40 protein-coding genes, 1 tRNA gene and 2 pseudogenes are annotated in these 41,680 nt (G+C 64.2%); 21 read left to right on the plus strand and 22 right to left on the minus strand.

The window, feature by feature from the left end; genetic code table 11:
• Positions 1-18 precede the first annotated feature (18 nt).
• On the minus strand, positions 19-975 hold the full coding sequence (locus PARACOCCUSGL_RS0115410) for an L-threonylcarbamoyladenylate synthase (protein ID WP_010398429.1): 957 nt from the start codon (positions 973-975) through the stop codon (positions 19-21).
• A gap of 114 nt (positions 976-1,089) precedes the next feature.
• Between PARACOCCUSGL_RS0115410 and PARACOCCUSGL_RS0115415 the strand changes: the two genes are divergently transcribed.
• The 4 genes from PARACOCCUSGL_RS0115415 (at position 1,090) to PARACOCCUSGL_RS0115430 (ending at position 4,684) form a co-directional block, all read left to right on the plus strand.
• Positions 1,090-2,781 (plus strand): acyl-CoA dehydrogenase, encoded by a 1,692-nt coding sequence (locus PARACOCCUSGL_RS0115415; protein ID WP_010398430.1) that lies wholly within the window; start codon positions 1,090-1,092, stop codon positions 2,779-2,781.
• Entirely contained in the window at positions 2,778-3,800 is a 1,023-nt protein-coding gene (locus PARACOCCUSGL_RS0115420) for an MBL fold metallo-hydrolase (protein ID WP_010398432.1), read from the plus strand. Before PARACOCCUSGL_RS0115415 ends, PARACOCCUSGL_RS0115420 begins: the two co-directional genes overlap by 4 nt.
• Before the next feature lie 61 nt (positions 3,801-3,861).
• Positions 3,862-4,014, plus strand: coding sequence for an aa3-type cytochrome c oxidase subunit IV (locus PARACOCCUSGL_RS0115425; protein ID WP_010398435.1), 153 nt, complete (start codon positions 3,862-3,864; stop codon positions 4,012-4,014).
• A gap of 22 nt (positions 4,015-4,036) precedes the next feature.
• Positions 4,037-4,684 (plus strand): hypothetical protein, encoded by a 648-nt coding sequence (locus tag PARACOCCUSGL_RS0115430; protein ID WP_010398437.1) that lies wholly within the window; start codon positions 4,037-4,039, stop codon positions 4,682-4,684.
• On the opposite strand, the gene PARACOCCUSGL_RS0115435 is transcribed toward PARACOCCUSGL_RS0115430, so the two are convergent.
• On the minus strand, positions 4,669-5,001 hold the full coding sequence (locus PARACOCCUSGL_RS0115435; protein WP_010398440.1) for an AzlD domain-containing protein: 333 nt from the start codon (positions 4,999-5,001) through the stop codon (positions 4,669-4,671). The two genes, PARACOCCUSGL_RS0115430 and PARACOCCUSGL_RS0115435, sit on opposite strands and share 16 nt — an antisense overlap.
• Entirely contained in the window at positions 4,998-5,774 is a 777-nt protein-coding gene (locus PARACOCCUSGL_RS0115440; RefSeq protein ID WP_010398443.1) for an AzlC family ABC transporter permease, read from the minus strand. The genes PARACOCCUSGL_RS0115435 and PARACOCCUSGL_RS0115440 overlap by 4 nt, the downstream gene beginning before the upstream one ends.
• Before the next feature lie 87 nt (positions 5,775-5,861).
• Between PARACOCCUSGL_RS0115440 and PARACOCCUSGL_RS0115445 the strand changes: the two genes are divergently transcribed.
• Positions 5,862-6,449 (plus strand): N-acetyltransferase, encoded by a 588-nt coding sequence (locus PARACOCCUSGL_RS0115445; protein WP_010398445.1) that lies wholly within the window; start codon positions 5,862-5,864, stop codon positions 6,447-6,449.
• Here the strand turns inward: PARACOCCUSGL_RS0115445 and PARACOCCUSGL_RS0115450 are convergent.
• Together PARACOCCUSGL_RS0115450 and greA are read right to left on the minus strand one after the other, a co-directional pair.
• Positions 6,446-7,384, minus strand: coding sequence for a hypothetical protein (locus PARACOCCUSGL_RS0115450; protein ID WP_010398447.1), 939 nt, complete (start codon positions 7,382-7,384; stop codon positions 6,446-6,448). The two genes, PARACOCCUSGL_RS0115445 and PARACOCCUSGL_RS0115450, sit on opposite strands and share 4 nt — an antisense overlap.
• A gap of 17 nt (positions 7,385-7,401) precedes the next feature.
• Entirely contained in the window at positions 7,402-7,872 is a 471-nt protein-coding gene (gene greA, locus PARACOCCUSGL_RS0115455) for a transcription elongation factor GreA (RefSeq protein ID WP_010398449.1), read from the minus strand.
• Between the two features lie 280 nt (positions 7,873-8,152).
• On the opposite strand from greA, the gene PARACOCCUSGL_RS0115460 reads away from it, so the two are divergent.
• The 11 genes and pseudogenes from PARACOCCUSGL_RS0115460 (at position 8,153) to PARACOCCUSGL_RS0115510 (ending at position 20,127) form a co-directional block, all read left to right on the plus strand.
• Entirely contained in the window at positions 8,153-9,799 is a 1,647-nt protein-coding gene (locus PARACOCCUSGL_RS0115460) for an electron transfer flavoprotein-ubiquinone oxidoreductase (RefSeq protein ID WP_010398451.1), read from the plus strand.
• A gap of 94 nt (positions 9,800-9,893) precedes the next feature.
• Entirely contained in the window at positions 9,894-11,732 is a 1,839-nt protein-coding gene (locus PARACOCCUSGL_RS0115465; RefSeq protein WP_010398452.1) for a tetratricopeptide repeat protein, read from the plus strand.
• A 2-nt stretch (positions 11,733-11,734) separates the two neighbouring features.
• Positions 11,735-12,526: pseudogene (locus PARACOCCUSGL_RS20715) on the plus strand (4-(cytidine 5'-diphospho)-2-C-methyl-D-erythritol kinase); the annotation flags it as partial.
• Positions 12,527-12,585: 59 nt separating this feature from the next.
• The gene (locus PARACOCCUSGL_RS20720; protein WP_040602219.1) at positions 12,586-13,320 is read left to right on the plus strand and encodes a pyridoxine 5'-phosphate synthase; all 735 of its coding nucleotides are present in this window, start codon (positions 12,586-12,588) and stop codon (positions 13,318-13,320) included.
• A 27-nt stretch (positions 13,321-13,347) separates the two neighbouring features.
• Complete coding sequence (gene acpS / locus PARACOCCUSGL_RS0115480; protein ID WP_010398461.1) at positions 13,348-13,767, plus strand: holo-ACP synthase; 420 nt, start codon at positions 13,348-13,350, stop codon at positions 13,765-13,767.
• 58 nt (positions 13,768-13,825) lie between these two features.
• Positions 13,826-14,617 carry a signal peptidase I gene (gene lepB / locus PARACOCCUSGL_RS0115485; protein ID WP_369750423.1) on the plus strand — a complete coding sequence of 264 codons (792 nt, stop codon included), beginning with the start codon at positions 13,826-13,828 and terminating at the stop codon, positions 14,615-14,617.
• Positions 14,618-14,660: 43 nt separating this feature from the next.
• The gene (gene rnc / locus PARACOCCUSGL_RS0115490; RefSeq protein WP_010398466.1) at positions 14,661-15,350 is read left to right on the plus strand and encodes a ribonuclease III; all 690 of its coding nucleotides are present in this window, start codon (positions 14,661-14,663) and stop codon (positions 15,348-15,350) included.
• Entirely contained in the window at positions 15,347-16,258 is a 912-nt protein-coding gene (gene era / locus PARACOCCUSGL_RS0115495; protein ID WP_010398468.1) for a GTPase Era, read from the plus strand. The genes rnc and era overlap by 4 nt, the downstream gene beginning before the upstream one ends.
• Positions 16,251-16,586: a DUF1491 family protein gene (locus PARACOCCUSGL_RS0115500; protein WP_010398470.1), complete on the plus strand. Its 336-nt coding sequence runs from the start codon at positions 16,251-16,253 to the stop codon at positions 16,584-16,586. The genes era and PARACOCCUSGL_RS0115500 overlap by 8 nt, the downstream gene beginning before the upstream one ends.
• 186 nt (positions 16,587-16,772) lie before the next feature.
• Positions 16,773-19,211 carry a DNA topoisomerase (ATP-hydrolyzing) subunit B gene (gene gyrB / locus PARACOCCUSGL_RS0115505; RefSeq protein WP_010398473.1) on the plus strand — a complete coding sequence of 813 codons (2,439 nt, stop codon included), beginning with the start codon at positions 16,773-16,775 and terminating at the stop codon, positions 19,209-19,211.
• Positions 19,212-19,422: 211 nt separating this feature from the next.
• Positions 19,423-20,127 (plus strand): outer membrane protein, encoded by a 705-nt coding sequence (locus PARACOCCUSGL_RS0115510; protein ID WP_010398476.1) that lies wholly within the window; start codon positions 19,423-19,425, stop codon positions 20,125-20,127.
• A gap of 65 nt (positions 20,128-20,192) precedes the next feature.
• On the opposite strand, the gene pdeM is transcribed toward PARACOCCUSGL_RS0115510, so the two are convergent.
• The 5 genes from pdeM to PARACOCCUSGL_RS0115535 are packed head-to-tail and all read right to left on the minus strand — an operon-like array spanning position 20,193 to position 26,279.
• Positions 20,193-20,849, minus strand: coding sequence for a ligase-associated DNA damage response endonuclease PdeM (pdeM, locus tag PARACOCCUSGL_RS0115515; RefSeq protein ID WP_010398478.1), 657 nt, complete (start codon positions 20,847-20,849; stop codon positions 20,193-20,195).
• Entirely contained in the window at positions 20,846-23,248 is a 2,403-nt protein-coding gene (locus PARACOCCUSGL_RS0115520) for a ligase-associated DNA damage response DEXH box helicase (protein WP_010398480.1), read from the minus strand. Before PARACOCCUSGL_RS0115520 ends, pdeM begins: the two co-directional genes overlap by 4 nt.
• Positions 23,245-24,789 carry a cisplatin damage response ATP-dependent DNA ligase gene (locus PARACOCCUSGL_RS0115525; protein ID WP_010398483.1) on the minus strand — a complete coding sequence of 515 codons (1,545 nt, stop codon included), beginning with the start codon at positions 24,787-24,789 and terminating at the stop codon, positions 23,245-23,247. Before PARACOCCUSGL_RS0115525 ends, PARACOCCUSGL_RS0115520 begins: the two co-directional genes overlap by 4 nt.
• A complete protein-coding gene (locus PARACOCCUSGL_RS0115530; RefSeq protein ID WP_010398486.1) occupies positions 24,786-25,775 on the minus strand; it encodes a ligase-associated DNA damage response exonuclease in 990 nt (329 codons plus the stop codon). The genes PARACOCCUSGL_RS0115525 and PARACOCCUSGL_RS0115530 overlap by 4 nt, the downstream gene beginning before the upstream one ends.
• A gap of 30 nt (positions 25,776-25,805) precedes the next feature.
• Positions 25,806-26,279, minus strand: a complete 474-nt coding sequence (locus PARACOCCUSGL_RS0115535; RefSeq protein WP_010398488.1) for an Lrp/AsnC family transcriptional regulator — start codon at positions 26,277-26,279, stop codon at positions 25,806-25,808.
• Between the two features lie 73 nt (positions 26,280-26,352).
• Here PARACOCCUSGL_RS0115535 and PARACOCCUSGL_RS0115540 point away from each other — a divergent pair, with 73 nt between their 5' ends.
• Positions 26,353-27,774, plus strand: coding sequence for an aminotransferase class V-fold PLP-dependent enzyme (locus PARACOCCUSGL_RS0115540; RefSeq protein WP_010398491.1), 1,422 nt, complete (start codon positions 26,353-26,355; stop codon positions 27,772-27,774).
• Here the strand turns inward: PARACOCCUSGL_RS0115540 and PARACOCCUSGL_RS0115545 are convergent.
• Positions 27,752-28,456: a YafY family protein gene (locus PARACOCCUSGL_RS0115545; RefSeq protein WP_010398493.1), complete on the minus strand. Its 705-nt coding sequence runs from the start codon at positions 28,454-28,456 to the stop codon at positions 27,752-27,754. The two genes, PARACOCCUSGL_RS0115540 and PARACOCCUSGL_RS0115545, sit on opposite strands and share 23 nt — an antisense overlap.
• 60 nt (positions 28,457-28,516) lie before the next feature.
• Here PARACOCCUSGL_RS0115545 and PARACOCCUSGL_RS0115550 point away from each other — a divergent pair, with 60 nt between their 5' ends.
• Positions 28,517-29,113: a glutathione S-transferase family protein gene (locus PARACOCCUSGL_RS0115550; protein ID WP_010398494.1), complete on the plus strand. Its 597-nt coding sequence runs from the start codon at positions 28,517-28,519 to the stop codon at positions 29,111-29,113.
• Here PARACOCCUSGL_RS0115550 and PARACOCCUSGL_RS0115555 read toward each other — a convergent pair.
• From PARACOCCUSGL_RS0115555 to PARACOCCUSGL_RS0115565, 3 genes are all read right to left on the minus strand, one after another.
• Positions 29,068-29,994, minus strand: coding sequence for a DMT family transporter (locus PARACOCCUSGL_RS0115555; protein WP_029372414.1), 927 nt, complete (start codon positions 29,992-29,994; stop codon positions 29,068-29,070). The two genes, PARACOCCUSGL_RS0115550 and PARACOCCUSGL_RS0115555, sit on opposite strands and share 46 nt — an antisense overlap.
• A 189-nt stretch (positions 29,995-30,183) precedes the next feature.
• On the minus strand, positions 30,184-30,483 hold the full coding sequence (locus tag PARACOCCUSGL_RS0115560; protein WP_010398498.1) for an HU family DNA-binding protein: 300 nt from the start codon (positions 30,481-30,483) through the stop codon (positions 30,184-30,186).
• 149 nt (positions 30,484-30,632) lie between these two features.
• Positions 30,633-32,120 (minus strand): AMP nucleosidase, encoded by a 1,488-nt coding sequence (locus PARACOCCUSGL_RS0115565; RefSeq protein ID WP_010398500.1) that lies wholly within the window; start codon positions 32,118-32,120, stop codon positions 30,633-30,635.
• 96 nt (positions 32,121-32,216) lie between these two features.
• Between PARACOCCUSGL_RS0115565 and PARACOCCUSGL_RS0115570 the strand changes: the two genes are divergently transcribed.
• Both PARACOCCUSGL_RS0115570 and PARACOCCUSGL_RS0115575 read left to right on the plus strand, forming a co-directional pair.
• Complete coding sequence (locus PARACOCCUSGL_RS0115570; RefSeq protein ID WP_010398503.1) at positions 32,217-33,203, plus strand: LLM class flavin-dependent oxidoreductase; 987 nt, start codon at positions 32,217-32,219, stop codon at positions 33,201-33,203.
• Positions 33,200-34,075, plus strand: coding sequence for an SDR family oxidoreductase (locus PARACOCCUSGL_RS0115575; RefSeq protein ID WP_010398505.1), 876 nt, complete (start codon positions 33,200-33,202; stop codon positions 34,073-34,075). Before PARACOCCUSGL_RS0115570 ends, PARACOCCUSGL_RS0115575 begins: the two co-directional genes overlap by 4 nt.
• Here the strand turns inward: PARACOCCUSGL_RS0115575 and PARACOCCUSGL_RS0115580 are convergent.
• From PARACOCCUSGL_RS0115580 to dapF, 7 genes are all read right to left on the minus strand, one after another.
• Positions 34,072-34,695, minus strand: coding sequence for a COG3650 family protein (locus PARACOCCUSGL_RS0115580; protein WP_010398508.1), 624 nt, complete (start codon positions 34,693-34,695; stop codon positions 34,072-34,074). The two genes, PARACOCCUSGL_RS0115575 and PARACOCCUSGL_RS0115580, sit on opposite strands and share 4 nt — an antisense overlap.
• A 9-nt stretch (positions 34,696-34,704) precedes the next feature.
• Positions 34,705-36,630: a 1-deoxy-D-xylulose-5-phosphate synthase gene (gene dxs, locus PARACOCCUSGL_RS0115585; protein ID WP_010398511.1), complete on the minus strand. Its 1,926-nt coding sequence runs from the start codon at positions 36,628-36,630 to the stop codon at positions 34,705-34,707.
• Positions 36,631-36,656: 26 nt separating this feature from the next.
• Positions 36,657-37,520, minus strand: a complete 864-nt coding sequence (locus PARACOCCUSGL_RS0115590) for a polyprenyl synthetase family protein (protein ID WP_010398513.1) — start codon at positions 37,518-37,520, stop codon at positions 36,657-36,659.
• Positions 37,520-37,756, minus strand: a complete 237-nt coding sequence (locus tag PARACOCCUSGL_RS0115595) for an exodeoxyribonuclease VII small subunit (RefSeq protein WP_010398515.1) — start codon at positions 37,754-37,756, stop codon at positions 37,520-37,522. Before PARACOCCUSGL_RS0115595 ends, PARACOCCUSGL_RS0115590 begins: the two co-directional genes overlap by 1 nt.
• Positions 37,753-38,670, minus strand: a complete 918-nt coding sequence (locus tag PARACOCCUSGL_RS0115600) for a histone deacetylase family protein (RefSeq protein ID WP_029372416.1) — start codon at positions 38,668-38,670, stop codon at positions 37,753-37,755. The genes PARACOCCUSGL_RS0115595 and PARACOCCUSGL_RS0115600 overlap by 4 nt, the downstream gene beginning before the upstream one ends.
• A gap of 82 nt (positions 38,671-38,752) precedes the next feature.
• A complete protein-coding gene (mtaB, locus tag PARACOCCUSGL_RS0115605; protein ID WP_010398519.1) occupies positions 38,753-40,024 on the minus strand; it encodes a tRNA (N(6)-L-threonylcarbamoyladenosine(37)-C(2))-methylthiotransferase MtaB in 1,272 nt (423 codons plus the stop codon).
• Positions 40,021-40,848, minus strand: coding sequence for a diaminopimelate epimerase (gene dapF / locus PARACOCCUSGL_RS0115610; RefSeq protein ID WP_010398521.1), 828 nt, complete (start codon positions 40,846-40,848; stop codon positions 40,021-40,023). The genes mtaB and dapF overlap by 4 nt, the downstream gene beginning before the upstream one ends.
• Before the next feature lie 96 nt (positions 40,849-40,944).
• Between dapF and PARACOCCUSGL_RS0115615 the strand changes: the two genes are divergently transcribed.
• Positions 40,945-41,020, plus strand: a tRNA-Lys gene (locus PARACOCCUSGL_RS0115615).
• A gap of 283 nt (positions 41,021-41,303) precedes the next feature.
• On the opposite strand, the pseudogene PARACOCCUSGL_RS20725 reads toward PARACOCCUSGL_RS0115615, so the two are convergent.
• Positions 41,304-41,680: pseudogene (locus PARACOCCUSGL_RS20725) on the minus strand (ATP-binding protein); the annotation flags it as partial.

The raw sequence follows: 41,680 nt of genomic DNA on the forward strand, positions 1-41,680 counted from the left end.
GGGAACCTTGAATGACGATCAGGTCTGGCGCGGTGCCGCGGCGCGGCGCAGGCGATCATTGATCGCCGCGCCCAACCCATGCTCGGGCACCGGCGCGACGGCAAGGGGGCGGCCTGCCTCATCCGCGCGGCGCAAAAGATCGAAAAGCCGTGCGGCCGCCTCGGTCAGATCACCGCTTTCGCTTAGCGTCATCTCGCCCGTTACTGACCCGAAGCCGATCAAAAGCTCACCCGGCAAGGCCTTGTCGGCGTTCAGCCGCAGGCTGGCGCGCGGGGCATAATGGCTGGTCAGTTGCCCCGGCGCATTCGGCGCATCGGGATTGGCGACGGGGTGCAACAGGGGCTGACCCAGCACGGCCTCGATCTCTTCGGCGGCGACGCCTCCGGGGCGCAGCAGGGCCGCGCGGCCTTCGGTCCAGCCAACGATGGTCGATTCGACTCCCACCGGGCAGGCCCCGGCATCCAGCACCGCCGCGATACGCCCGCCAAGCCCGGTGTCAGGATCAGCGACATGTGCCGCCGTGGTCGGGCTGACCCGGCCCGAGGGATTGGCAGAGGGCGCGGCCAAGGGTCCGTCAAACGTACGCAACAGCTCTTGCGCCGCTGGATGGGCGGGCACGCGAATCGCCACGGTGCTGAGCCCTGCCGTGACAAGCGAGGCGATGCCCGAATCTTCGCGCAGCGGCAGCACCAGCGTCAGCGCGCCCGGCCAGAACCTGTGCGCCAACGCCAGTGCCTCGGGTCCAAGGACCGCGATACGTCCGGCCGCAGCAATATCCGGCAGATGGACGATCAGCGGATTAAAGGACGGACGGCCCTTGGCCTCATAAATACGCGCAACGGCAAGGGGGTTGCGCGCATCGCCGGCAAGGCCATAGACCGTCTCGGTCGGGATGGCGACCAGTTCGCCCCGCGCCAGCAGTTCGGCCGCGGCGCGCAGCCCCCGAAGGTCATGACCTAGTATCTCGGTATGCATTCGTTACGTCGGGTTGTGGTTGATGGGCGTGGGCCCACAAATATGATCGAGACCCAAAGGATCAGTTACGCGCCGCAACAGGGTTTGCCAAGGCGCCAGAGGGAGACAGCGCGGATGGCCTATCAAGCCCCGGTCGAACAGATCGAGTTCATCCTGAACAGGATCGTGTCCTTTCCGGACCTGTCCGCCACCACACGCTTTGCCGAAGCAACAGCCGAGACCGCGACCGCGATCCTGACCGAGGCGGGCAAGCTTGCGACCGAGGTAATCGCACCGGTGAACCGCGCGGGCGACCTGACCCCTGCCCGGCTTGAAAACGGCAAGCTGCGCTCTTCGCCCGGCTATGCCGAGGCATTTCGCGCGCTGGCCGAGGGCGGCTGGATCGGCCTTGCCGCCAACCCCGAATATGGCGGCATGGGCCTGCCGCAATCGCTGAACATGGCGGTAAACGAGATGGTCGCTTCGGGCTGTCTTGCGCTGCAACTGAACCCGCTGCTGACGCAGGGCCAGATCGAGGCGCTGGAACATCACGGCAGTGATGAGCTTAAGGCGCTTTACCTGCCGCGGCTGATCTCGGGCGAATGGTCGGGAACGATGAACCTGACCGAGCCTCAGGCCGGTTCGGATGTTGGCGCCCTGACCACCCGCGCCGAACGCGCCGGGGACGGCACCTATCGTATCACCGGGCAAAAAATCTTTATCACCTGGGGCGACAGCGATGTGACCGAGAATGTCTGCCACCTGGTCCTTGCCCGACTGCCCGACGGCGGGCCGGGTACACGCGGCATCAGCCTGTTCATGGTACCGAAACTCATCCCCGACGAAAACGGCAATCCGGGCGTTGCAAACGATCTGCGCACCGTCAGCCTTGAACACAAGCTGGGCATCCACGGCAGCCCGACCTGCGTGATGAGCTTTGAGGGCGCGAAAGGCTGGCTCGTGGGCGAAGAACACAAGGGCATGGCCGCCATGTTCACGATGATGAACGCCGCCCGGCTGGGCGTCGGCGTGCAGGGCGTCGCACAGGCCGAGGCCGCCTTGCAGCAGGCCACAGCCTATGCCGCCGAGCGGGTGCAGATGGGTCCGATCATCCGCCATCCCGATGTGCGCCGGATGCTTGCCACCTCGCGCGCCGAGGTCTTTGCCGCCCGCGCGATCTGTCTTGGCTGCGCGGTGGCGCTGGATATGGCGCGCGCCACTGGGCAAGAGGAATGGGCCGCGCGCGCGGCCTTTCTGACCCCGATCGCCAAAGCCCATGGCACCGATGTCGGCATTCGCATTGCCGATACCGCGGTACAGGTTCATGGCGGCATGGGCTTTATCGAGGAAACCGGCGCGGCCCAATATCTGCGCGACGTCCGCATCACCGCGATCTACGAAGGCACGAACGGCATTCAGGCCATGGATCTGGTCGGCCGCAAACTGTCGGACGGCGGAGCGGCGGCAATGGCGCTGCTGGACGAGATCCTTGATGGGGCAAAGGCCGCGCAGCCAGCCGAACCGGATCTTGCCAATCAGGTCTGGCAGGCCGCCGAAACCCTGCGCGAAGCGACGCAAGAGCTGCTGGGTCTCGATATGGCCGACCGTTTCGCCGGCGCGGTGCCTTATCTTTCGGCCTTTGCCAGGGTGCTTGGCGCGCATTACCACCTGCGCGCGGCAACCCAGGGCGGCAACAAGCCTCTGGCCCGCATCTATATCACCCGCATCCTGCCGCAGTTTTCTGCCGATCTGGCCGCCGCCCGCGCCGGTGTCTCGGACCTTGAGGCGCTTGACGACGCAGCCCTGTCAGGCCAGATGGCCGGGTGATACGCAGCGAGACACATAATCCCCCACCCGAGGGCGAGGCGCATGAAATCGCCCCGGGTGCGTTCTGGTTACAGCTGCCCCTGCCATTCAAGCCCGATACAGTGAATGTCTATGCCTTTCACGATGCGGATGGCTGGACGGTGGTGGATACGGGTCTGGATACCCGGCGGACGCGCGCAATCTGGCAAGGCATCCTGCAAGGGCCGCTTGCCGGGGCACCGGTGCGCCGGCTGATTGCTACCCATCACCACATCGACCATATCGGCCTTGCCGGGTGGTTTCTTTCACAGGGGGCCGAGCTGTGGACCTCGCGCACGGCATGGCTGACCGCGCGCATGGGCATTCTTGACGTGCAAGAGCGCCCGACCCCGCAGGCCATCGCCTTTTGGCGCCGCGCAGGTATGCCACCCGAACTGATCGAGGAACGCAGCCACGAACGTCCCTTTAACAGCGCCGATGTCTGCGCGCCCCTGCCCCCCGGCTATCGCCGCCTGCACGAGGGACAGGAGATCGCCTTTGGCGGGCGGCGCTGGGTGGTACGCATGGGGCACGGCCACGCGCCCGAACATGTCACGCTATGGTCGCTCAACGACGATCTGGTGATCGGCGGAGATCAGATGCTGGCGACCATCTCGCCCAATCTCGGCGTCTATCCGACCGAGCCCGAGGCCGATACCGTCGGCGACTGGCTGGAAAGCTGCGACCGGCTGGCGCAGTTCGCCCGGCCTGACCAGCTGATTCTGCCCGGCCACAAGTTGCCTTATCGCGGGCTGCCGACCCGGCTGCGCCAGCTGGCCGAGAATCAGCGCGCCGCGCTTGACCGTCTGGTCGAGGGACTGCAGCACGAGCCGCTGACCGTGGTGGGGTGCTTTCCCCTGCTCTATCGCCGCCCGATCGCCAAGCCCGAATTCGGCCTGGCACTGGCCGAGGCAGTCGGACACATCAACCACCTGCATGCCACAGGCCGGGTGTGGCCGGTGGGCAAGACTGAGGGCGGAGCGGTGCTCTGGGGGGCGTGACACGGCCTCGACCTTGCGCTATCCCTGCGCCAGACGCATCGTATCGTTCACGGACAGGATCATGGCCTCGCATCACGAAATCACCGATCACAAACACGGCGAAATGGACATCCGTCATCAGCAGGCGACCTTTGCCGGCTTCATCAAGGCTTCGACCTGGGTTGGTGCCCTGGCCATTGTCGTGCTGGTGTTCCTGGCGCTGACCAACGCTTGAACCTGACCGGGGAAAATCGAACATGCAAAGGCGTGCCTTCCTTGCGCTGGGGCTGCCAGCCGTGCTTGCGGCCTGCGGAGCCGACAACAAATGGGCCAGCGACGAAGCCGTCCGGCGCGCCCGCTATGTCTCGAATGAGCCTCCTTCGATCACGCTGTTCAGCGTCATCGGCATCCCGCGTGGCGAGGGCGGGCATTCCGCGCTGATGATCAACGGCAGCCAGCGGGTGATCTATGACCCCGCCGGCAGCTGGGAACACCCCGCGATCCCCGAACGCCATGACGTGCTGTACGGGATCACCCCGAACTTCAAGAATTTCTACATCGATTACCACGCCCGCTCGACCTATTGGGTGGCCGAGGACACGGTGCAGGTGCCGCTGGCCATCGCCGATGCCGCGATCCGCTCGGTCGAGCAGCAGGGTGCCGCGAACAAAAGCTTCTGCGCCGTCAACACCGGTCAGGCATTGCGCCGCGTTCCGGGCTTTGAGGGTGCACCGACCGGCTTTTCGGTGACCAAGCTGCGCAACTGGTTCCTGACCCTGCCCGGCGTCACCTCAAAACGCCATATGGACGGCGATCCGGCCAATAACCATGACGTGCTTTTGCGCCAGAAAAGCGGCGTAATCGCCGGTTATGGCAAGGACGGCCAGCTTCACGCCATGAAATAAAGCGCGGTGTAAAGGACGGTCATCCCGGCAAGGATGGCCGCCAGCACGTTGCGCGTCAGCACCCCTACCGCCACGGCTGCAACCGCCGCAATCATCCGCGCGGGGTCGGGTTCGCCATGCGTCGCCGCAGGCCAGACGACCAGTGGCGCGACAATAGCCGGCAGCACGCCCACCGCCGTATAACGCAGCATCCGCTGGGCCCAGATCGGCATCGGCCGGCTGCCAAAGATACCCAGAAAGGACCAGCGCAGCCCATAGGTCCCCAGCCCCACCGCCACAATGATCAGCCAGATCGTCGAGTCACTGTAGCCGGTCACAGGCGCGCTCCGTTTCTGCGCTCCATAAGCGCCTCGACCACGGCGCCGGTGATCATGGCAAGCGGTGCCGCAACGAACAGCCCCAGCCCTGAGGGCAGGAAGGCAAAGATCAGCGAACCCACAACGGCAACCAGCGCCGCCGCGACATGGGCGGGGGTGCGCAGCATGGGCGAGATCAGCGCCAGAAAGGTGATCGGCATGGCGAAATCCAGCGCCCAGTCCTCGGGGATGGATTTGCCCAGCCAAAAGCCCAGCAGCATCGCCACCACCCATACCGGGCAGGTTGCCAGCACCGAGCCAAGGAAATAGCCGACACGCTGATCAATGCTCAGCCGCGGGTGCTTTTCGTAATGCTGGATCGACAGCGCATAGCTTTGGTCGATCAGCGCATAGGCGATCCACGCCCGGTCACGCGGCCGCGCCGCGCCCAGCCATGGCACAAGCGAAGCCGAATACATCGCCATGCGCAGATTGACCGCGATGGCCGACACGATGATGACCAGCACCGGCGCATGATCGGTCAGCAACTGGACGGCAGTGAACTGCGAGGCCCCGGCCAGTACCAGCACCGTAAAGCCGACGGTCTGTGCCAGATCCAGCCCCGCCTCAGATGCGACGACGCCGAAAAGCATGCCAAAAGGCATAAGCACAAGGATAAAGGGCAGCGCCTGCAAAAACCCGTGGCGCACGCATTGTGCGGGGCTGCGCTGCAGGGCGCGGCTCTGTTCGGGGGACAGATGGGGACTGGCCGCAAGTTCGGCTTGCGCGGACATGATGAAACTGGCTCGAGATAACGTTATGGCTGGCCGCACCTTCGCCAAAACCGCGAGCCGATACAAGGACCGAAAATCAGGACCCGAATGCCCGGACCACTGACCCCACCCCGTATCTTGCGCGGCATCCCCGATGAATTGCAGGGCGCTGTGGCGGCGCTCTACTGGCGTCATTTCGGTGCGCAGATCTCGCCCCTGCCTGCCCGGGCGCGACAGGGCGTTGCGCTGATCCGTACCGCCATGCGGCCCGGACAGGCGCTTGTCGCCCTGTCCCCGGCAGGCCGCCTTGTCGGGGTCGCGGGACTGCGCGATGCGAATGGCGGCTTCCTCAGCCCGGACGCCGGGGGCTTTGTTGCCGCATGGGGTCCGTTTGGCGGACGACTGCGGCATCTGACGACAGCACTGTATCTTGGCGGGGGTGAGACGACGGATCTGGTACTGGACGGGGTCGCGGTGCGGCCAGAGTGGCGGCGGCGCGGCATCGCCCGCGCTTTGGTCAAAGCCGCTGCCGCCCATGCTCGCGAATTTGGGTATCCTGCCCTGAGGGCCGAGGTTCATGCCCGGAACCACGCCGCACTGGCTGCATGGCAGGCGATCGGGTTTCGGCACCTCGGGCGGGAAAGACTGGGCTGGCCATGGTCGGCCCCTGCCCATGTTCTACGGATGGCCGTCTAGGCGTCGCCTTCGGCCTGTGCCTCTTCCGCACTCTCGTCCCGGCCCAGCATACCGGTTACTTGCGCAAGCAGCGTAAAGGCCCGGCCCGAGCGGCTTTCAGCCAGCGCCGCCAACAGCTGCGGATCGCTGTCCTGAACCTTACGGCTTAACAGGCGGTCGAAATGGCGCAGAAAGTGATGGGCCACATCGCGAAAGACTTCGTCGCTGCGCAGCATGGTACCGGCGGTGGCAAGCGCGGTCTCATCACGGATCGTAGCCAGCTCAGCCACCGCCTCTCCGCGTGCGCCCTCGGCAAAACGGCGCCACAGGGCGGGGTCGGCCTCGGCCAGTTCAAGCTCATCCATATAAACGCCCTGACCGGCCAGCAGCGTGACGACATCCTGTGCGGCGCGGATCAGCCGGGCCATCCCGGGATCAGCAAGCGCCAGGCGCAGGCTGCGAATCGCCTCGCGGTCCTCGGGGCCGTCAGGAAAATTCAGGGCGTAGAAAAGTTCGGTCGCGGTCAATTCGGTCGCGGGGGGCGAATCAAGCTCCAGCGAGGCCTGGCGCGCATCCGCTGCCGGGCGCGGCGCGGGTGGGACGGCGCTGCGGCGTGGGGTCCGGCGCGGCTCGGCATCATGGCGATCGGCGGGGATGCCGAGGTCTGACGGGTCCTGACCCTGCATGCGGGCCAGGATGGTGCGCAGCTCTTCGGCCTCGTGGCGCAGCGCCAGAAGGCTGCGTGCCGACCAGACCGCCAGCCAGATCAACGCCAGCGGCAAAAGCAGACCGACCAGCCAGACCGGCCAGCCCGCGCCGCCTTCAGAATCGGAGCCGATCAGCGCGAAAAGCCCAGCCAAGGCCAGCCATGCAACACTTGCCGCCGCACCGGCGATCAGCAAGCGGTTGCGGGCCTGTTCGACCGCGACCCGGCGCAGAGCGTCAAGCGAATCCATGCGCCCCGCCCCACCGGTCAGACATAACGGACCGAAATGATCTCATAGGATTTCTCACCGCCAGGGGTCACCACCTCGACGCTGTCGCCCTCTTCCTTGCCGATCAGGGCACGGGCCAAGGGCGAGCGGATGTTCAAAAGGCCGCGCTCCAGATCCGCCTCGGCCTCGCCGACGACCTGATAGGTGCGCTCTTCTTCGGTGTCCTCGTCAAGCAGCGTGACGGTCGCACCGAACTTGATGCTGCCGCTCAGCTTTGAGGGGTCGATGACCTCGGCCCGCGACAGGATCACCTCAAGCTCTTTGATACGGCCTTCGACAAAGCTCTGCTTTTCGCGCGCTGCATGGTATTCGGCGTTTTCCGACAGATCGCCATGCTCCCGGGCCTCGGCGATGGCGCGGATCACCGCAGGACGCTGAACCGAGCGCAATTCGCGCAGTTCCTCATCCAGCTGGTCATAGCCCGCGCGGGTCATCGGTATCTTTTCCATTCCAGTCCTTCCGGTCGCAGCCAGGCGACCCCAGTCAACGCGAAACAAGGTGTTGGAACGCCCCCGGCCTTTGGCCGAGGGCGCCCGCTGAAAAATCCGCCGGCATCGTGTATCGTTCCGATCTTTCTTGCAAGCCCCGCCGCCAGTACTCTGCAAGAGGCCGCCTAAGAAGAGGTCGCAGTTTGATTATGCTGCGTCGCGTTACGATTGCCCGCAAGATTATTACGCGCTAGGTGTGCAACGCAGATTCACGAGCCAGGGATAACTGAGGGGCCGAGCCATGTCTGAAATCGTCCGCGAGTCGATGGAATATGATGTCGTTATCGTTGGCGGTGGGCCTGCCGGCCTTTCTGCTGCGATCCGGCTGAAGCAGATCAACCCCGAACTGTCGGTGGTGCTGCTTGAGAAGGGGTCCGAGATCGGGGCACATATTCTGTCGGGTGCGGTGCTGGACCCCTCGGGGCTGGACCGGCTGATCCCCGACTGGCGCGAAAAAGGTGCTCCGATCTCGACCGAGGTCATCGAGGATAACTTCTATATCCTTGGCGAACAGGGCCAGGTGCGGGTTCCGAACTGGCCGATGCCGCCCCTGATGAACAACCACGGCAAATATATCGTTTCGATGGGCAATGTCTGCCGCTGGCTTGCCGAACAGGCCGAAGCGCTGGAGGTCGAGATCTTCCCCGGCATGGCCTGTTCGCAACTGGTCTATGAGGGCGACCGCGTCGTCGGCGTCGTTGCGGGTGAAATGGGGCTTGAGGCCGACGGCACCCCCGGCCCGTCCTATGAGCCCGGCATGGAACTGCGCGGCAAATATGTGCTGATCGCCGAGGGCGTGCGCGGCAGTCTCGCCAAGGAGCTGATCAATAAATACAGCCTCTCTGCCGGGCATGAACCGCAGAAATTCGGCATCGGCATGAAAGAGATCTGGGAGATCGAGCCCTCCAAGGCCAGGCCGGGCAAGGTCACCCACACGATGGGCTGGCCGCTGGGCAAAAACGCAGGCGGCGGCAGCTTCATCTATCACCTTGAGGGTAATCAGGTGCTTGTCGGCTTTGTCGTCCACCTGAACTACGCCAACCCGCACCTTTATCCTTATATGGAGTTCCAGCGGTTCAAGCATCATCCGCTGGTCGCTGACCTGCTCGAAGGCGGCAAGCGCGTCGCCTATGGTGCCCGCGCGATTTCCGAGGGCGGCTGGCAGTCGATCCCGAAACTGACTGTCCCGGGGGCGGCTCTGCTTGGCTGTTCGGCCGGTCTGGTGAACGTGCCGCGCATCAAGGGCAACCACAACGCCATGCTGTCGGGCATCGCCGCAGCCGAGGCCGCAGCCGCCGCCATCGCCGCGGGCCGCGCGGGCGACGAGCTTGCCGAATATGAGGCCGACGTCCGTTCGGGTCCCATCGCCCGCGATCTCAAGCCGGTGCGCAACGTCAAGCCGATCTGGTCGAAACTGGGCCTTTGGGCCAGCCTTGCGCTTGGCGGCTTTGACATGTGGGTGGCAAACCTGACCGGCTGGAACCCCCTTGGCACCTGGAAACACGGCAAGACGGATGCCGAGGCAACCGGCAAGGCGGCCGATTTCCAGCCCATCGAATATCCCAGGCCTGACGGGAAGCTGTCCTTTGACCGGCTGACCAACGTGGCGTTTTCCTTTACCAACCACGAGGAAAGCCAGCCCTGTCACCTGAAGCTCAAGGACCCCTCGGTACCGATTGCGGTGAACCTGCCGCTTTATGCCGAGCCGGCGCAACGCTATTGCCCGGCCGGGGTCTATGAGATGCTTGATGGGCCAGAAGGGCCGCGCTTCCAGATCAACTTCCAGAACTGCGTCCACTGCAAGACCTGCGACATCAAGGATCCCAGCCAGAACATCAACTGGACAACACCACAAGGCGGCGACGGACCAAACTACCCGAATATGTGATCGCACATAGGTGCGACATGCCTGCCGCAGCGTTGCCCATCGACGCTGCGGCGGCTAGGGTTCAGCGCAAACTGCCTAGACATGGGCCCAAGCCGTGACCACAAGACTGATCCCGCTGGCGCTGATCGCGCTGACCGCCGCGCCGCTGCCTCAGGGCGCCGCCATGGCTGCCCCCCTGCTTGCTCAGGCCGAAGCCCCCGCCGCGCCGGACAGTGAGCGGCCGGCCCACCGCCCCGAGCCCCCCGCGCCTGAAATTCGCGGGCTGGCCGGTCCCTATCTGGCGGCGCGCATGGCCGCGATCCAGAACGACTTTTCCACCGCCGCCGACTATTACCTGCAGGCACTGGCCCATGCAGACAGCGACCCCTATCTGCAGGACAGCGCCCTAGTCGCGCTGATCTCGACCGGCGAGATGGAGCGGGCCACTGCGCTTGCCGTCACCATGTCCGATCAGGGCCGCGCCACCGATCTGGCCAAGCTGGTCCAGCGCACCGAAATGGCGCGCACCGGGCGCTGGGACGCACTTGTCTCGGCCATCGGGGATGTGCCCGCGTCCCGTGGAGGCGATACGTCCGACGGCACCGTGCTCGTCGATGGGCTGATGCACGCCTGGGCGCAGCTTGGTTCCGGCCGCGCCGGCGAATCGCTAACCGAGTTCAAGCAGCTGACCAAGCTGCGCGGCGCAGCTTCGATGGTGAACTACCATCTGGCGTTGGCCAAGGCGCAGGTCGGCGACTTTGAAGGGGCCGAGCTGCTGCTGGCTGATCCCGCGACCGGCGCCCATATTCTGGGCATCATCGCGCATGCGCAGGTGCTGTCGCAGCTGGAACGCAACCGCGACGCCATCGCCATGCTTGAGGAAACCCCCGGCTTTGCCGAAGAGCCCTATCTCGTGGCGCTGCGCGACCGGTTGGCCAAGGGCGAGACGCTGCCCTTTGAATCAGTGCGCACCCCGGCTGACGGGATCGCGCAGGTCTTTCTGACCTTCGGCTCGGTTCTGGCCAGCAGCGATGAGCCTGACCCGCTGGCGCTGATCCATGCCCGGCTGGCCGAATATCTTGCCCCCGATCTGGGCGAGGCACGGTTGCTTGCCGCCCAGCTTTTGCAAGGATTCGGCCAGTTTGACCTTGCCGAACGCGAATTCGAAGAGCTGCGCGAACAGGGCGAAATGCGCCCAATCGCCGAACTGTCGCGCATCGACGCGCTGGCCCGCGCCGACCGGCTGGCCGATGCTGAAAAAGCAACTCTGGCGCTGACCGCCACCCATCCCGAGCTGGCTCAGGGCTGGATCGCGCTTGGTGACATCCTGCGCCAGCAGGACAAGTTCAGTCAGGCCATCCCGGCCTATGACAAGGCGCTCAGCCTTCTGGGCGAGGACAACCCCGAGGCACGCTGGTTCCCGCTTTATGCGCGTGGCATCGCGCTGGAACGCTCGGGCCAGTTCACCAAAGCCGAGGCCGATTTCCGCGCCGCACTGAAAATTCGTCCTGATTCGGCGCAGGTGCTGAACTATCTGGGCTACAGCCTCGTCGATCGTAACGAAAAACTGGAAGAGGCGCTCAAGCTGATCCAGCGCGCGGTCGATCTGCGGCCTACTGACGGCTATATCCTTGATTCGCTGGCCTGGGCCTATTTCCGCCTTGGCCGCTATCAAGAGGCCGTCGCACCGATGGAGCGGGCGGTTGCGGCCATGGCCAGCGATGCGCTGGTCAACGACCATATGGGCGACATTTACTGGATGGCCGGCCGTCACCGCGAGGCCGAGATCCAGTGGCGCCGCGCCCTGTCGCTGAAGCCCGAGACCGAGGACGAGGCCCGCCGCATCCGCGCCAAGCTGGAACGCGGCCTTGACGCCGTGCTCGAAGAGGAAAAGGCCAACGGCGGCAAGCTGCCCGAAGTTCATGCCCCGCCGGAACCGACCCGGGCCGAGTGACCATGCCCCTGACCCGGCGCGAGGCGGCCCCCGCCAAGCTGAACCTGACCCTGCATGTCACCGGACGCCGCCCGGACGGTTATCACCTGCTTGATTCGCTGGTGGTGTTTCTTGAGTTGGGCGATGTGGTCACGGTCGCTCCGGGTCCGCTGTCGCTCAGTCTGACCGGCCCCTTTGCCCAGGGTCTTGCGGCCGAACCGGACAACCTTTGCCTGCGCGCCGCGCGACTGGCTGGACGCGAGGCGCGGATCACGCTGGAAAAGAACCTGCCCGTCGCCTCGGGCATCGGCGGCGGCTCGGCTGATGCGGCGGCCGTGCTGCGCGCGCTCGATGCCCGGCCCGAGCGGCTGGAGATGCTGGGTGCCGACGTTCCCGCCTGTCTTGCCAGCCGTCCGGTGCGGATGCAGGGCCTTGGCGAGATCCTGACACCGCTGCCTGCCTTGCCCCCCCTGCATGTGGTGCTGGTCAATCCCGGCGCGGCCATGTCCACCCCCGCCGTATTCAAGGCGCTTGGGCAACGGGACAACCCACCCATGCCCAAGCATCTGCCCGATTTCACCAATGCTGAGGCGCTTGTCGATTTTCTGCGCGACTGCCGCAATGATCTGGAAGCTCCGGCCATCGCGCTTATGCCCAGGATTGCGAATTGTCTGGCCGCGATCCGGGACACCGACGCACTGCTTGCCCGCATGTCGGGATCGGGCGCGACCTGCTTTGGCCTGTTCGCCAGCGCCGCCGATGCAAAGGCTGCCCGCGACCGCATCTTGGGGACGAATCCTGACTGGTGGGTGGCCGCGTCTGGACTTGCGCCGGCAAAGTTCTACCCTGCCGTAAAATCCACAAGGGGAACATCATGCTGCGCCTTGGCGTCAACATCGACCACGTCGCCACCATCCGCAACGCCCGCGGCACGCCCTGGCCCGATCCGGTCCGGGCCGCGAGGCTGGCCGAGAAGGCCGGCGCCGACGGTATCACCGCCCATCTGCGCGAGGACCGGCGTCATATCTCGGACACAGATATCGACCGGCTGATGGAAACGCTGAGCCTGCCGCTGAACCTTGAGATGGCGGCTACTGCGGAAATGCAGGCCATCGCGCTGCGCCACCGTCCCCATGCCGTCTGCATCGTCCCCGAAAAACGCGAAGAGCGTACTACCGAGGGCGGGCTCGATGTGGCCGGAAACGAGGCCTGCCTTGCCGATTTCATCGCCCCCTTGCGCGATGCCGGCTGCCGCGTTTCGCTGTTCATCGGGCATGAGCCCGCGCAGATCGAGGCCGCCGCCCGCATCGGCGCAGCAGTCGTGGAGCTGCACACGGGTGCCTATTGCGACTATGATACCGAAGGCCGGCTGAGCGAGCGCGATCAAGAGCTTGAGGCTCTGCGTAAGGCGGCGGTGCAAGCCCACGGGCTGGGGCTTGAGGTTCATGCCGGCCACGGCCTGACCTTTGACACTGTCGGCCCGATCGCCGCGATCCCCGAACTGCGCGAACTGAACATCGGCCATTTCCTGATCGCCGAATCGGTCTTTCTGGGTCTTGGTCAGGCGATCCGTGAAATGCGCGAGCGCATGGACGCTGCGCGCGGCTGACACGCCCATGAAGGAGCTATCAGGCGCATGATTCTTGGCATAGGCTCGGATCTTTGCAACATCGACCGCATCGCCGGGGTGCTTGAGCGCCACGGCGACCGCTTTCGCCGCCGCGTGTTTACCGACAGGGAACTGGCGCTTGCCAGCCGCCGCCGACATGAGGCAGCGACGCTTGCAAAACGCTGGGCCGCCAAGGAAGCCTGCTCAAAGGCGCTGGGAACCGGGCTCGCCATGGGGATTTCCTGGCGGGACATGGCGGTCAGAAACCTGCGGACCGGCCAGCCGACGATGGAGCTGACCGGCTGGGCGGCCGAGCGGCTGGCCGCGATGACCCCGCCCGGCCATCACGCACATGTGCATGTGACGCTGACCGATGACCACCCCTGGGCGCAGGCTTTCGTGGTGATCGAGGCGCTTCCCGACAGCGTGAAGCCTGCCACGGGTTGACTTTGCAGCCGCCTGCACCCCATGAACGCGCGACTTGCCGATGAAGGGAATGGCAGACATGGCCAAGAGCGAAGCCCGCAAGGATGGGGGCATCTGGGAAACCATCAAGACCATCTTCTGGGCGCTGGTGATTGCGGGGGTGTTCCGCACCCTGTTCTTCCAGCCCTTCTGGATTCCCTCGGGCAGCATGAAAGACACGCTGCTGATCGGTGATTTCCTCTTTGTGAACAAGATGGCCTATGGCTATTCGCGGGTGTCCTGCCCGTTTTCGATGTGCCCGATCTCGGGGCGTATCCTCGGTTCAGAGCCCGAGCGCGGCGATGTGGTGGTCTTTCGCCATCCGACGCGCGGCGACGACTTTATCAAGCGGGTGATCGGCCTGCCCGGCGACCGCATCCAGATCAGGAACGGCGTTCTGTGGATCAACGGCCAAGAGGTGCCCCAGCAGCCCGCCGGCACTTTTACCGAACCCTATGAGCCTCAGGGCCCGCAGCAGACCCTGCCCAAGTGCCGCAACGAGCCGGTGCCCGAAGGCGGCGCCTGCGAAAAGGACCGCTATACCGAGACGTTGCCAAACGGCGTCGCCCATGACGTGCTGAACATCTTTGATAACGGCCCGGGCGATAATACGGCCGAATTCACCGTGCCCGAGGGCAACTACTTCTTCCTTGGCGATAACCGCGACAACTCGGGCGACTCGCGCTGGCCGGCAGCTGTGGGCGGCGTCGGCATGGTGCCTGCGGAATATCTGATCGGGCGGGCCGACCGGATCGTATTCTCGTCGGCGGGCAAATCGCTGTTGTATTTCTGGACCTGGCGTGCCGACCGTTTCTTCAAGGCGGTGGACTAGGGAAAGATTGCTGCGGCGCCCCACGCCGTGGCAAGATCGGAGCATGAAGATATCGGCAGACCTGCGCGCATTCTCGGAACGGCTGGGGCATGAATTTTCGCGCCCCGATCTTTTGCGGCACGCGCTGACCCACGGCTCGATCGCCAGCGCCGCGCGGCCCGACAACCAGCGGCTGGAGTTTCTGGGCGACCGCGTTCTGGGCCTGACCATCGCCGAGGCACTGTTTGATGCCGACCGCGGCGCGACCGAGGGTCAGCTTGCGCCGCGCTACAACGCGCTCGTCAAAGGTGAGACCTGCGCCGCCGTCGCCCGCCAGATCGGGCTGGGTGAGGTGCTGAAACTCGGCCGGTCCGAAATGATGTCGGGCGGCCGCCGCAAAGAGGCGCTGCTGGCCGATGCGATGGAGGCGGTGATCGCCGCCGTCTATCTGGACGCGGGCTTTGAGGCAGCACGCAACGTGGTCCTGCGGCTTTGGGCCAACCGCCTTGCCAATGTCGAGACGGATGCCCGCGACGCCAAGACCGCACTGCAGGAATGGGCGCAGGCCCATGGGATGAGCCCGCCGCGCTATATCCAGACATCGCGCAGCGGCCCCGACCATGCGCCAGAGTTTGAAATCACTGTCCGGCTGGACGATGGCCGCGAGGCGGCGGCCCGTGGCAAGGGCACCAAACGCAGCATCGAACAGGCAGCCGCCGGTGCGATGCTGGAACAGATTGAAAGAACGACATGAGCGAAACGCGCGCGGGCTTCGTCGCCCTGATCGGCGAACCGAATGCCGGCAAATCAACTTTGCTGAACCAGATGGTCGGGGCCAAGGTCTCGATCGTTACCCACAAGGTCCAGACCACCCGCGCCCGCATTCGCGGGATCGCCATGCGCGGCGACAGCCAGATCGTCTTTGTCGATACGCCCGGCATCTTTCGTCCGCGGCGGCGGCTTGACCGCTCGATGGTTGCGGCCGCCTGGGGCGGCGCGGCCGATGCCGATGTGGTCTTGCTGCTTATCGAGGCGCATCGCGGCCTGACCCCCGGCGTTGAGGCGATCATTGAGCAGCTGCGCGAACACGCGGGCAAGACCCCGGTCGCACTGGTCATCAACAAGATTGACCGGGTAAAGGCCGAGGCCCTGCTGGCTTTGGCGCAAGAGGTGAACGGCGCTTTCGACTTTGTCAGCACCTTCATGATCTCGGCGGAAAAGGGTCATGGCTGCGACGATCTGCTGGACTGGCTGGCGGGCGAGGTACCGCAGGGCCCGTGGCTTTACCCCGAGGATCAGGTAGCCGACCTGCCCATGCGCATGATCGCGGCCGAGATTACCCGGGAAAAGCTGACCCTGCGCCTGCATGAGGAAATTCCCTATCAACTGACCGTCGAAACCGAGCGTTGGGAAGAGAAAAAGGACGGCTCGGCGCGGGTCGATCAGGTGATCTATGTCGCCCGTCCCGGCCACAAGGGCATCGTTCTGGGCAAGGGCGGCGAAACGATCAAGGCCATCGGCCAATCGGCACGGGCCGAGCTTGCCGAATTCATGGGCCGCACGGTCCATCTGTTCCTGCAGGTCAAAGTTCGTGAGAACTGGCTGGACGAGGCAGAGCGTTATAACGAAATGGGCCTGGATTTCCGGGACGGCGATGCCTGAGGCCCGGCTGGCCACCGGGATCTGGGTGGCAGCCTATCTGCGTCGGCTGGAACTGGCGACCATCCCCGCCTATATCACCCGACGTGGCGACGACACCGCCGGCGCGGTGATGGTGAAATGCGCCACTCTGGACGGGCGCGCCAGCCTATGGACCCGCGAATGGAACTATGAGACGGACGAGCGGCTGTGGACGCAGCTGAACGAGGCCACCGAGCCTGAAATCGATGCCGAAATCTCCCGCAACGCCGCCCGCGACCCCGACCTGTGGGTGATCGAGATCGAAAGCCGCGATGGCCACACCTTGCTGGATGAAACCGGGCTGACATGACCCCCGCCCCGGGCGGTATCACGGCCCTGAAAAGCCCCGCTTTTACCCCTTACGGCCCCGAAACAGCGGCAGCGCAGGCCAAGAGGGCGCGAAAGACGCGGAAAATCCCCAAATCTTGTGGCATTGCCGTGACAATCCGCGCGGCGCATACTATAAGATGTGGGTCCAAGGCAGGATAAGAAGACAATGACCGAACCCGCCCCCCAGACATCCGATTACGGCGCAGATTCCATCAAGGTTCTCAAGGGCCTGGAGGCGGTGCGCAAGCGCCCCGGCATGTATATCGGTGACACCGACGACGGCTCTGGCCTGCATCACATGGTCTATGAGGTCGTCGATAACGGCATTGACGAGGCATTGGCCGGTCATGCCGACTTTGTGCGGGTGAAAATTCACGCCGACGGCAGCATCTCGGTGCGGGACAATGGCCGCGGCATCCCGGTCGATATGCACCCGACCGAAGGCGTCTCGGCAGCCGAGGTCATCATGACCCAACTGCATGCCGGCGGGAAATTCGACCAGAACAGCTATAAGGTCTCGGGCGGTCTGCATGGGGTCGGCGTCTCGGTCGTCAACGCACTGTCGGACTGGCTTGAGCTGCGCATCTGGCGCAACGGCAAGGAACATTTCGCCCGGTTCGAAAACGGCGATACCGTCGAGCATCTGCGCGTCGTGGGCGACGCCGCCGAAGGCGAAAAGGGGACCGAGGTCCGCTTTCTGGCCTCATCGAAAGAGGACCGGCCGGACGGGACTTTCTCGAACCGCGATTACAGCTTCAAGGTGCTTGAGAACCGGCTGCGCGAGCTTGCTTTCCTGAACTCAGGCGTGCGCATCATCATCGAGGATGACCGCCCCGCCGAACCCCTGCGGACCGAGCTGTTCTACGAAGGCGGCGTGCGCGAATTCGTCAAGTTCATCGACCGCTCGAAAACGCCGATCATGCCCGAGCCGATCTTTATTCAGGGTGAGCGCGCTGGCATCGGCATCGAAGTGGCGATGTGGTGGAACGACAGCTACCACGAAACGGTGCTGCCTTTTACCAACAACATCCCGCAGCGGGATGGCGGCACCCACCTGGCAGGTTTTCGCGGTGCGCTGACCCGGGTGATCAACAATTATGCCCAGTCGAACGCCATGGTCCGCAAGGAAAAGGTCGACTTCACCGGTGACGACGCCCGCGAAGGGCTGACCTGCGTACTGTCAGTCAAGGTGCCGGACCCGAAATTCTCCAGCCAGACCAAGGATAAGCTGGTCTCGTCCGAGGTGCGCCCCGCCGTTGAGGGACTGCTCGGCGAGAAACTGGCCGAGTGGTTTGAGGAAAATCCCGCCGAAGCCAAACAGATCCTCGGCAAGATCGTCGAGGCGGCGCTTGCGCGCGAGGCAGCACGCCGTGCCCGTGAACTGACCCGGCGCAAAACCGCGATGGACGTCGCCAGCCTGCCCGGCAAGCTGGCCGACTGTCAGGAAAAGGACCCGGCGCTGTCCGAACTGTTCATCGTCGAGGGTGACTCGGCCGGTGGCTCGGCCAAGCAGGGCCGCTCACGCCAGAACCAGGCGGTGCTGCCCCTGCGCGGGAAAATCCTTAACGTCGAGCGGGCGCGTTTCGACCGCATGCTGTCCAGCGACCAGATCGGCACGCTGATCACCGCGCTTGGCACCGGCATCGGACGCGACGAATTCAACCTTGAAAAGCTGCGTTACCACAAGATCGTCATCATGACCGATGCCGACGTCGACGGCGCACATATCCGCACGCTGTTGCTGACCTTCTTTTTCCGGCAGATGCCCGAACTGATCGAGGCGGGGCATCTCTATATCGCGCAGCCGCCGCTTTACAAGGTCAGCCGCGGCCGCTCTGAGGTCTATCTCAAGGACGAGGCCGCGCTTGAGGATTACCTGATCGAGCAGGGGATCGAGGGCGCAAGCCTGCGGCTTGGCAATGGCGAACAGATCACCGGGGCCGACCTGGCCCGCATAGTCGAAGAGGCGCGCACCGCCCGTCGCATCCTGCGCGCCTATCCGACGCATTACCCCGCGCATATCATCGAGCAGGCCGCGATTGCTGGTGCCCTGGTACAGGGCCGGGTCGATGCGGATGCACAGGGCGTCGCCACCGCGGTGGCCGCACGTCTTGATATGATCGCCGAGGAATATGAACGTGGCTGGTCGGGCCGCCCGACTCAGGACGCTGGTATCCGCCTGACCCGCCTGTTGCGCGGGGTCGAGGAAAGCCGGACCCTTGATGGCCCGATGCTGCGCAGCGCCGAAAGCAGGCGTCTGGCCACGATGACCGACACGCTGCACGAGATCTATGGCACGACAGCGCATCTGATCCGCAAGGACCGGGATATTCCCATCCATGGCCCGCTGAGCCTGTTGCAGGCGGTCTTCCTTGAAGGGGAAAAAGGCCTGTCGCTGCAGCGCTACAAGGGTCTGGGCGAAATGAACCCCGAACAGCTGTGGGAAACCACATTGGACCCGGCAGCGCGGACCATGTTGCAGGTGCGAATCGAGGATCTGGGCGAGGCCGACGATATCTTCACCAAACTCATGGGTGATATGGTCGAGCCGCGGCGTGATTTCATCCAGCAAAATGCCCTGAGCGTGGAAAATCTGGATATATGATCCGCGTCATCGTCTTGCCCTGTCAGGCGAATCGCTGTTTTTTTACTCAATCTCCGGTTAAGTGTTGCTATCATGCCGCGCATTGGCTGGTATAGGATCGTCGTAACAACCAGCCGCTTGCGGCCATCCGGCTGGAGGCGTAGCTAAAACTCAATTCAGGATGTTTAGGGCGCGATACTCCCTGGCATCGTTTTGCATAGGAGATGTGGACATGTGCGCTGTTCGTATGAACGCCCCGCTCGCCGCCTCGCTCGCGGCCCTGCTGTCCCTCGGCACGACCCTGACCGCGACGGCAGGCGGCTTTATTGCCCCGGTGGTGGAACCCGTGGTCGCCCCGGTGGTCGAGGCTCAGCCGGTTGGTGACTGGGCTGGCGCTTACGCCGGTCTGACGCTGGGTTATGCCTTCAGCGGCGATGATGAGGTTGGTGTCAACGGCGTCAGCCCCAATACGCTGGAACTGAGCGGCGCGAATGCCGGCATCCGGCTGGGCTATCGCTGGCAGCGTGACCGCTGGGTCATCGGCCCGGAACTGGGCTTTGAGGGCGGCAACATCTCGGACGACTTCCTGACCGACGGCTATGACGCCGAATCGAAAATCAAGAACGTCCTCGCCCTGCGCCTGAAAACCGGCTATGTCCTCGACAACGACATTCTGGTCTACGGGATCGCCGGCGTGGCTCGCGCCAAGGTCGATTATTCGGTAACCGGCAACGGCGCGGATATCCGCGACGAATATACCAAGACTGGCTACATCGTCGGCCTGGGCGCCGAGAAAAAGATCAACGAACGTATGTCGGTGACCGGCGAATACGAATATGCCAACTTCGGCAAGGAAACCCTGTCGGACGGTGTTTATGAAACCCGGGCGACCCCTGATTATCACAACATCAAACTGGGTCTGAACTTCCGGTTCTGATCCGGGGCAAGTTGGTCCGGCTCCACGGACAAAAAGGGTCGCCTCTGGCGGCCCTTTTTTGTTGCCTAGCCCATTCGGCGAGGTGCCAGCGGCAGGATGATCGGGCTGGTACCGCAAGCAACGGCGATGCCCTGCGGTACCAGTGCCGTCAGCGTCGCATCATCATGCAAAAGCCCGCCTGTATAGGCGCCAAAGGCTGGTAGCAGCAGATGATCGCGGCCCAGCAGAAAGGCGCGGCGCCGCTCCCCCGCCAGCCGCACGACCGGGTGAAAATGTCCTGAAATATCAGGCCCCTGCCCCGCCTCATGCCGCAGGGTCACCGGACCCAGCATCATGCTGGCAACCGCCTGCCCCGGCAGGCCAGCAGGGGCGCCGGGATCATGATTGCCGCCGATCCACAGCCAGTCCCGACCCCGTGCCTGTCGCTGCAGGATATCGGCGACCTGCGGGTCAAGCGCCTCGGCCGCCGCAAGATCGTCGAAACCATCCCCCAGACTGACAACGACGCGGGGGTTAAGGGCCGCAATCTCGGCCCCCAGCCGTTCAAGCGTCGCCAACCCCTCATAAGGTGGCAGCAGGGGACCACCGCGCCGGGCCATCCGCTCGGATTTGCCCAGATGCAGATCCGCGACAATCAGCCATCCGCCTCCGGGCCACCACAGCGCGCCCGAGGCCCGCGCCTCAAGCCGCAATCCGTGAAACTGAAACCCGTGGCCGGTCATGCGATCTCCTCCAGTCCGGCGTCGCGCATCAGCGCCCCGGCCTCGATCCGGGCAAGCCGTTCGCGCCCTTCCCCCCGAATCGGGACGCGCCCAACCTCCAGCAGCAGGGGCGCGGCCAAAGGCGAGACCCGTTCCAGCATCCGATGTTCCCGCCGGGGCGAGCGGCTGAGCATTTCCTCAATACGCCCGAAATCGACCAGCCCGCGTCCGACCTCATCGCCAGTGATCCGCAGCATCAGATGGCCGGGATCATATTTTCGCAAAGTGTCATAGAGAATATCGCTGGAAAACATCGCCTGCCGCCCCGTCTTGCGCCGACCAGGCAAGTTACGCTGGATCAGCCCGGCGACCGTTGCGACATTGCGGAATGTACGCTTCATGACCGCATTCTCGCCCAGCCAGTCGTCAAGTCCTGCCCGCAGCCGCGCACCGTCAAGCAGCGGCACCGGATCCCATACAGGGTCAAGCGACCAGACCAGCAGGGCGTAGTCGGTTGAAAGAAACCCCAACGGCCCGACGCCCTGCTCTTCCATCTCGCGCGTCAGCAGCAGGCCAAGCGTCTGCAACGCATTGCGCCCGGCAAAACCGTAAAGCGCGAAATGCCACAGTCCGGCATGAGGAAAGCTTTCTGAAAGCAGCAGCCCCGGCCGGGGCAGGATCGAGACCTGCGCCTGCAGGGCCAGCCATTCACGCGTCTGAACGGGCAGCACCCCGTGCCGGGCGGGATCGCCGATCAGTGCCAGCACGCGATGGGAAAGCTGGGTCGAGGTCGCAAGCTTGACCCCGGAATAGACCGCGATTTTCGGCTGCCGGGTCGGATCTGGCGTGACCTCTACCACCATCTCGCGCATCGCATCCATGCGCACCACACGGCCGCCGATCAGGAAACTGTCGCCGGGGGAAAGGCTTGCGGCAAAGGCCTCTTCGACCTCGCCCAACGGTGCGCCACCACGACCACGCAGGCGGACCCTGACCATCTCGGCCTCGACAATAGTGCCGACATTCATGCGCAACAGCCTGGCCGCGCGGGGATCGCGCAACTGCCATAGGCCGTTTCGCAGGACCAGCCGCTGCCAGCGGTCATAGGCACGCAGCGCGTATCCGCCGGTCGCGGCGAAATCCAGGCAGGCATCGAAGTCGGCACGCGAAAGGTGGCGATAGGGACCAGCAGTCCTGACCTCGGCATATAGCGCATCGGGATCAAAGGGCGCGGCGCAGGCGGTCAGCAGAATATGCTGACACAATACGTCCAGCGGTCCGGGACCGCGCGGATCTCCGTCCAGATCACGTTCGCGCACTGCCTCCAGCGCTGCTACGCATTCGATCTGTTCGAACCGATTGGCTGGCACGATCCGCGCCCGTGATGGCGCATTATAACGGTGATTGGCCCGACCGATGCGCTGGACCAGCCGCTTGACATTCTTGGGCGCCCCGATCTGGATCACCAGATCGACTGCCCCCCAGTCGATGCCCAGATCAAGACTGCCGGTCGCCACCACAGCACGCAATTCACCCGCCGCCATCGCTGCCTCGACGCGCGCCCGCTGTTCGCGCGCAAGGCTGCCGTGGTGCAGGCCGATAGGCAGGTTTTCCTCATTCGCGGCCCACAGCGCCTGAAAGAACAGCTCGGCCTGTGCACGGGTGTTGATAAAGATGATGGTGGTGCGCGCCTCCCGGATCGCGGCCAGAACCTCGGGGATGGCGTAATGACCACCACCACCCGCCCATGGCGCAGGCCGGGCCGTAGGCAACATGGCAATGTCGGGATCGGGACCGGGATCAGCCTCGACCACCATCACCGGGTCAGCGCCTGCCATGAAACCCGCCAGCGCCTGCGGGTCCTCGACCGTCGCGGAAAGCCCGGTGACCCGCAGTTCCGGCGCCAGCGCGCGCAGCCGGGCAAGGCAGAGCATCAACTGATCGCCGCGCTTGCTTTCCGCCAGCGCGTGCAGTTCATCAAGCACCACCCGGCGCAGCCCGCCAAAAATCGCCGGCGCCTCGGGATAGCTCAGCATCAGTGCAAGGCTTTCTGGTGTAGTCAGCAGCACCTCGGGCGGATCGACGCGCTGGCGGCGCCGCTGAGTTTGCCCGGTGTCCCCTGTGCGGTCCTCGACCCGGATCGACAGCCCCAGATCCGCGACAGGGCGGGCAAGGTTGCGCGCAATATCCGCCGTCAGCGCCTTCAGCGGCGAAACGTATAGCGTATGCACCCCTTTCGTGGCCGCCCTGTCCCCGGCAAGCTCGACGAGCGAGGGCAGGAACCCCGCCAGCGTCTTGCCCCCTCCGGTCGGTGCGATCAGCAGGCTGTCGCCCCTGGTCGCAAAAAGCGCAAGCTGATGGGGATGGGGCTGCCAGCCTTGCCGGGCAAACCAGTCCTGAAAAAGGGCAGGCAGGATCACAGCATCGCCTCAAGTGCTGACAGATGGTCGGCCTCGGCAGCGGGCTTGTCCCAGCGGATTCGGCTGATACGGGGAAAGCGCATGGCCACGCCCGATCGGTGCCGGGTCGAGCGGTTGAGCCCCTCAAATGCGACCTCGACCACCAGTTTCGCAGCCAGTGCCCGCACCGGGCCATAACGCTCGACCGTGTTCTGGCGGACAAAGCGGTCCAGCTCGCGCAGTTCGGCATCGGTAAAGCCGAAATAAGCCTTGCCGACCGGGACCAGATCATCGCCGTCCCACAGGCCAAAGGTGAAATCGGAATAAAACCCCGACCGTTTGCCATGCCCGCGCTGCGCATAAAGCAGCACCGCATCGACAACCATGGGATCACGCTTCCACTTGAACCATGGGCCACGCGGACGACCCGAGACATAGGCACTGTCGCGACGCTTGATCATTACCCCTTCGATGACCGCAACAGGAGGGTTGGCACGCAAAGCGGCCAGACTCTCCCACCCGGCGAAATCAAGCAGCGGAGAAAGGTCGATCCCCTCGCCAAACTGTGCCGCCTCAAGCACCGCGCGGCGTTGCGTCAAAGGCTCGGCCCGCAGGTCGCAGCCCTGCCACAGCAACAGATCGTAAAGCCGCAGCCCGGCAGGGTGGCTTGCCAGCAGTGCCTTGCTGACCATCCTGCGGTTCAGCCGCCTTTGCAATTCGCCAAAGGGTGCCACCTCATCCCCGCGCCGCACAATCAGCTCACCATCGACTGTACCGTCGAAATCCATTGCCGCGATTACATCCGGAAAGGCGTGCGAGATGTCCTCTCCGCTGCGCGAGTAAAGGCGGCGCACACCACCCTCGCTGACCGCCTGCACACGGATGCCGTCCCATTTCCACTCGGCAACGAATTCGGTGGGGTCTAGCCCCTGCAATCCCTCCAGGTCGATGGGCGTTGCCAGCATCACCGGGCGAAAGGGGGCGAGTGCTGCACGCTCAGGCCGCGCCCCGCCACCCAGCCAGTGAAAAAGCGCGTCATAAGGCGGGGTGAGGCCGTGCCAGATCTCTTCGATCTCGGGAACCGAGGGCGTGCCCATCGCCGCCAATGCCATCCGTGCCATCCGGGCCGACACTCCGATCCGCAGATTGCCGGTGGCAAGCTTCAGAAAGGCCAGCCGCCCGGACGGGCCCAGCCGGTCCAGCATGGCAGCAATCGCGCCGGGCAGTGCGGCCTTGCCGGTTTCCCGCAGCAGCGTCACGGCATCTGATAGCGAGGGGTCGTCCTCGGCCCCATCGGGCCAGATCAGCGCAATGGTTTCGGCCAGATCACCGACGAAATCATAGCTAAGCGCCAATAGCTGCTCATCCACCCTCTCGGCCGCGAGGGTGCGTAAAAGCGAGGGCGTGACCCGGCGCAGCTCAAGCTCTCCGGTCAGTGCGGCAAGGGCCCAACCGCGGTCCGGATCGGGCGTGCGTTCCAGATAATGCTGCAATATTTGCAGCTTGGCGTTCCGTGCCGGCGTGAAAGCCAGCCGTTCCAACAGGGCGGCAAAGGCTTTCATTCCGCCTCGTCCTCATAGCCGACCAGTCGCAATGGGCGTGCAGGGATCTGCTGCAATTCGCACCAGCGGATCACGCCATCCTCGGTGCCGTGGGTAACCCAGACCTCGCCGGGGGCCAATTCGGTCAGAGTCGCGGTCAACGCAGGCCAGTCAACATGGTCGCTGATGATCAGCGGCAGTTCGACCCCACGCTGACGCGCCCGGGCACGCACCGCCATCCAGCCCGAGGCGAATGCCAGAACCGGATCCCGAAACCGCTGCACCCAGGGGCTGGCAAAGGCCGGGGGCGGGGCGATCACCAGTTGCGCCGCGACCTCATCGACCGAGGCAGGCACCAGCGCGCCCAGATTGACCCCGCGTGAAACGTAATACTCGCACAAGGTCTTTAGCGCGCCGTGAACGGCAATAGGGGCATCATAGCCCGCCTCGCGCAGCAAAGCGATCACATGCTGCGCCTTGCCCAGCGCATAGGCGCCGACAAGATGCGGACGGTCGGGAAATTCGGCCATGCTGGCCAGCAGCTTTTGCACCTGCCCCGCCGGATCAGGAAAACGGAACACCGGCAAGCCAAAGGTCGCCTCGGTCACAAAGACATCGCAAGGGACGGGCTGAAACGCCGCACAGGTCGGGTTCGGCTGGCGCGCATAATCGCCCGAAACGACGATGCGGCAGCCCCCGACCTCGACCGAGATCTGGCTTGAGCCGAGCACATGTCCCGCCGGGTGAAAGCCCACACTGACACCACCGATACGCATGTTCCCAGCAGCAACCTGAGTCGTGCCCGCGAACCCCTCACCCATGCGCAGACGCATAATCTCCAGCGTCTCTGCCGTCGCCATGACCGCCCCATGACCAAAGCGGGCGTGATCGGAATGGCCGTGGGTGATCAGCGCACGCGCGACCGGTTTCAGCGGGTCGATGTGAAAGCCGCCGTCAGGGCAGTAAAGCCCGGCCTCGGTCGGAAACAGAATGGAATCGGCGCGCATGGTCCGAGCATCCAGAACATTTCGTGAAAATCAAGCCAGCGCCAATGGCCGACCCTCAAAGATCGTCTCCATCGAGAAAACGCCTGTTACGCGCTCAAGATCCATATCGGCGATCAATCGCTTGTATAGCGCATCATAGCCAGCCATGCCGCTGACCACCGCCTTGGCCAGATAGTCCCATTCACCGCCGATACGGTGGAACTCGACAATCTGGGGCAGGGATTCGATACGGGCGCGAAAGCGGCGCGACCACGCATCGTTGTGGTGGCGAGTGCGGATCATGATGAAAACGGTCAGCCCCAGCCCCAGCGCAGCCGCGTCAATGACGGCACGGCTGCCCTGCAGCACCCCTGCCTCGGTCAGCCGCTGCAAGCGTCGCCAGCAGGCGTTCTGGGACAGGCCCACACGTTCGGCCAGCTCGCGCTGAGACAAGCTGGCGTCCCGCTGCAGCAGTGCCAGTAACTGGTTGTCGATTTCATCTGTTTCTGTCTTTTTGTCGCTCATTTGACAACCATATTGAAAAAATATCGCTGATATTCAGAATGATTTCTCATGATCTGCGGGTCAAGATGGCTGCATGCAGAGACAGATTTCCATCCCGCCCTTTGACAGCTACCTCGCCCGGCTGGGCGACAACCCGATCAGTCAGATCCACACCTGCCTGATCGGCCGCGACGCTGTGATCGACGGTCCTTTTGGACCGCGCCGGATGATCTATGCCGATTACATCGCCTCGGGCCGCGCGCTGCGGCCCATCGAGGAATGGGTGATGGAAAACGTGCTTCCCTGGTATGCCAACAGCCATACCGAGGCCAGCCATTGCGGCGGCACCATGACCCGGATGCGCCGCGCCGCGCGGACCGCGATTGGCAATTGCACCCATGCCGGGCCTGAACATGCGGTGATCTTTACCGGTGGGGGCGCGACACAGGGGATCAACCGGCTGGTGCATCTGTTGGGTGCGGGCCCGGGTACGACGGTGCTGATCGGGCCTTACGAACATCACTCGAACATCCTGCCCTGGCGCGAAAGCGGCGCGACCGTAATCACCATCCCCGAGGCAGCGACCGGCGGCCCGGACCTGACCGCGCTGGCCGAGGCGCTGGACCAGGCCCAAGGACCGGTGATCGGCAGTTTCTCGGCCGCGTCGAACGTCACAGGGACGCTGACTGACGTAGCCGAAGTCACGCGCATCCTCAAAACTGCAGGCGCCAAGGCGGTCTGGGACTATGCCGGAGGCGCGCCCTACCTGCCCATCGACATGCGGCTGGGCATGGATGCGGTGGTGATCTCACCGCACAAGTTCATTGGTGGGCCGGGGGCATCCGGCGTGACCATCCTGCGCCGCGATGCGGTGGTGAATGACCGCCCCACCCTGCCCGGCGGCGGGACGGTGCGCTTTGTCTCGCCCGAGTCGCATGACTATTCGCTGTCGCTGGAAGCGCGCGAAGAAGGCGGCACGCCGAACGTGGTCGGGGATATCCGTGCCGCGCTGGTCTTTCTGACCAAGGCCGCTGCGGGTCAGGACCATATCCATGCACGCAATGCCGAATGGCTTGCGCTGGGAATGGCGCAGCTGCGCGCGCATCCCCGGGTCGAGCTGCTGGGCAATCTGGATGCCCCCCGCCTGCCCTTCTTCAGCTTCCGCATCCGCGATGGGCAGGGAGGATATGTCCACCAGCAACTGGCGACTCGGATGTTGTCGGATCTTTATGGCGTGCAGGCGCGGGGCGGCTGCGCCTGTGCGGGCCCCTATGTCCATCACCTGCTGGGGCTGGACCCACAGGAATCAGCGCGCATGCGCGCCGCGATCCTTGCCGGGGATGAGATCGAGAAACCCGGATTCGTGCGGCTGAACCTGTGCTGGGCCGCCCCGCGCGCCGAAGTTCAGGCAATTCTGGACGCCATCTGCGACCTTTCCGATCACGCAACGGAACACCTGCCCCATTACCGCTGCGACCGTTCGACCGCGATCTTTACGCCGGTCGCGGCCCAGTAGCGCAGGCCACGGTCGCCACATATTCGCGCACCAGCGCCACGCGGCGGGGGCGAAAGCTTTCCTCACCCGGCCGCATGGCTTGAATGCGCGGAACGTGAAAGGTGCGGAAATCCTGTCGCATCCGGCAATGGGCCAACAGCATCATGTGATTCTCACTGTAGCTGAGGCCCAAAGGCCAGATCTCGCGCGTGGTCTGCATCCCCTGCAGGTCAAGGTAGCCGATTATCAGGCTACGCTCATCCCACAGCGCCTGCCGCAACAGCGCCATATCCACATTCAGGGCGGGTCTTTGCGCAGGTTCGCGAAACAGGCGCATGGTCGCGTGCATGGCATGCCGGCCCTGACCTTCGGGCAGGGTGGCGATGATTCGGGCCATGGCGTTTTCGCCGGCATGTGTCAGTTCGGAATCACCCAGAGTACGCAGGCCCGAGATGGCAAGCAGCAGGGCCTCGATCTCAAGCCGGGAAAAGCTTTGGGGCGGCAGGGCCGGGTCTTCGGTCAGCGAATAGCCAACGCCCGCTTCGCCATCAATCAGCGCGCCTCCGGCCCGCAGGGTAGCAATGTCGCGATAAAGCTGACGCGTCGAAACGCCGGTCTCCTGCGCCAGCCGCCCGGCCGTGACCGGCGCGGGCAGGCGGCGCAACGCATCCATCAGGCGCATCAGGCGATCGGTACGAGACATGCTGTCACCTTTTGTCAGGAGGGTCGGGTCATTCTGCCCCCGTCAATACAGGAGACCAAGATGCTGACTCTATATCATGCGCCCAAAAGCCGCTCATCATCCGTCGTCGTGCTGCTGGAAGAGCTGGGCGTTCTGGACAAGGTCGATGTTCGCCGGGTCACGATCCCGCGTCAGGACGGCTCGGGTGCCCGCGACCCGGCCAACCCCCACCCCGAAGGAAAAGTGCCCTATCTGGTCAACGGTCAGGATCACGTACGCGAACGCGGCGCGATCATGCTTTATCTGACCGACACTTTCCCCGAGGCAGGGCTGGGCCCTCTGCCAGGCGATCCCCGGCGCGGACAATATCTCAGCTGGCTCAGCTGGTATCAGGGCGTGCTTGAGCCGGTGGCGATCCTGCATTTTTGCGGGATCAACCATCCGGCGCTGGCCGCAAGCCTGCGCGATTATGATACCGCCGTCGCGCGGCTGGACGAGGTGCTGACAAAGCAGCCTTATCTGCTGGGAAAGGATTTCTCGGCAGCTGATTTGCTGGTCGCGGGCCCGTTCATGTTCTTTGGCCCCGAGCAGATGCCGCGCACCCCCGCCGTTGACGACTGGGTGCAGCGGATTCAGTCGCGCCCCTCGATGGCGCGGGTGGCCGAACTGGACGCCTGAGCGGTTGAGCCCGCGGCGGGAAGCTTTGCCAGCTGCACCATCAAAATTCCCGCCGCGACGATCAGCGCGCCGATCACATCCGAGACGCCAAACCGTTCACCCAGCAACGCGGCAGCGATCCCGACGCCAAAGATCGGCGACAGAAAGTGAAAGGTGGCGGCTCGCACCGCGCCGATGCGGTTGACCAGCCTGAACCATAGCCAGGTCGCGCCAATTCCCGGCGCGACCACCGTATAGGCAAAGGCCCAGATCAGGCCGGCGCTCCATTCGACCGGGCGGCCCCAATCCATCAGCAGGGCCGGTATCACCAGCAGGATCGCCCCGACCGCCATCTGCAATCCGATGATCATCATCATGTTGCGGCTGCCCCCTGCCCCACGCGCAGCCAGCGTCGCAAAGGTCAGTGCCACCATACCGATCAGGCACAAGATCACGCCGGGGATATCCAGCCCATGTTGCAGCCGCACCCCCATGATCAGGGTGACGCCCGCGACGCCCGCGATCAGACCGGCAACGGCAATGGGCCGCAGCCTCTCGCCATAAAGAAGCCAGCCCAGAAACGCCACGACCAGCGGCATCATCGAAGCGATGATCGACGAAACCGAGGCCTCGACATATTGCATCGCGACCCAGCTGAACCCCAGGTAAAGCGCATTCTGGCACAGGCCGAACAGGATCACCGTGCGCCATTCGGCCCGGGTCAGATGCCAGTTCTGCCCCATGGCACGCGCCATGGGAATCGCCACCAGCGCGGACAGGCCAAAGCGGATGACCAGCGCCGTCAGCGGCGGGGCGGACATGACAATCATGCGCGTCGAGGTAAAGGCCGAGGCCCAGACCACCGCAAAACCGACGCCCATCAATATCGCGCGGAAATCCATCCTGTCCCCCCGGTGTTGCATGCGCATGGGACACGGATGCGCGGGGATGCACAAGGGGCGGCGTAATCACCCGCGCAGCAAACCGCCCGCAGGTGCGAAAACCCGGACCCCGTAAGATCGGGGCGCCGCAAAAGAAAAGAGCCGCGCAGATCAGATGCGCGGCTCATTCCCGTCAGTAAACGCGGGATCTCAGGCGTTCACGCTGTCTTTCAGCGCTTTCGCGATGGTGACCTTGACCACCTTGTCGGCCGGTTTGGTCATCATCTCTTGGGTTTGCGGGTTGCGAACCTGACGCTCGGGACGGGCGCGGCAGGCGACCTTGCCGATCCCCGGCAGGGTGACGGCGCCACCCTCGGCAACCGTGCGCGACACGATGGCCGAGATCGCGTCCAGAGCCGCGGCGGCGGTTTTCTTGTCGCTGCCCATTTCATCGGCCAGCGCGGCGACGAGCTGAGTTTTGGTCATCGGTTTGGAAGCGGCCTGAGCCATTTTCTGTCTCCTCGTTGTTCCCGTTCGGGAAATTTTCGGACGCCACCTTGGCGGCACGCGTGTCGCTACACAAGCTTTTTAAGCGCAGATCAAGCGTTTTCGGCGAAATTCCCCAGCAAACGCTGCGAAAAGTGCCTCGCAGGACCAGGCTACAGGAACGCGGTCTCGTTAAACGAACGCAACTTGCGTGAGTGGATGCGCTCCAGCGGGGTCTCTCGCAGCTTCTCCATCGCGCGAATGCCGATCTGCAGGTGGTTTGCAACCTGCGTACGATAAAAGTCGGTGGCCATGCCGGGCAGCTTCAATTCGCCGTGCAGCGGCTTGTCGCTGACGCAAAGCAGCGTGCCATAAGGAACCCGAAAGCGGAAACCGTTTGCGGCAATGGTCGCACTTTCCATATCCAGCGCGATGGCACGCGACTGCGACAGGCGCTGCACCGGACCGGATTGGTCGCGCAGCTCCCAGTTGCGGTTGTCGATCGTGGCGACAGTGCCGGTGCGCATGATGCGCTTCAGCTCATAACCCTCAAGCCGGGTAACCTCGGCCACTGCCTCTTGCAGGGCAACCTGCACCTCGGCCAGGGCCGGGATCGGCACCCAGGCCGGCAGGTCATCGTCAAGCACGTGATCTTCGCGCAGATAGGCATGGGCAAGGACGAAATCGCCAAGGCTCTGACTGTTGCGCAACCCCGCGCAATGGCCGACCATCAGCCAGGCATGGGGACGCAGGACGGCGATGTGGTCGGTCGCAGTCTTGGCGTTCGAAGGGCCGACGCCGATATTGACCAGCGTGATTCCGTCCCCATCCGGACGCTTGAGGTGATAGGCCGGCATCTGCGGCATCTTGGCGCCGGTCGCAATGATATCCTCGGGGCGTTCCAGGATCTGGTTTCCGGGCGCGACAAACCCGGTATAGCCCGAATTCGGATCGGCAAGCGCGCGGCGGGCAAAGGCCTCGAACTCATCGACATAGAACTGGTAATTCGTGAACATCACGAAATTCTGGAAATGCTCGGGCAGGGTCGCGGTGTAATGCGCCAGCCGCGCCAGCGAGTAATCCACACGCTGCGCGGTAAAGGGCGCCAGCGGGTGGCTGCCATCCGGGTTCGGCCCCGCAGTCCCGTTCACGATATCGTCATTCATCGTATTCAGATCCGGCACATCGAACACATCACGCAGGGAATAGTCGAGCACGCCTTCTTGCGGGACGTTGAGGTCGCTTTGCGTGGCGACAGCGAAATGGACGGGCATCGGCGTGCTGCTGTCCCCCACGGCAACCGGCACACCATGGTTGCGCATCAGCAGGCCGATCTGTTCGGTCAGATAGCCCCGGAACAGGTCGGGCCGGGTGATCGAGGTCGAATAGGTCCCCGGCAGCGCCACATGACCAAAGGACAGGCGCGAATCTGTCTTGGAATGGATGGGCACCGTCATGCGGATCTCGGGGTAAAAGGCGCGATAGCGCGCGCCCGGCCTGCCGCCTTTCAGGGTCGCCAGAAAGCGGTTCAGCAGAAATTGCGACGAACGGTCGTAAAGCTCGATCAATCGGGCGACGGCGGCGGCCGGATCGTCGAAATAAAGCCGCTCGGCGGGTTCCGGCGTCTCGATGGGAAGTCTGCGGCTGTCGGTTGCATTCATGCGCGCTCTCCAATTTGGAAAGGAGAGTGCCAGCGCCGCACCGGGCTGGCAAGCCGCCACCAGAGACCCTATCTGATGTGCAAAGGAGTGATCCGCATGGAATTTTCCATTCTTGACCTTGCGGTGGTCGCCGAGGGCTCGGATGCCCGGCAGGCCATTGCCAATTCCGTTGCACTGGCCCAGGCGGCCGAAGACTGGGGCTACAGTCGCTTTTGGCTGGCCGAACATCACAACATGCCCGGCATCGCCAGTGCTGCCACCTCGGTCCTGATCGGCCATGTCGCCGATCATACGAAATCCATCCGCATCGGCGCGGGCGGCGTAATGCTGCCCAATCACGCACCGCTGGCCATCGCCGAACAATTCGGCACGCTGGCGACGATCCACGGCCCGCGCATTGATCTGGGGCTGGGCCGCGCGCCCGGAGGCGACGGGGCGGTGATGCATGCGCTGCGCCGTTCGATGCAGCGCAACGAAGATTTCCCCAATGATGTGGTCGAGCTGTTGCGCTATCTCGGCCCGCCCCGCCCCGGTGCACCAGTGGCGGCCCACCCCGGCGAAGGGACGAATGTGCCGGTCTGGATCCTGGGCTCGTCGCTTTACGGTGCAAGTCTCGCCGCCGCGCTTGGCCTGCCCTATGCTTTTGCCAGCCATTTTGCCCCCGGCGATCTGGATCAGGCCGCACAACTGTACCGCGAGCGGTTCGAACAGACCGAGTTCGGCACCAGGCCTCGTTTCATGCTGGCCGTGAACGTCATCGCAGCCGAAACCGATGCCGAGGCGCAAAAACTGCGCAGCAGCCAGATGATCAGCTTTGCCCGGCTGCGGCTGGGGATGCCGGGGCTGCTGCCTCCGCCAGTCGATGATGTGCTGGATGCCATTCCGGTGCGCATCCTGCCCTCGGTCGAACATGCGCTTTCGGTCAGTGCGGTCGGTACACCAGCGACCGTCGCCGCGCGGCTGGATGAACTGATCACCCGTTATCAGCCAGACGAGCTGATCCTTGTCGGCAATATCTTTGACCAACAGGCCCGGCATCGCAGCTTTGCCATCGCAGCCGAGATCCTGCGGGGCCGCGCATGAGGATGCTTGTCTTTGGTCACGGCTATTCTGCCGGCTTCCTCACCCCGCTTCTGCGGGCTGAGGGCTGGCAGGTGACCGGCACCACGCGCAGCGACTCCGCCCGTGTCACAGCCACAGGGGCAGAGCCGCTGATCTGGCCAGGGGATGACGCAGCGGTCGGCCGGGCGATTTCCGGGGCTGATGCGATTCTGGTCTCGATTGGGCCTGATAGCGGCTCTGATCCCGTTCTGGCGGTCTTTGGCGCCCAGATCGCGGCGGCACGCCCGCGCTGGCTTGGCTACCTTTCGACGACCGGGGTCTATGGCGACCGTAACGGCGACTGGGTGGACGAAAAGACACCCTGCGCCCCCACCACCCAGCGCGGGCGCGAGCGGGTCGCCGCCGAAGAGGGTTGGCAGCAGCTTGCCGCCCGGCACGGTTTGCCACTGCATATTTTTCGTCTGGCCGGAATCTATGGACCGGGCCGCGGACCCTTCGCCAAGGTGCGTCAGGGCACGGCGCGGCGAATTATCAAGCCAGGGCAGGTCTTTTCGCGCATCCATGCCGAAGATATCGCCCAGGTGCTGCTGGCCTCGATCAAGGCACCACGGCCCGGGGCGATCTATAATGTCTGTGATGACGACCCCGCCCCGCCCGAGACGGTGATCGGTCATGCAGCGGAACTGTTGGGCCTGCCCCTGCCCCCGGCCGAGGATTTCGCCACCGCCGGAATGTCGCCGATGGCCCGCAGTTTTTATGCCGAAAACAAGCGCGTCTCGAACAACCGTATCAAAACCGAACTGGGCGTGACCCTGCGCTATCCTGACTATCGCGCCGGACTTGCGGCGCTGGCCAGGGCGGAAGGGATCACGGTCCAGAACATCGGCGTTTAGGGCGCGATCGAGCAGCAACCGTTCAGCATGCGCGACGGCTGGTCCTGCCCGTCCAGAATTACGCTGATCGCCAAGGCAAAGTTGCGGTCCGACATGCCATCCGAACATTGCTCGGGCCGCATGAAGGCAGTCAGCCGACCCTTGTCATCCCCGGCGACAAGACCGCGCGAAGGATCCCCCGGAATGCCGTTATCCATCACCTTGCGCAGCGAAAGCTGGCGCTCGGGCTGGCCGGGTTCGCTAAAGACCATACCCTTTTGCACCGTCTTGACCGACCAGAACGGCTCGGTCCCGTAGCATTGCAGGGTCAGGGGCAGTTCGGCCGACTTCCACGCAGAGGCCTGCGGCTTGAGAAAGCGCAGCGCCACCCAACCCGAGCTTTCGCCGATATTCACCCGGCCCCATTTGCCGGTAGCATCGCGTTCGATCAGCTCGATCCCCTTAGCGGTCGAGGCAAGGGTGCCGACGATCTTGGCCTGACCATGAGGCGCCTCGCGCACGTTCAGCTTGTCCCAGGTCTCGACCACGGTGACATCGAAAAGGCGCGGCAGGTAGTCGTCCTGCGCCTGCGCGGCCAAAGGCATTGCAAGGGCAAGGCCAGTCAGAAGGATACGAAGCATTATTTCCTCTCAGGCACGTTTGGCCACGGCCACGCCCAGAATCTCCAGAACCTTTGCCTCGATGTCAGGGGCTGACATGCGGGCTTCGCGGTACATGGCCTCGGGGCTGGCATGGTCGATGAAAGTGTCGGGCAGAACCATCTGGCGGAAACGCAACCCACCATCAAAAACGCCCTCATCGGAAAGAAGCTGCGCCACAAGGCTGCCAAAGCCGCCGACCGCACCCTCTTCGATGGTGATCAGCGCCTCATGCGTGCAGGCAAGGCGCAAGATCAGATCGCGGTCGAGCGGCTTTGCAAAGCGCGCATCGACAATCGTTGGCTGGATGCCACGCACGAGCAGTGCTTCGCGAGCCCGCATCACCTCGGCCAGACGGGTGCCAAAGGACAGGATGGCAACGCCCCTGCCCTCGGCCACGACCCGGCCTTTGCCGATTTCCAGAACCTCGCCATGCTCGGGCATCTCGACCCCGGTGCCTTCGCCGCGCGGATAACGGAACGCGATCGGCCCCGCGTCATAGGCAGCGGCGGTGGCGACCATATGGACCAGTTCGGCCTCATCCGCGGCAGCCATGACCACCATGCCCGGCAGGTTCGACAGAAACGCGATGTCATAGGCTCCGGCATGGGTCGCGCCATCGGCACCGACCAGCCCGGCCCGGTCGATAGCGAAACGCACCGGCAGGCGCTGGATCGCCACGTCATGGACGATCTGATCGTACCCACGCTGCAGGAAAGTCGAGTAAAGCGCGCAGAACGGCTTCATCCCCCCCGCGGCAAGACCGGCCGAGAAAGTCACGGCATGTTGTTCGGCAATACCCACATCAAAGCAACGGCGCGGGAAACGCTCGGCAAAGAGGTTCAGCCCGGTCCCGTCGGGCATGGCAGCGGTGACAGCGACGATGCGGGCATCGCGGCTGGCCTCATCGACCAGCGCCTTGGCAAAGACCGAGGTATAGCTTGGCGCGTTCGATTTTGCCTTGGCCTGCGCGCCGGTCTGAACGTCGAATTTCGCGGTAGCGTGCCCCTTGTCGGCGGCACGCTCGGCCGGGGCATAACCCTTGCCCTTGCGGGTCACGACATGGATCAGCACCGGCCCGTCAGCCCGCGCCCTGACCGTGCGCAACAGCGGCAAGAGCTGGTCCAGATCATGGCCATCGACGGGGCCGATATAGGAAAAGCCCAGCTCTTCGAACAGGGTGCCGCCAACGGTCATGCCCTTGAGCATCTCTTTGGCGCGCCGCGCACCCTCTTGCAGAGGCTGGGGCAGAAAACCGACAGCGCCCTTGGCAACCGCCTTAAGGTCCTGGAACGGACCCTCGGCGTAAAGGCGGGTCAGATAGCGCGACAGGGCCCCGGTCGGCGGGGCAATCGACATTTCATTGTCGTTCAGGACCACGAACAGCCGCTTGCCCAGATCGCCGGCGTTGTTCAGCGCCTCAAAGGCCATGCCCGCGCTCATGGCGCCATCACCGATCACCGCGACAGCGTCGCCCGGATCGCCGCCCAGTTCGCGGGCCATGGCAAAACCCAGTGCCGCGCTGATCGAGGTCGAGCTATGCCCTGCCCCAAAGGGATCATAGGGGCTTTCGGAACGTTTGGTGAAACCGGAAAGACCACCCTCCATCCGCAGGGTGCGGATGCGGTCGCGCCGACCGGTCAAGATTTTGTGAGGATAGCATTGATGGCCGACATCCCAGATGATCTTGTCGCGCGGCGCCTCGAAAACGGCATGCAGTGCGACGGTCAGTTCGACCACGCCAAGCCCTGCACCAAGATGGCCGCCAGTGACCGAGACGGCGCTGATCGTCTCGGCCCGCAGCTCGTCAGCAAGCTGCCGCAATTCGCGGTCGCTGAGGTTTTTGAGGTCCGAGGGCAGTGTCACCCGATCCAGGACCGGCGTCAGGGGACGATGTTCGTTCTGGTCAGTGGTCATGGCTTGCCCCTCTCTCGGGCGGGCTGTCAGGCGTCGCGCTCGATAACGAAACGCGCAAGCTGCCGCAAGTTTCCTGCCGCCTCGCCATAAGGTTCAAGGGCGGCCTCGGCATGGCGCACAAGCTTGCGCGCCTTGTCCTGCGCACCCTCAAGCCCAAGCAGCGACACAAAGGTCGCCTTGTTCGCCGCCTTGTCCTTGCCGGTGCGCTTGCCGATCGCCTCGGGGTCGCCGGTCACATCAAGGACATCGTCCTGAATCTGGAAGGCAAGGCCAAGGTTTTTCGCATATTCCGCCAAGGGGGCCGGGTCCTCGCCCGCCATGACCGCACCGGCGGTGGCGGCAAACTGGATCAGCGCCCCGGTCTTGGCCTGCTGAAGCCGCTTGATCGCAACGATATCAAGGGGGGTGATCGCGGTCTCGGCCGCGATGTCGAGCGCCTGCCCCCAGACCATGCCGCGCGCGCCAACCGCCTCGGACAGCCCGCGCACCAGCGCCAGCCGCACCTCGGCCGAACCGGTCTGCGCGTCGGTCAGTAGCCCAAATGCAAGGGTCTGCAGGGCGTCCCCGGCCAGAATCGCGGTCGCCTCGGACCACTGGACATGAACGGTCGGCAGACCGCGCCGCAGGTCGTCATTGTCCATCGCGGGCAGGTCATCATGGACCAGACTATAAGCATGTAAAGCCTCGACCGCGGCAGCAACGGGCAGCGACGCCTTGTCACCCAGCCCGAAAAGCCGAGCCGATTCCATGACCAGAAAGGCACGGATGCGCTTACCGCCGATACAGGCGTAACGCATCGCATCGCTAAGCTCGCCATCCGGCAGGCAGGACATTGCGCCTTCCAGCGCGGTCTGTACCTGCGCCTTCACATCCTCAAGACGATCCTGCATCACAGTCCCTCGGCCGGGACAGTGCCTGTGGGCTGACCATTCGCGGCCAGCGTAATCTTTTCAACCCGTTCCTCGGCCTCACGCAGGCGCTTGTCGCAATGCGCCCGCAATGCGGCACCGCGTTCGTAAAGCTTGATCGCCTCTTCCAGCGTGGCCTCGCCATGTTCCAGCCGGCTGACGGTCGCCTCAAGCTCTTTCATCGCCTCTTCGAAGGACATGTTCTCGATCTCGGTCACGCCGCAGTCTCCCTCAGCACATCGACATGGGCGCGCGCCGAGCGGCCCAGAGCGGCGAGATCATATCCCCCTTCAAGGGCAGACACCACCGGGGCTGAACAGGTCGCCGCCGTGTCGCAGATCATTCGGGTGATGGCGGTGAAATCGGCCTCGCTCCACATAAGCGCGGCCAAAGGATCGTCGGCATGGGCGTCAAACCCGGCCGAGATCAGCACAAGCTGCGGCCGCCACGCCTCGGCGCAATCACAGATCTGTTCCCATGCCGCGCGGGCTTCGTCCCCCGCGCTGCCGGGGGCCAGCGGCACATTCAGGATCTGCCCATGCGCGCCCCGTTCAGAGGCCGCGCCGGTGCCCGGATAAAGCGGCATCTGATGGGTCGAGGCAAAGAAGGCCCGCCGCTGATGCCACAATACATCCTGCGTGCCATTGCCGTGGTGGACATCGAAATCCAGCACCGCCACCCGGTCCAGCCCGTGGTGATCAAGCGCCCGCAGGGCCGCGATGGCGACCGAGGAAAAGATGCAGAACCCCATCGCCTTTTCGCGCTCGGCATGGTGTCCGGGCGGACGCATGGCGACAAAGGCATTCGGAGCCTCGCCCGCCAGCACCGCATCGACTGCCGCGCAAACCCCGCCCACCGCATGACGCGCCGCCGTCAGACTGTCTGGCGCCAGATAGGTGTCCGAATCAAGCATCGTCCAGCCCTCGGCCGGGACCTTGCGCTGCGCGAGCGCCAGATATTCCGCCGGATGGGCGCGCAGGATGTCCTGATCCGTGCCCTCGGGCGCCTCGCGGCGGTCAAGGTCCATATCCTCCAGCGCCTCAAGCACGGCATCAAGCCGCCCCACACGCTCGGGGTGGCTTGGCGGGGTCACATGCGAAAAGCCGGACGGATGGGTGTATAACAGGGTCATCAGCCAAGGATTATGGCCACGGACCTTTTCCGGGCAAGACAATGTTCCCGATCCTGCCGAAAACGGCAGCCGCGATGCTGCCTCAGAGTGCCTGAACTGTCAGCCGCTGCCCGTCATGGCCCGCTATGCGCACCTCGGTCAGCGAGCCTTCGGGCATGTCGCGATCAAAGGTCACCTCGGTAAAATGCTCGGTCCGGCCAAGGCGGGGCCCCTCGGTCAGCACCATGCGGGATTCGCCGAGCTGAGCCTGTAAATGCCGCGCCAGCGCCGCATCGCCCGCAGCACGCAGTCTTGCTGCACGTTCTTTGATGGCCGGTCCCGGAACACGCGGCATCCGCGCCGCCGGGGTACCCTTGCGCGCCGAATAGGGAAAGACATGCAGGAATGTCAGCCCGCAATCATCGACAAGCTTCAGGCTGTTTTCAAACATCGCCTCGGTCTCGGTCGGGAAACCGGCGATGATATCGGCGCCAAAGACGATGCCGGGCCGCAAACGCCGCGCCTCTTCGCAAAAGCGGATGGCGTCGTCGCGCAGGTGGCGACGCTTCATCCGCTTTAAGATCATGTCATCGCCCGCTTGCAAGGACAGGTGCAGATGCGGCATCAGTCGCGGCTCGGTGGCGATGGCAAGCATCAGGTTCTCATCTGCCTCGATCGAATCGATCGAGCTGATGCGCAGACGCGGCAGATCCGGCACCAGCCGCAGAATGCGCATGACCAGATCGCCAAGGCGGGGCTGGCCCGGCAGATCCGCCCCCCATGAGGTCAGGTCCACCCCGGTCAACACCACCTCGTTAAAGCCGCGGTCGCGCAGGCGCTTGATCTGTTCGACCACCACCCCCGCCGGAACCGAGCGTGAATTGCCCCGGCCATAGGGGATGATGCAGAAGGTGCAGCGGTGATCACAGCCGTTCTGCACCTGCACGTAGGCGCGGTGGCGTCCGAAACCGTCGATCAGATGGCCAGCCGTCTCACGCACGGACATGATGTCGTCGACCTGCACCTTTTCGGTCTCGCCGATCAGGTCGGGGGCCTGCATCGTGGCCCAGGTCGCGGGCTGCATCTTTTCATGGTTGCCGATGACGCGGGTGACCTCGGCCATGGCGGCAAATGTCTCGGGCTCGGTCTGGGCCGCACAGCCTGTGACAATGACCGGAGCACCGGGGTTTTCGCGTGCAAGCCGCCGGATCTCTTGCCGGGCCTTACGAACCGCCTCGGCCGTGACGGCGCAGGTGTTCACGATCACCGCACCTTGCAGCCCTGCGGCCTCGGCCATCTCACGCATGGCCTCGGTCTCATAGGCATTCAGCCGACAGCCAAGCGTGGCAAAGACAGGCGGCTTCGGCACGCTCATCCCCGCCAGACCCCGTCAAAGACATGCGCAGTCGGGCCGGTCATCCAGACGCCATCATCGCGCCAGTCGATTTCAAGCACGCCGCCCGGAACATTGACCCGCACCCTGCGCCCGGTCAGCCCACGCCGCGCCGCAGCGACCACCGCCGCACATGAGCATGAGCCCGAGGCCAGGGTGATTCCCGTCCCCCGCTCCCATATGCGCAGGATGATTTCGCTATCCGAAACGACCTGCACCAGCTCAACATTCGTGCGCTGGGGGTACAGGGGATGATGCTCATGCTCGGGGCCGAATCGTTCAAGATCGACCGCCGCCGCATCGGGCACGAAAAAGGTGATATGCGGGTTACCCATACCGGTTGCCACCGGATCGCCGGGAATCGGCAGATGCAGCGTATCGACATCCTCAGCCAAAGGAATGCGCGCCCAGTCAAAGACCGGAGCCCCCATATTCACGCGCGTCAGCCGGTTGCCCGCGTCCTCGGCAGCAAGCAGGGCGTGATCCGTGGCAAGACGCAGCGCCGTCGCCCCCGATTCGTCCATCAGAAAGCGCGCGATACAGCGCGTGGCATTGCCGCAGGCCGCCGAAAGCGAACCATCCGCATTATAGAACACCAGCCGCGCATCGGCGCTTTCGTCGGGCAGAATAACGGCCAGCTGGTCGAAGCCGACGCCGCGATGGCGGTCGGCCATGGCGGCCACAGTCGCAGCATCAGGCAGCGCGCCAGTGGCGCGGCTGTCGATAACCACGAAATCATTGCCTAGCCCGTGCATCTTCATAAAGGGCAGAAGGGCGCTCTGGCCAAGGTTTTGCTGATGTTCCATGGCGCCGACATACTCCTGCCGAAAAGATTCTGCCAGAGGCAGCGATTTTTCCGCTTGACCCTGTCCGCCACCAACCTTAGTTAGCCCCCGTGCGATGGGCCCGTAGCTCAGTTGGTAGAGCAACTGACTTTTAATCAGTGGGTCACAGGTTCGAATCCTGTCGGGCTCACCACTGAAAATCCTTACATGACAAGCGGTTACGAGAAATTGCCTGCGAGGCGGTTTCGGCGCTAACACCTCCCCGGGGGACACATGGGGGACAATTCGAAGCGGCTCAGGACGCTCCGAATCTACCGCCATCGCGTCGCGCGCCAACCGGCGGCGATAGCCTCGGCCTCGTCGCAAAACCAGCCTCTGGATCAGGGGTTCCACGTCGAACTGACAAACTGACAGAACTGACAGAACCCCGCCCGGCTCGCCTTAAGAGCTCATGCCGCTTTGCGACACTCCCGGAATCCCGCCCGCCTGGCACGGACCTCGGCCTCCAGCCTGTTCACGAGATCCACAATATTGAAGAAGCGTCCCCGGGCGCCGTTGCGGATGACGGCTCGCGCGATCGCCACGGAGATATGGGTCTTGCCGGTCCCGGTGCCGCCGACCAGCACGACATTGCGCTGCTGGCCGGGGAATTCGCCGCTGGCCAGATCGCGCACCAGCGTCTCGTTGATCGGGGTGTCATCGAAGGTGAACTCCTCGATCTCCCGGGCATAGGGCAGCTTGGCGGTGGTGATCTGGTATTTGACCGACCGCGCCTTCTTCTCGTTGATCTCGGCGGCCAGCAGTTCGCCCACGATCTGACGGGGTTTGAACCGCACCGGGTTTGCCGGAGGCT

The organism is Paracoccus sp. TRP, from assembly GCF_000185925.1.
Classification (GTDB): Bacteria; Pseudomonadota; Alphaproteobacteria; order Rhodobacterales; family Rhodobacteraceae; genus Paracoccus; species Paracoccus kondratievae.

Coding starts and splice junctions, on each gene's coding strand:
- PARACOCCUSGL_RS0115410 (WP_010398429.1), bottom strand. CDS start 975: ATGCATACCGAGATACTAGGTCATGACCTTCGGGGGCTGCGCGCCGCG.
- PARACOCCUSGL_RS0115415 (WP_010398430.1), top strand. CDS start 1,090: ATGGCCTATCAAGCCCCGGTCGAACAGATCGAGTTCATCCTGAACAGG.
- PARACOCCUSGL_RS0115425 (WP_010398435.1), top strand. CDS start 3,862: ATGGCCTCGCATCACGAAATCACCGATCACAAACACGGCGAAATGGAC.
- PARACOCCUSGL_RS0115430 (WP_010398437.1), top strand. CDS start 4,037: ATGCAAAGGCGTGCCTTCCTTGCGCTGGGGCTGCCAGCCGTGCTTGCG.
- PARACOCCUSGL_RS0115440 (WP_010398443.1), bottom strand. CDS start 5,774: ATGTCCGCGCAAGCCGAACTTGCGGCCAGTCCCCATCTGTCCCCCGAA.
- PARACOCCUSGL_RS0115445 (WP_010398445.1), top strand. CDS start 5,862: ATGCCCGGACCACTGACCCCACCCCGTATCTTGCGCGGCATCCCCGAT.
- PARACOCCUSGL_RS0115450 (WP_010398447.1), bottom strand. CDS start 7,384: ATGGATTCGCTTGACGCTCTGCGCCGGGTCGCGGTCGAACAGGCCCGC.
- greA (WP_010398449.1), bottom strand. CDS start 7,872: ATGGAAAAGATACCGATGACCCGCGCGGGCTATGACCAGCTGGATGAG.
- PARACOCCUSGL_RS0115460 (WP_010398451.1), top strand. CDS start 8,153: ATGTCTGAAATCGTCCGCGAGTCGATGGAATATGATGTCGTTATCGTT.
- PARACOCCUSGL_RS20720 (WP_040602219.1), top strand. CDS start 12,586: ATGCTGCGCCTTGGCGTCAACATCGACCACGTCGCCACCATCCGCAAC.
- acpS (WP_010398461.1), top strand. CDS start 13,348: ATGATTCTTGGCATAGGCTCGGATCTTTGCAACATCGACCGCATCGCC.
- lepB (WP_369750423.1), top strand. CDS start 13,826: ATGGCCAAGAGCGAAGCCCGCAAGGATGGGGGCATCTGGGAAACCATC.
- rnc (WP_010398466.1), top strand. CDS start 14,661: ATGAAGATATCGGCAGACCTGCGCGCATTCTCGGAACGGCTGGGGCAT.
- era (WP_010398468.1), top strand. CDS start 15,347: ATGAGCGAAACGCGCGCGGGCTTCGTCGCCCTGATCGGCGAACCGAAT.
- PARACOCCUSGL_RS0115500 (WP_010398470.1), top strand. CDS start 16,251: ATGCCTGAGGCCCGGCTGGCCACCGGGATCTGGGTGGCAGCCTATCTG.
- gyrB (WP_010398473.1), top strand. CDS start 16,773: ATGACCGAACCCGCCCCCCAGACATCCGATTACGGCGCAGATTCCATC.
- PARACOCCUSGL_RS0115510 (WP_010398476.1), top strand. CDS start 19,423: ATGTGCGCTGTTCGTATGAACGCCCCGCTCGCCGCCTCGCTCGCGGCC.
- pdeM (WP_010398478.1), bottom strand. CDS start 20,849: ATGACCGGCCACGGGTTTCAGTTTCACGGATTGCGGCTTGAGGCGCGG.
- PARACOCCUSGL_RS0115525 (WP_010398483.1), bottom strand. CDS start 24,789: ATGAAAGCCTTTGCCGCCCTGTTGGAACGGCTGGCTTTCACGCCGGCA.
- PARACOCCUSGL_RS0115530 (WP_010398486.1), bottom strand. CDS start 25,775: ATGCGCGCCGATTCCATTCTGTTTCCGACCGAGGCCGGGCTTTACTGC.
- PARACOCCUSGL_RS0115535 (WP_010398488.1), bottom strand. CDS start 26,279: ATGAGCGACAAAAAGACAGAAACAGATGAAATCGACAACCAGTTACTG.
- PARACOCCUSGL_RS0115540 (WP_010398491.1), top strand. CDS start 26,353: ATGCAGAGACAGATTTCCATCCCGCCCTTTGACAGCTACCTCGCCCGG.
- PARACOCCUSGL_RS0115545 (WP_010398493.1), bottom strand. CDS start 28,456: ATGTCTCGTACCGATCGCCTGATGCGCCTGATGGATGCGTTGCGCCGC.
- PARACOCCUSGL_RS0115550 (WP_010398494.1), top strand. CDS start 28,517: ATGCTGACTCTATATCATGCGCCCAAAAGCCGCTCATCATCCGTCGTC.
- PARACOCCUSGL_RS0115555 (WP_029372414.1), bottom strand. CDS start 29,994: ATGGATTTCCGCGCGATATTGATGGGCGTCGGTTTTGCGGTGGTCTGG.
- PARACOCCUSGL_RS0115560 (WP_010398498.1), bottom strand. CDS start 30,483: ATGGCTCAGGCCGCTTCCAAACCGATGACCAAAACTCAGCTCGTCGCC.
- PARACOCCUSGL_RS0115565 (WP_010398500.1), bottom strand. CDS start 32,120: ATGAATGCAACCGACAGCCGCAGACTTCCCATCGAGACGCCGGAACCC.
- PARACOCCUSGL_RS0115570 (WP_010398503.1), top strand. CDS start 32,217: ATGGAATTTTCCATTCTTGACCTTGCGGTGGTCGCCGAGGGCTCGGAT.
- PARACOCCUSGL_RS0115575 (WP_010398505.1), top strand. CDS start 33,200: ATGAGGATGCTTGTCTTTGGTCACGGCTATTCTGCCGGCTTCCTCACC.
- PARACOCCUSGL_RS0115580 (WP_010398508.1), bottom strand. CDS start 34,695: ATGCTTCGTATCCTTCTGACTGGCCTTGCCCTTGCAATGCCTTTGGCC.
- dxs (WP_010398511.1), bottom strand. CDS start 36,630: ATGACCACTGACCAGAACGAACATCGTCCCCTGACGCCGGTCCTGGAT.
- PARACOCCUSGL_RS0115590 (WP_010398513.1), bottom strand. CDS start 37,520: ATGCAGGATCGTCTTGAGGATGTGAAGGCGCAGGTACAGACCGCGCTG.
- PARACOCCUSGL_RS0115600 (WP_029372416.1), bottom strand. CDS start 38,670: ATGACCCTGTTATACACCCATCCGTCCGGCTTTTCGCATGTGACCCCG.
- mtaB (WP_010398519.1), bottom strand. CDS start 40,024: ATGAGCGTGCCGAAGCCGCCTGTCTTTGCCACGCTTGGCTGTCGGCTG.
- dapF (WP_010398521.1), bottom strand. CDS start 40,848: ATGGAACATCAGCAAAACCTTGGCCAGAGCGCCCTTCTGCCCTTTATG.